The sequence below is a fragment of the Blautia sp. AF34-10 genome (genome assembly GCF_003477865.1).
GTDB lineage: Bacteria > Bacillota > Clostridia > Lachnospirales > Lachnospiraceae > Fusicatenibacter > Fusicatenibacter saccharivorans.
On the sequence record NZ_QUED01000014.1, the window covers coordinates 1 to 57,671 of the forward strand.

The 57,671-nt window shown below is 44.4% G+C and carries 42 protein-coding genes, 3 tRNA genes, 7 pseudogenes and 2 riboswitches (1 of these 54 running past the window's edge); of the genes and pseudogenes, 40 read left to right on the top strand and 12 right to left on the bottom strand.

Annotated features, from left to right (window positions below):
• Positions 1-224 precede the first annotated feature (224 nt).
• Positions 225-297, top strand: a tRNA-Thr gene (locus DWZ60_RS09930).
• A 192-nt stretch (positions 298-489) separates the two neighbouring features.
• Here DWZ60_RS09930 and DWZ60_RS09940 read toward each other — a convergent pair.
• Entirely contained in the window at positions 490-1,137 is a 648-nt protein-coding gene (locus DWZ60_RS09940) for an epoxyqueuosine reductase QueH (RefSeq protein ID WP_119221595.1), read from the bottom strand.
• 110 nt (positions 1,138-1,247) lie between these two features.
• Between DWZ60_RS09940 and DWZ60_RS09945 the strand changes: the two genes are divergently transcribed.
• From DWZ60_RS09945 to asd, 7 genes are all read left to right on the top strand, one after another.
• Positions 1,248-2,018, top strand: coding sequence for an ABC transporter ATP-binding protein (locus tag DWZ60_RS09945; protein WP_117510218.1), 771 nt, complete (start codon positions 1,248-1,250; stop codon positions 2,016-2,018).
• Positions 2,005-2,856 (top strand): ABC transporter permease, encoded by an 852-nt coding sequence (locus tag DWZ60_RS09950; RefSeq protein WP_243038282.1) that lies wholly within the window; start codon positions 2,005-2,007, stop codon positions 2,854-2,856. The genes DWZ60_RS09945 and DWZ60_RS09950 overlap by 14 nt, the downstream gene beginning before the upstream one ends.
• 16 nt (positions 2,857-2,872) lie before the next feature.
• Positions 2,873-3,169, top strand: coding sequence for a hypothetical protein (locus tag DWZ60_RS09955; RefSeq protein ID WP_022463012.1), 297 nt, complete (start codon positions 2,873-2,875; stop codon positions 3,167-3,169).
• Positions 3,166-4,104, top strand: a complete 939-nt coding sequence (locus tag DWZ60_RS09960) for a DNA/RNA non-specific endonuclease (RefSeq protein ID WP_119221596.1) — start codon at positions 3,166-3,168, stop codon at positions 4,102-4,104. The genes DWZ60_RS09955 and DWZ60_RS09960 overlap by 4 nt, the downstream gene beginning before the upstream one ends.
• A 71-nt stretch (positions 4,105-4,175) precedes the next feature.
• The gene (locus DWZ60_RS09965; RefSeq protein ID WP_147397740.1) at positions 4,176-5,069 is read left to right on the top strand and encodes a recombinase family protein; all 894 of its coding nucleotides are present in this window, start codon (positions 4,176-4,178) and stop codon (positions 5,067-5,069) included.
• Positions 5,070-5,262: 193 nt separating this feature from the next.
• Positions 5,263-6,642, top strand: coding sequence for an argininosuccinate lyase (gene argH, locus DWZ60_RS09970; protein WP_055267678.1), 1,380 nt, complete (start codon positions 5,263-5,265; stop codon positions 6,640-6,642).
• Positions 6,643-6,729: 87 nt separating this feature from the next.
• On the top strand, positions 6,730-7,815 hold the full coding sequence (asd, locus tag DWZ60_RS09975; protein WP_022463016.1) for an aspartate-semialdehyde dehydrogenase: 1,086 nt from the start codon (positions 6,730-6,732) through the stop codon (positions 7,813-7,815).
• 181 nt (positions 7,816-7,996) lie between these two features.
• Here the strand turns inward: asd and DWZ60_RS09980 are convergent.
• The 6 genes and pseudogenes from DWZ60_RS09980 to DWZ60_RS10010 all read right to left on the bottom strand — a co-directional run bounded on the left by DWZ60_RS09980 (position 7,997) and on the right by DWZ60_RS10010 (position 15,165).
• Positions 7,997-9,006 (bottom strand): annotated as a pseudogene (locus tag DWZ60_RS09980) (GGGtGRT protein).
• A 25-nt stretch (positions 9,007-9,031) separates the two neighbouring features.
• Positions 9,032-9,723, bottom strand: a pseudogene (locus tag DWZ60_RS09985) (iron-sulfur cluster assembly scaffold protein).
• A 224-nt stretch (positions 9,724-9,947) separates the two neighbouring features.
• The gene (locus tag DWZ60_RS09990; RefSeq protein ID WP_118700715.1) at positions 9,948-10,613 is read right to left on the bottom strand and encodes an acyltransferase; all 666 of its coding nucleotides are present in this window, start codon (positions 10,611-10,613) and stop codon (positions 9,948-9,950) included.
• A 48-nt stretch (positions 10,614-10,661) separates the two neighbouring features.
• Complete coding sequence (locus DWZ60_RS09995) at positions 10,662-12,764, bottom strand: DNA topoisomerase (protein WP_118700714.1); 2,103 nt, start codon at positions 12,762-12,764, stop codon at positions 10,662-10,664.
• Entirely contained in the window at positions 12,761-13,519 is a 759-nt protein-coding gene (locus DWZ60_RS10000; protein ID WP_119221598.1) for a formate/nitrite transporter family protein, read from the bottom strand. Before DWZ60_RS10000 ends, DWZ60_RS09995 begins: the two co-directional genes overlap by 4 nt.
• Positions 13,520-13,965: 446 nt before the next feature.
• Positions 13,966-15,165, bottom strand: a complete 1,200-nt coding sequence (locus DWZ60_RS10010) for a helix-turn-helix domain-containing protein (protein WP_022463022.1) — start codon at positions 15,163-15,165, stop codon at positions 13,966-13,968.
• Positions 15,166-15,385: 220 nt separating this feature from the next.
• On the opposite strand from DWZ60_RS10010, the gene DWZ60_RS10015 reads away from it, so the two are divergent.
• From DWZ60_RS10015 to DWZ60_RS18160, 8 genes and pseudogenes are all read left to right on the top strand, one after another.
• Positions 15,386-17,836: a beta-galactosidase gene (locus DWZ60_RS10015; protein WP_119221599.1), complete on the top strand. Its 2,451-nt coding sequence runs from the start codon at positions 15,386-15,388 to the stop codon at positions 17,834-17,836.
• A 92-nt stretch (positions 17,837-17,928) separates the two neighbouring features.
• Positions 17,929-19,116 carry an MFS transporter gene (locus DWZ60_RS10020; protein WP_243038283.1) on the top strand — a complete coding sequence of 396 codons (1,188 nt, stop codon included), beginning with the start codon at positions 17,929-17,931 and terminating at the stop codon, positions 19,114-19,116.
• Positions 19,071-19,361 (top strand): hypothetical protein, encoded by a 291-nt coding sequence (locus DWZ60_RS18150; protein ID WP_243038284.1) that lies wholly within the window; start codon positions 19,071-19,073, stop codon positions 19,359-19,361. The genes DWZ60_RS10020 and DWZ60_RS18150 overlap by 46 nt, the downstream gene beginning before the upstream one ends.
• Before the next feature lie 114 nt (positions 19,362-19,475).
• Positions 19,476-21,508: pseudogene (locus DWZ60_RS10025) on the top strand (GH36-type glycosyl hydrolase domain-containing protein); the annotation flags it as partial.
• A 33-nt stretch (positions 21,509-21,541) separates the two neighbouring features.
• A complete protein-coding gene (locus DWZ60_RS19880) occupies positions 21,542-21,823 on the top strand; it encodes a glycosyl hydrolase family 65 protein (protein WP_330422258.1) in 282 nt (93 codons plus the stop codon).
• Between the two features lie 49 nt (positions 21,824-21,872).
• The gene (locus tag DWZ60_RS10030; RefSeq protein WP_119221600.1) at positions 21,873-24,296 is read left to right on the top strand and encodes a glycoside hydrolase family 3 protein; all 2,424 of its coding nucleotides are present in this window, start codon (positions 21,873-21,875) and stop codon (positions 24,294-24,296) included.
• Positions 24,297-25,457, top strand: coding sequence for a glycoside hydrolase family 3 protein (locus DWZ60_RS18155; protein WP_243038285.1), 1,161 nt, complete (start codon positions 24,297-24,299; stop codon positions 25,455-25,457). It abuts the gene before it with no gap.
• A complete protein-coding gene (locus tag DWZ60_RS18160; RefSeq protein WP_243038286.1) occupies positions 25,445-26,710 on the top strand; it encodes a glycoside hydrolase family 3 C-terminal domain-containing protein in 1,266 nt (421 codons plus the stop codon). The genes DWZ60_RS18155 and DWZ60_RS18160 overlap by 13 nt, the downstream gene beginning before the upstream one ends.
• Positions 26,711-26,733: 23 nt before the next feature.
• Here DWZ60_RS18160 and DWZ60_RS21220 read toward each other — a convergent pair whose 3' ends face one another.
• On the bottom strand, positions 26,734-26,940 hold the full coding sequence (locus tag DWZ60_RS21220) for a helix-turn-helix domain-containing protein (RefSeq protein WP_119221601.1): 207 nt from the start codon (positions 26,938-26,940) through the stop codon (positions 26,734-26,736).
• Between the two features lie 446 nt (positions 26,941-27,386).
• A riboswitch (cyclic di-GMP riboswitch) is annotated at positions 27,387-27,462 on the top strand.
• A 99-nt stretch (positions 27,463-27,561) separates the two neighbouring features.
• On the opposite strand from DWZ60_RS21220, the gene DWZ60_RS18165 reads away from it, so the two are divergent.
• From DWZ60_RS18165 to DWZ60_RS10075, 8 genes and pseudogenes are all read left to right on the top strand, one after another.
• Entirely contained in the window at positions 27,562-28,230 is a 669-nt protein-coding gene (locus tag DWZ60_RS18165; RefSeq protein WP_243038287.1) for an extracellular solute-binding protein, read from the top strand.
• Between the two features lie 179 nt (positions 28,231-28,409).
• Positions 28,410-29,405, top strand: a complete 996-nt coding sequence (locus DWZ60_RS18170; RefSeq protein WP_243038288.1) for a 5'-nucleotidase C-terminal domain-containing protein — start codon at positions 28,410-28,412, stop codon at positions 29,403-29,405.
• 146 nt (positions 29,406-29,551) lie between these two features.
• On the top strand, positions 29,552-31,717 hold the full coding sequence (locus DWZ60_RS10055) for an ATP-binding protein (RefSeq protein WP_243038289.1): 2,166 nt from the start codon (positions 29,552-29,554) through the stop codon (positions 31,715-31,717).
• A 45-nt stretch (positions 31,718-31,762) separates the two neighbouring features.
• Entirely contained in the window at positions 31,763-32,578 is an 816-nt protein-coding gene (locus DWZ60_RS10060; protein ID WP_117761575.1) for a substrate-binding periplasmic protein, read from the top strand.
• Entirely contained in the window at positions 32,562-34,724 is a 2,163-nt protein-coding gene (locus DWZ60_RS10065) for an ATP-binding protein (RefSeq protein WP_119221603.1), read from the top strand. Before DWZ60_RS10060 ends, DWZ60_RS10065 begins: the two co-directional genes overlap by 17 nt.
• Positions 34,725-34,779: 55 nt before the next feature.
• Positions 34,780-35,100, top strand: a complete 321-nt coding sequence (locus DWZ60_RS18175) for a hypothetical protein (RefSeq protein WP_243038290.1) — start codon at positions 34,780-34,782, stop codon at positions 35,098-35,100.
• Positions 35,100-36,629: an extracellular solute-binding protein gene (locus DWZ60_RS10070; protein ID WP_243038291.1), complete on the top strand. Its 1,530-nt coding sequence runs from the start codon at positions 35,100-35,102 to the stop codon at positions 36,627-36,629. Before DWZ60_RS18175 ends, DWZ60_RS10070 begins: the two co-directional genes overlap by 1 nt.
• A 5-nt stretch (positions 36,630-36,634) precedes the next feature.
• Positions 36,635-39,585 (top strand): annotated as a pseudogene (locus tag DWZ60_RS10075) (ATP-binding response regulator).
• A 53-nt stretch (positions 39,586-39,638) separates the two neighbouring features.
• On the opposite strand, the gene DWZ60_RS10080 reads toward DWZ60_RS10075, so the two are convergent.
• On the bottom strand, positions 39,639-41,399 hold the full coding sequence (locus tag DWZ60_RS10080; RefSeq protein WP_119221604.1) for a diguanylate cyclase domain-containing protein: 1,761 nt from the start codon (positions 41,397-41,399) through the stop codon (positions 39,639-39,641).
• A 202-nt stretch (positions 41,400-41,601) separates the two neighbouring features.
• A riboswitch (cyclic di-GMP riboswitch) is annotated at positions 41,602-41,677 on the top strand.
• Between the two features lie 59 nt (positions 41,678-41,736).
• Between DWZ60_RS10080 and DWZ60_RS10085 the strand changes: the two are divergent.
• Together DWZ60_RS10085 and DWZ60_RS10090 are read left to right on the top strand one after the other, a co-directional pair.
• Positions 41,737-41,931 (top strand): annotated as a pseudogene (locus tag DWZ60_RS10085) (sensor histidine kinase); the annotation flags it as partial.
• Between the two features lie 150 nt (positions 41,932-42,081).
• On the top strand, positions 42,082-44,910 hold the full coding sequence (locus DWZ60_RS10090; RefSeq protein ID WP_119221605.1) for a hybrid sensor histidine kinase/response regulator: 2,829 nt from the start codon (positions 42,082-42,084) through the stop codon (positions 44,908-44,910).
• A 184-nt stretch (positions 44,911-45,094) separates the two neighbouring features.
• On the opposite strand, the gene DWZ60_RS10100 is transcribed toward DWZ60_RS10090, so the two are convergent.
• From DWZ60_RS10100 to DWZ60_RS18180, 3 genes and pseudogenes are all read right to left on the bottom strand, one after another.
• A complete protein-coding gene (locus DWZ60_RS10100) occupies positions 45,095-46,042 on the bottom strand; it encodes a TlpA disulfide reductase family protein (protein WP_119221606.1) in 948 nt (315 codons plus the stop codon).
• Between the two features lie 30 nt (positions 46,043-46,072).
• Positions 46,073-46,962: pseudogene (locus DWZ60_RS10105) on the bottom strand (4Fe-4S binding protein).
• Positions 46,955-47,071 carry a CD1871A family CXXC motif-containing protein gene (locus tag DWZ60_RS18180; RefSeq protein WP_119221607.1) on the bottom strand — a complete coding sequence of 39 codons (117 nt, stop codon included), beginning with the start codon at positions 47,069-47,071 and terminating at the stop codon, positions 46,955-46,957. The pseudogene DWZ60_RS10105 and the gene DWZ60_RS18180 overlap by 8 nt, the downstream one beginning before the upstream one ends.
• Positions 47,072-47,139: 68 nt before the next feature.
• Here DWZ60_RS18180 and DWZ60_RS10115 point away from each other — a divergent pair.
• The 14 genes and pseudogenes from DWZ60_RS10115 to DWZ60_RS10175 all read left to right on the top strand — a co-directional run.
• Positions 47,140-47,568 (top strand): annotated as a pseudogene (locus DWZ60_RS10115) (response regulator); the annotation flags it as partial.
• 262 nt (positions 47,569-47,830) lie between these two features.
• Entirely contained in the window at positions 47,831-48,034 is a 204-nt protein-coding gene (locus DWZ60_RS10120; RefSeq protein ID WP_147326118.1) for a hypothetical protein, read from the top strand.
• Positions 48,034-48,948: an ABC transporter ATP-binding protein gene (locus DWZ60_RS10125; RefSeq protein WP_119221608.1), complete on the top strand. Its 915-nt coding sequence runs from the start codon at positions 48,034-48,036 to the stop codon at positions 48,946-48,948. Before DWZ60_RS10120 ends, DWZ60_RS10125 begins: the two co-directional genes overlap by 1 nt.
• Positions 48,949-49,106: 158 nt before the next feature.
• A complete protein-coding gene (locus DWZ60_RS19890) occupies positions 49,107-49,385 on the top strand; it encodes a hypothetical protein (RefSeq protein ID WP_330422248.1) in 279 nt (92 codons plus the stop codon).
• 160 nt (positions 49,386-49,545) lie between these two features.
• Entirely contained in the window at positions 49,546-49,842 is a 297-nt protein-coding gene (locus DWZ60_RS19895; protein ID WP_330422249.1) for a hypothetical protein, read from the top strand.
• A 31-nt stretch (positions 49,843-49,873) separates the two neighbouring features.
• Entirely contained in the window at positions 49,874-50,077 is a 204-nt protein-coding gene (locus DWZ60_RS10135) for a hypothetical protein (protein ID WP_117812821.1), read from the top strand.
• A 183-nt stretch (positions 50,078-50,260) separates the two neighbouring features.
• Complete coding sequence (locus DWZ60_RS10140) at positions 50,261-50,704, top strand: aldehyde dehydrogenase family protein (protein WP_119221609.1); 444 nt, start codon at positions 50,261-50,263, stop codon at positions 50,702-50,704.
• A gap of 111 nt (positions 50,705-50,815) precedes the next feature.
• Positions 50,816-50,888 (top strand) — tRNA-Val (locus DWZ60_RS10145).
• A gap of 20 nt (positions 50,889-50,908) precedes the next feature.
• A tRNA-Met gene (locus tag DWZ60_RS10150) sits at positions 50,909-50,982 on the top strand.
• Positions 50,983-51,045: 63 nt separating this feature from the next.
• Complete coding sequence (locus tag DWZ60_RS10155) at positions 51,046-52,230, top strand: exonuclease SbcCD subunit D (protein WP_330422250.1); 1,185 nt, start codon at positions 51,046-51,048, stop codon at positions 52,228-52,230.
• Positions 52,227-54,611, top strand: a complete 2,385-nt coding sequence (locus DWZ60_RS10160; protein ID WP_119221610.1) for an AAA family ATPase — start codon at positions 52,227-52,229, stop codon at positions 54,609-54,611. The genes DWZ60_RS10155 and DWZ60_RS10160 overlap by 4 nt, the downstream gene beginning before the upstream one ends.
• Positions 54,527-56,167 (top strand): SbcC/MukB-like Walker B domain-containing protein, encoded by a 1,641-nt coding sequence (locus DWZ60_RS10165; RefSeq protein WP_199669416.1) that lies wholly within the window; start codon positions 54,527-54,529, stop codon positions 56,165-56,167. Before DWZ60_RS10160 ends, DWZ60_RS10165 begins: the two co-directional genes overlap by 85 nt.
• 146 nt (positions 56,168-56,313) lie before the next feature.
• A complete protein-coding gene (gene queA / locus DWZ60_RS10170; protein ID WP_119221612.1) occupies positions 56,314-57,327 on the top strand; it encodes a tRNA preQ1(34) S-adenosylmethionine ribosyltransferase-isomerase QueA in 1,014 nt (337 codons plus the stop codon).
• 239 nt (positions 57,328-57,566) lie between these two features.
• Positions 57,567-57,671, top strand: partial view of a phosphatase PAP2 family protein gene (locus DWZ60_RS10175; protein ID WP_242991174.1) — the start only. Its footprint extends 570 nt past the window's final position; only the first 105 of its 675 coding nucleotides appear in the window; it begins with the start codon at positions 57,567-57,569; the stop codon falls past the right edge of the window.

Below are 57,671 nucleotides of genomic sequence, written 5' to 3' on the forward strand. Positions count from 1 at the left end.
TTATAAGGAAAAGGGATGGTTTTCCTTAATTTTTGAAAGTAAGGACAAAGTTTATGCATAAAATTTGCGCCAGGGAGGTGAAAACAACAGGGATGGAAACGGCGGGAAATCAGTGGGGCGGAACAAATTTTAGAAAAAGATTCATAAATTTCAAAAAAATGCTTGCAATTTCAAAAAAATACGGTATAATAATGATTGTGTCATTCAGGAAATGAATTTCACAGGCCGAAATAGCTCAGCCGGTAGAGCACTTCACTCGTAATGAAGGGGTCGTCAGTTCGAATCTGATTTTCGGCTTATTCTTTAGAAACCCGCAGGACGTAAGGTTCTGCGGGTTTTCTGGTATCATGAGAAATATGACAGAAATACGAACGCCCTTTGCAGGAAAAAGATCTGCTGCAAAGGGCGTTTGCTGTTACAAGTTTCAGGAAAATCAGTTCGTACAGCATATCCTGACGGAGCTTTTGGCCGGGCACTTCAAAGAGCACATCAGCTGTTGCCATTTTCCTGTGCTGCCACCCGTGCGTCGCGTTCCCGGCGGGAAAAGACGCAGCCGCAGTAGTCCTGGCGGTAAAGGCCGTATTCATGGGAAAGTTCGATGGAACGCTGGTAGCCGCCCCGTTTCTTGAAATCTGAATTGAGATATGGGATCCCGTATTCGGCGGCAAGCCGTTCTCCGATTTCATTCAGTTTTTCCGCGTTTTTCAGCGGGCTGATGGAGAGGGTTGTTGTAAAATAGTCGAGTTTGAGCTGCTTTGCCATTTCGGCCGCTTCGCGGAGCCGCATTTCATAGCAGACAAAACAGCGCTCGCCGCCCTCCGGCACATTTTCCATCCCGCGTGTCAGCTCATAGAACCGGTCAGAATCGTACGGGCCGGGGCAGAAGAAAATCGGATGCACGGCGGGAAGAGAGCGGATCAGACGCTGCTGTTCCTCCACGCGGTGCTCGTACTCCGTCGGCGGATAGATGTTGGGATTATAGTAAAAGAGCGTAATGGAAAAATACTGCGACAGATATTCCAGCACGTAACTGCTGCACGGCGCACAGCAGCTGTGCAGCAGCAAGGTCGGAACTTCACCGTGAAGTCCTGCAATCTTCGCATCCAGCTCCTTCTGGTAATTTCTTTTATTGGCCATAATGTATCTTCAAACCTCCTGGTATCTTTCAATCCTTTCTATTATAGCCTCAGCGCGGCTGGGATGCAAGCTGCATATGATATCTTATAGATAGAGGAGGATGCAAAAAAATGGATGATCAAATCCTGTCATTAGAGCATATATCACTGTCCTATCACACCATGAAAGGAGAAACACCGGCGCTGTGCGATCTGACCTTTTCGGTAAAAACGGGGGAATTTGTTGCTCTTGTCGGACCGAGCGGCTGCGGAAAGAGCACGATCCTGAACTTGATTTCCGGTCTTTTAAAGCCGGAGGCGGGAACTCTGCTGAGCCGCGGACGGCCGATCACGGAGGCGGATCTCCATATCGGCTATATGCTGCAGAGAGACCACCTGTTTGAATGGCGGACCATCTACAGCAACGTTCTGCTGGGCCTTGAGATTTCGCGCACGCTGACACCCGAGCGGAAAGAAAAAGTCGGGGAGATGATGGAGACATACGGCCTGAAATCCTTTTCCAATGCCCGTCCGTCCGAACTTTCCGGCGGTATGCGGCAGAGGGCGGCACTGATCCGTACACTGGCGATGGAGCCGGATCTTCTGCTGCTTGACGAGCCGTTCTCCGCTCTCGACTACCAGACGAGGCTGAACGTCTGTGATGATATCGGAAAGATCATCAAAAAAGAGGGAAAGACAGCAATTCTCGTGACACACGATATTTCGGAGGCCATCAGCATGGCGGACCGTGTGATTGTTCTGGCGGCACGGCCGGCATATGTGAAAAAAAAGATTCCGATCCGGTTTGCGATGGAGGAGCGCACGCCGATGAAAGCGCGCAGTGCGCCGGAATTTAAAACGTATTTCAATGCCATCTGGAAGGAGCTGAATGAAAATGCGTGAGCAGGCAAAAACGCCGGAGAGCAGCTTTCAGAGGGCGTATCTCCGGCAGAAAAAAAGAGAACGGGAGCAGGTGCGGGTGTTTCGGGCTTTGCTTCTCGTCAGTTTTCTGGTATTATGGGAGGTGGCGGCGGATCTGAGATGGATCGATCCGTTTATCTTTTCCAGCCCTGTGCGGGTGGGAAAAACGTTCGTGACCCTGCTGACGGAGCAGAACCTTCTGCGCCATATCGGGATCACGGTGTATGAGACGGGAATCAGCTTTCTGCTCGTCTCGGCACTTGGCATGGCGTTCGCTGTGCTTTTGTGGCTCTTTCCGCGCTTTTCTGCGGTGATGGAGCCGTACCTGGTAGTCCTGAACAGCCTGCCGAAATCGGCGCTCGCCCCGCTTCTCATTGTGTGGATGGGGGCAAACGTGAAAACGATCATCACGGCCGGCATTTCCGTTGCGATATTCGGCTCGGTGATCAGCATTTACAGCAGCTTTCAGAGTGTGGAGCCGGATATGCTCCGCCTGATTGCAACACTCGGCGGAACGAAGAAGGATATGCTGTTCCGCGTCGTGCTGCCGTGGTCGTTTCCGGGGCTGCTCGCCGTGTGGAAGGTCAACATCGGCCTGTGCCTCGTCGGTGTTGTAATCGGAGAGTTTATCGGGGCAAGAGAGGGGCTTGGCTATCTGATTATCTACGGCAGTCAGGTGTTCAGATATGCACACGCAAGAGAAGGGAGGATGACAGATGATAGGAATCGTATGTCTGGAAGAACGAAGAGGAATGCAGTTTGGCGGACGACGCGTTTCGCGGGACCGCGTGGTAACGGAAAAAATCTGCGAACTGTGTGAGGGGAAAACGCTCTGGATGAATCCGGCTTCGGAAAAGCTGTTCGCGGAGCAGAAGGAGAGTGGGAAGGTAACACTTCAGGCGGCGGCAGATTTTCTGGAGCAGGCAGGCGAAGGAGAATACTGCTTTGTGGAGAATACAGGACTGCAGGCTGTGGAAGCGAAGATAGAGAAAATCATCGTTTTCTGGTGGAACCGGCATTATCCGTCTGACCGGAAATTCGACCTGGATCTTTCCAAATGGAATAAAGTGTCCGAGGAGGAGTTTGCAGGCTATTCCCATGAGAAAATAACGAAAGAGGTATATGAGAAATGAAAAAACTAAGAAAACAGCTTCTGCTGCTGGCGGCGCTTCTTGCTCTGACACTGACCGGCTGTGAGGCGCAGGATCTTCTCTCGACGGCGAGAGCAGATTCCGGTTCGGAGGTTACGGCCGCTTATACGATGACGGAATCCCAGATTACCGATCAGGCACCGACGGCCGTTTCAGTTCTTGATGTTCCGGAGTTTTCCGGTGAACCGTATGTCGTTTTAAACGGAAATGAGCCGGATTTTACCGATGAGGAAAAGACGACCGAGTCGTACGAGCATTACAGCGATCTGGACAGCCTGGGACGATGCGGCGTGGCAGAGGCGAATATCGGCCAGGATCTTATGCCGACGGAGAAGCGCGGCGCGATCGGCCAGGTAAAGCCGACGGGCTGGCATACGGTAAAATACGATCAGGTGGAAGGTAAATATCTGTACAACCGCTGCCATCTGATCGGATACCAGCTGACCGGTGAGAATGCAAACGAGAAGAATCTGATCACTGGAACACGTTATCTGAATGTCGAGGGCATGCTGCCGTTTGAAAACATGGTTGCCGACTACGTCAAAGAGACCGGAAACCATGTGCTGTACCGCGTTACACCAATTTTTACCGGGGACGACCTTGTAGCGGACGGTGTGGAGATGGAGGCACTTTCCATGGAAGATGACGGCGAGGGCATTTCCTTCCATATCTTCGCATACAACAATCAGCCGGGCATCTCGATTAATTATGCAACGGGAGACAGCACGTTAAGCGAAAGCAGCGGAACGATGACGGATCAGCAGGAATATGTCATGAACACATCCAGCATGAAATTCCACCTGCCGTCATGCTCCAGCGTCAGCTCGATTAAGGATGAAAACAAGGCGACATATCAGGGACCGCGCGAGGACCTGATCGCCGAAGGCTATGAGCCGTGCGGACGGTGCAATCCGTAAAAGAAATTACAAAAAGAGGGTCGGAACTTTCCGGTCCTTTTTTCTATATAGTAAAGAGAAGCATCTGGAAAGTGAGACAGGAGATGGAAGAGGAGAAGCTGCGTGCGGTTTATTATGCAAGGTGCAGCACCGAGGAGGAAAACCAGAAGGATGCGCTGGTAAGGCAGGCGGCGGAGGCGGAAGAGGCAATCCGGGCAAGAGGATGGAGGCTTGTGGATGCCTACGTGGAGAGCCGCTCCGGTACGAGCCGGAAGGGCAGACGGGAATATAACCGCCTGTACGAGGATCTCGAGCAGAACCGGTTTGATGTCGTCGTAATCAAGTCGCAGGACCGCCTGATGCGGAACACGCGGGACTGGTATCTGTTCGCAGACCGCTTAAACTGCGCCGGAAAGCGGCTGTATTTTTATCTGGAGAACACATTCTATTCGCCGGAAGACGCGCTTCTGACCGGCATTAAGGCGATTCTGGCGGAGGAGTACAGCCGGGAGCTGAGCAAGAAGATGAATCTGGCGCACCAGAAACGGCAGCAGAATAATGGAAAGCCGGTGCTGACCTCAAAAAGTTATGGTTACCGGCGGACGGCAGACGGAGCGATTGAGATCATCCCGGAGGAGGCCGCAGTGAAGCACCGTATGTACGAACTCTGTGCAGACGGTCTCGGCGGACGGAAAATTGCGGCGGTTCTGGCAGCGGAGGGCGTCCGCAGCCGCGCCGGAAAACCATTCTCTGGAACAGACATTATCCGCATGGTGCGGAATCCCATGAATAAAGGCACCGTAGTCATGAACAGGAAGCATTACGATTTTAACACCGGAAAAACGCTCCCTACACCGCCGGGCGGGCAGTACGTCTATGCGGGGAAAATTCCTGCTATCGTCTCTGAAGAGCTCTGGATAGCGGCAAATCGGGCGGCTGACGAGCGTCTCTGCCGCAAAAAGGTGGGCAAATCTGTTCAGACTTGACTGGGTAATCCTGTCCATCCTGATCCTCTGCCTCGTTGCGGCAGGATTGTACGGCATCTTGGGCTGGCTGGAAAAAAACTACACAAAACGCCGAAATTCGGGAAAGTAGGTGATTTGACTTGCAAAGGAAGGTTGGATGCTTGTATAATAATACATGATAATTTAAAAAACTTACAGGAAAAGAGGAATGAAAATGGCACAGTTATGGGGCGGACGGTTTACAAAAGAGACCGACAAGTTAGTGTATAATTTTAATGCATCCATCAGCTTTGATCAGAAATTCTATAAACAGGACATCAAAGGCAGCATGGCACACGTAAAGATGCTGGCAAAACAGGGCATTCTGACAGAAGAGGAGAGAGACCAGATTCTTGCAGGACTGGAGGGGATTCTTGCCGATGTAGAGAGCGGAAAACTGGAAATCACCAGCGAATATGAGGATATCCACAGCTTCGTGGAGGCAAACCTGATCGACCGCATCGGAGATGCCGGAAAGAAGCTGCACACCGGAAGAAGCCGCAATGACCAGGTAGCCCTCGATATGAAACTTTATGTCCGCGATGAGATCACCGAGATTGATGCACTCGTCAAAGAGGTGCTGGTAACACTCGAAAAAATCATGGAAGAGAACATTCACACCTATATGCCGGGATTCACCCATCTGCAGAAAGCACAGCCGATCACACTGGCACATCACATGGGCGCATATTTTGAAATGTTCCGCCGCGACAGAGGCCGCCTTGCAGACATCTACAAGAGAATGAATTACTGTCCGCTCGGTTCCGGTGCGCTGGCTGGAACGACGTATCCGTTGGACCGCGCTTACACCGCAGAGCTGCTCGGCTTTGACGGCCCGACCTTAAACAGCATGGATTCCGTATCCGACCGTGACTATGTCATTGAGCTCCTCAGTGCTCTTTCTACGATTATGATGCATCTTTCCCGCTTCTCCGAGGAGATCATCATCTGGAATACCAATGAGTACCAGTTTGTGGACATCGACGACGCATACAGCACCGGAAGCAGTATCATGCCGCAGAAAAAGAATCCGGATATCGCAGAGCTTGTTCGAGGAAAAACAGGCCGCGTTTACGCAGCTCTGATGTCAATGCTCACCACTATGAAGGGAATCCCGCTGGCGTACAACAAAGATATGCAGGAGGATAAAGAGCTGACCTTCGATGCCATCGACACCGTAAAAGGATGCCTGGCTCTGTTCAATGGCATGCTTTCTACCATGCACTTCAAAAAAGACCGCATGGAGAACAGTGCAAAGAACGGTTTCACGAATGCAACGGACGCAGCTGATTACCTTGTTGGAAAAGGCGTTCCGTTCCGCGATGCACATGGCATTGTCGGTCGTCTCGTTCTGTACTGCATTGACAAAGGAATCTCCCTTGATGATATGAAACTCGAAGAGTACAAAGCGATCAGCCCGGTCTTCGAGGATGATATTTATGATGCCATCAGCATGAAGAACTGCGTAGAACGACGCAACACGATCGGTGCGCCGGGAGCAGATGCGATGCTGGCTGTCATCGAGCAGAATAAAAAATATTTACAGGAAAATTGAAAAAACAGTTGCAATTTTGAAAAAATTGGTATAGTATGACATGAGGCGCACAAATGTACGCCACAGAAGAACAAGGAGATGAAACCAATGGAGCAGAAATTGAGAGTAGGAATTTTAGGAGCAACCGGTATGGTAGGTCAGAGATTTATTTCTCTGCTGGAGAACCATCCGTGGTTTGAAGTTGTGACCCTGGCAGCAAGTCCGAGAAGTGCCGGAAAAACATACGAGGAAGCAGTCGGCGGACGCTGGAAAATGGATACTCCAATGCCGGAAGCAGTGAAAAAGCTCGTTGTGATGAATGTAAATGATGTAGAGCATGTGGCATCTACCGTAGATTTTGTATTTTCCGCAGTTGATATGTCGAAAGACGAGATCAAAGCGATTGAAGAAGCATATGCAAAGACCGAGACACCGGTTGTTTCCAACAACAGCGCACACCGCTGGACACCGGATGTGCCGATGGTAGTGCCGGAAATCAACCCGGAACATTTCGATGTCATCGAGTTCCAGAAAAAACGTCTGGGCACCAAGAGAGGATTTATTGCGGTAAAACCGAACTGCTCCATCCAGAGTTATGCGCCGGTTTTAACTGCATGGAAAGAGTTTGAGCCGTATGAGGTTGTTGCAACCACATATCAGGCAATTTCCGGAGCAGGAAAAACCTTCAAAGACTGGCCGGAGATGGAAGGCAACATCATCCCGTTCATCGGCGGCGAGGAAGAGAAGAGCGAGCAGGAGCCGCTTCGTATCTGGGGTAAAATCGAGAACGGCGTGATCGTAAAAGCAACCGAGCCGAAGATCACCTGCCAGTGCATCCGTGTACCGGTATTAAACGGACACACCGCAGCTGTTTTCGTGAAATTCCGCAAGAAACCGACGAAAGAGCAGCTGATCGAAAAACTGGAGAACTTCAAAGGCCTTCCGCAGGAGCTGAATCTGCCAAGCGCACCGAAACAGTTCATCCGTTACATGACAGAAGATAACCGTCCGCAGGTAACACTGGATGTCAACTACGAGAACGGCATGGGAATCAACGTAGGCCGTTTAAGAGAGGATTCCATCTACGACTGGAAATTCGTAGGTCTGTCCCACAACACGGTCCGCGGCGCAGCAGGCGGAGCAGTACTTTGTGCAGAGACACTGGTTGCAAAGAAGTTTATCGCTGCAAAATAATGCTTAGAATGATATAAAAAACTCTGAAACGTTTTGGGTTCAGAGGCGTTTTTGTGCATGGATCAAAAGAATATAGTTTGCAGGATATCGAAAGCAGCAAAAAAGAAGCGCCATACGGGAAAATTCCCGCGGCGCTTCTTTTTTGCTCAAATAATTTTATTTACGCAAGGTTTGGCTAATCTTAGAATTTGCCAGCTTTTGCTGCCTCTTCAACAGCAACAGCTACAGCAACAGTCATACCAACCATTGGGTTGTTTCCTGCGCCGATCAGACCCATCATTTCTACGTGAGCCGGTACAGAAGAAGAACCTGCAAACTGAGCGTCAGAATGCATACGTCCCATAGTATCGGTCATACCGTAGGAAGCAGGACCTGCTGCCATGTTGTCCGGGTGAAGAGTACGTCCTGTACCACCGCCGGAAGCAACGGAGAAGTATTTTTTACCAGCTTCGATACGCTCTTTTTTGTAGGTACCTGCAACTGGATGCTGGAAACGAGTCGGGTTGGTGGAGTTTCCGGTGATGGAAACGTCAACGTTCTCTTTCCACATGATAGCAACGCCTTCGCGAACGTCGTTAGCGCCGTAGCAGTTAACTTTCGCACGCGGTCCATCGGAGTATGCTTTTCTGAATACTTCTTTCAGTTCTCCGGTGTAGTAGTCATACTCAGTCTCTACATAAGTAAAGCCGTTGATACGAGCGATGATCTGAGCAGCGTCTTTTCCAAGACCGTTCAGGATAACACGCAGAGGTTTCTGACGTACTTTGTTTGCTTTTTCAGCGATACCGATAGCACCCTCAGCAGCTGCGAAGGACTCATGTCCAGCCAGGAATGCGAAGCACTCGGTGTCCTCTTCCAGAAGCATTTTACCAAGGTTACCATGGCCAAGACCAACTTTACGCTGATCTGCTACAGAACCCGGGATACAGAAGGACTGAAGTCCCTCACCGATTGCTGCAGCAGCTTCAGAAGCTTTGCGGCATCCTTTTTTGATTGCGATTGCTGCGCCTACAGTGTAAGCCCATTTTGCATTCTCGAAGCAGATTGGCTGAATGCCTCGATCATTTTGTATACATCAAGGCCAGCAGCTTTTGTAACTTCTGCAGCTTCTTCGATGGAGTTGATTCCGTACTCAGCAAGCTTAGCCAGAATCTGTTTCTCTCTTCTTTCATATGATTCAAATAAAGCCATTTTCCTATCCTCCTAAATTATCTGATTACTCTTTTCTCGGGTCAACGATCTTAACAGCATCAGCAACACGTCCGTACTGTCCGCTTGCTTTTTCGAAAGCTGTGTTTGCATCATCGCCGGCTTTGATGAAGTCCATCATCTTTCCGAAGTTGATGAATTTGTAACCGATAATCTCATCATCTGCATCCAGAGCGATACCTGTTACATAACCGTCGGTCATCTCCAGGTAACGAGGTCCTTTTGCAAGAGTTCCGTACATGGTACCAACCTGGGAACGAAGTCCTTTACCAAGGTCTTCCAGGCCTGCGCCTACAACCAGTCCGTCCTCGGAGAATGCACTCTGGCTTCTTCCGTAAACGATCTGCAGGAAGAGCTCTCTCATAGCAGTATTGATAGCATCACACACAAGGTCAGTATTCAGTGCCTCAAGGATGGTAAGTCCTGGCAGAATCTCAGATGCCATAGCTGCAGAATGAGTCATTCCTGAACATCCGATAGTCTCAACGAGAGCTTCCTGGATAACGCCCTCTTTTACGTTCAGAGTCAGCTTGCAGGTACCCTGCTGCGGTGCGCACCAGCCAATACCGTGAGTGAATCCGGAAATGTCTTTGATTTCTTTTGCTTTTACCCATTTTGCTTCCTCCGGAATCGGAGCTGCACCGTGATGCACGCCCTGGGCAACCGGACACATCATTCTACTTCGTGTGAATAAGTCATTGTTAAACTCCTTTCAAATATGTACTTATTTGAGCTTTTGTCTTTCGAACGGACTGTTTCCAGCCTGTTCACAGACCTATGGTTATTGTCTCACAAAATTGGTCATTCGTCCAGCATATTTTGATAAAAAATTGCAAAGACCACCGGAAAACGATAAAATTTCCGGCGGTCTTTTAAATCAATCGGTTTGGTTTTCTCTCGATAAAAGAGAATTTTTTTAATTATCAGATTTTTTCGACAATTTCTTTCGCATTCTTAAAAATATGACCTGACGGGATCACACCGCGAACACAGGAGAGTGGATAAATGTTGGAATTTCTTCCGACAACCGTTCCCGGGTTCAATACGCTGTTACAGCCGACCTCAACTTCATCGCCGAGCATCGCACCAAATTTTTTCAGTCCGGTTTCGATCTGTTCATCTACGCCTTTGACAACAACGAGCTTCTTATCGGATTTTACATTGGAAGTAATGGAACCGGCACCCATATGGGCTTTGTATCCAAGAACAGAGTCGCCGACATAGTTGTAATGCGGAACCTGTACTTTATTAAAGAGAATGACATTTTTCAGTTCGGTGGAGTTTCCAACGACAGCGCCTTCGCCGACGATGGCGTTTCCGCGGATAAAGGCACACTGACGGATCTCAGCGCCTTTTCCAATGATGCATGGGCCGTTAATGGAAGCGGTCGGTGCGATCACGGCATCTTTTGCGATCCAGACATTTTCGCCGCGTTTTTCGTATTCTGCCGGATCGAGTGTTTCGCCGAGTTCAAGAATAAAATCTTTAATGAGCGGAAGCACTTCCCATGGATACGTTTTGCCTTCAAAGATTTTTGCGGCAATGGTCTGGGTTAAATCATAAAGTTCAGAAATGGTTGCATCTTTCATGCGTGATTCATCCTTTCTTGTTTTAGTTCCTGTTTATCTTACCACATTTCAGGAGTTCTGTGCGCCCTTTTTTCTGGCAGTGGAATAGGACTTTGCAGAGGAGCCTTCTGCAGCGGTACGTTTCCCGGTACGGGAGCGCGTGGAAGAGGCTTTTTTGTAATACGGCGCGGACGCATCAAAGCTGCTCTTTAGCTGGAACTGATTCCGCAGCTGCTTCACATTTACCGTGTGGCGTGTCACAAAGTTTTCCAGTTTTCCCATATATTCCTCGGAGGTAATGGAGCCTTCCGCTACATAGGTAAGTCCCTTTTCCCAGCTTGCCGTCAGCTCCGGATTCAGAAGCGGGCGGATCGACTGGTGTACGACGTCGTAGATCATTTCGCCAAGCTGTGTCGGGGTGATAACCTGCGTCTTTTTGTTCAGAGCAAGATATTTGATAAAGACAAGCTTTTTCAGAATCTCAGCACGCGTCGCACTCGTTCCGATGCCGCTTCCCTTAATCTGTTCGCGCAGCTCCTCGTCTTCAATGAGCTGTCCGGCATTTTCCATTGCAAGGATCATCGAACCGGAGGTGTAGCGTTTTGGCGGAGAGGTTTCTCCTTCTTTGATAGAAAGGCCGAGAAGATTCAGCTCGCTGCCTTTCTGCAGCTGGGACAGCGCTGCAAGAAAAGAGGGATCGCAAGTCGTCTCGTCCTCCTTTCTGCCCTCGTCGTCCTCCTCTTTCTTACGGAAGAAAGAATACTGCATGGCTTTTAAATAGCCCTCCTGCACGAGAACACGGAAGTTGGAGAAAAACTGCTCGCCGCCGATTTCGGTGACAAGAGCAACTTTCTGATAGACCGCCGGCGGATAGAAGATACCGAGAAAACGGCGGACAATTGTCTCATAAACTTTTGCGGAGAGTTCCGAGAGGTTCCGCAGATTGTTAAGGCCCTGTCCGGTCGGAATGATCGCATAGTGATCGGTAATCTGTTTATCGTTTGTATAGCGGGTGGAACCAATCTTTTTCCAGCTTTCACCCTGCAAAATTTCATTTGCAAGGCCGCTGCAGATGCCGTACTGCTGCAGGCCGCGCAGGTTTTTGCTGATTTCCCTGGCAACGGCAGAAGAAAGCACACGGGCATCGGTTCGCGGATAGGTAACCAGCTTTTTCTCGTAAAGCTCCTGAACAACTTTCAGCGTTTCATCCGGACTGATTTTGAAAAAGCGGGCACAGTCGTTTTGCAGCTCCGCAAGGTTGTAAAGCAGTGGCGCATTTTTATTTTCCTTTTTTCGCTCCATTTTCAGGACATGCGGGATCAGAGGATTCTGCATGCTTAATTCCTCCATCAGTTTCTGTGCGTCCTCTTTTTTCTGGAAGCCGTTCTCCTTATAGAGAAGCGGAGAGTTGAAGTAGCGGCTGCCTTTTACGGCGCGCCATTCCCCCTCAAAATTGCGTCCATTTAAGGAAAGACCGGCGATGACACGGTAGAATGGTGTTTTCACAAAGCTGCGGATTTCGCGCTCCCGGCGTACGACCATGCCGAGCACACATGTCATAACACGGCCGACGGAAATAGACTGATATTTAGTGCCGAGATACGATGCGACAGCGCTTCCGTATTTGAGCGAGAGAAGACGGGAAAAGTTAATGCCCATCAGGTAATCTTCTTTGGCGCGGAGATAAGCGGATGCCGAAAGATTGTCGTATTCACTTTCGTCCTTCGCTTCGCGGATACCGCGCAGGATTTCTTCTTCTGTCTGCGAGTCGATCCAGACACGCTTCTGTTTCTTGTCTTTGATACCGGCCATCTGCGCGACGAGACGATAGATGTATTCTCCCTCACGCCCGGAGTCGGTACAGACATAAATGGTTTCAATATCCTCCCGGTGGAGCAGGTTACTCACAATGGTGAACTGCTTTTTTACTTCCGGGATAATTTCATATTTGAAGTTTTCAGGCAAAAAAGGCAGGGTCTCGAGACTCCACCTTTTTAACGCAGGATCATATTTTTCCGGATAGCTCATCGTAACCAGGTGACCGACGCACCAGGTTACGACGGACTGATCCGACTCTAAGTATCCATCCCTGCGCTGCATATTCTGTTTTAACGCTTTTGCGAACTCCTGAGCAACGCTCGGTTTTTCCGCAATGTATAAAGATTTTGTCATTTATCTGCACTCATCATTCGAAGCGGCCAGGCAAGGAGCACACCGCCTCCTATTGCGTTTCCTATAGTTACAATGACCATACTTTTCAATGCGGCAGTCAGAGAAATGCCGCCTGGGACCAGAAGTGCAGCGGTAACAAAGGTGGCCATATTGGCAACGCAGTGTTCAAAACCGGCAACAACGAATCCGGTGATGCAAAGTATAATCATGAAAAATTTGGCAACTTCATTTTTGCATTTTATGCCGCAGGCAACGGCAAGGCAGACGAAGAAGTTGCAGAGAATGGCACGGAAAAACATTTCTCCGGCAGGAATGGAAAGTTTATTTCCAATAAATCCTGCGTAATAATCGGCAGTACCGGAAGCACCTGCCAGTACGAAAATTACGGAGAGAATCAGGCATCCGACAAAGTTTCCGATGTAGCTTACCAGCCATACTTTTCCAACCTGTGCCCAGGAGACTTTTTTGTCATAGGCCCCAAATGCCATAACAAGATTGTTTCCGGTGAAAAGCTCTGCACCGATAAAAACGATCAGCAGAACCGCAATGGCAAACACAATACCGCCAAGCAGTTTTCCCCAGGCAGGATCTGTACTCTGGAACGTATTGCCTACCACGTTGGAGAAAATCATGGCAACCACGATAAAGAAACCGGCCATGACTGCACGGAGAAAGTATTTCCCCGGGTGTTCTTTCAGCAGCCTTGCTTTGTTTACGGCAGCCTCTGAAAATTTTTGTACGTCATCATAAGGCATAGAATAACTCCTTTCTTATGTCCCGTAGGATGGACATATCCCCTCTCTTTTTGTCCGGGGGATGGTCTTTTTTTCCGAAGCAGCTTGCAAATGCTTCGGATTTCGCGCTTTCAACTTTGGCTATTATAGCATTTCCCGGAAAGATTCGCAATGAAGGAGGAAGAAAAAAGTATATTTCCACAGAAATGTCAGAAAATAAGGGGTGAAACGACAGATTGTATGATGAACTCAGAGGGATTGAAACAAGGATTGAAAGCTTTTTTTATGTTCTGTTTTACAAACATCTCGGACACAGTGAAATTGTAAACCATGATGATCCGGCGTTTGTGAAACTGGTTTATCATCTGCACTGATGTTCATTCTTAGCAAAAACCTCATCGGCTGTTTTCATACAAAAGATAAAACGGCAGGTGAGGTTTTTGTAATGGGCCTCTGGAAAGGATAAACTAAAGCCGTATAGTATCCATTACACCGGATTTTTTCCGGTATTCTAAAGGAGTCATATGATACTGTTTTTTGAATAAACTCTGAAAATGAGGCTGGCTGGAAAAGCAGAGATAACTGCTGATTTCAGCCAGACTTTTTGTACTGTAGGTTAAAAGCATTTTAGCTTCTTCTAATTTACATCTTGTAATGAAAGCACCTATGGTAAAGCCGAGCTCAGTTTTGAATTTTTTCATCGTGTAGGAAGTACTTTTCTGAATGGAATCCGCGACATCATTCACAGAGATGGATTCGTTTGTATGTGTACGGATAAAATTCATACAGGTATAAACTTCTCTTGAGATTCCAGCAGGGATTTTGGTTTCACCTGCCTGCTGACAAAAATCCAGAATCATGGAGTATTGCAGTGCCTGGATTTTTTCCAGTGACTGCAGTGCCTCGCATTCCTGAATATAAAGATCCAGAAGCTGATATGTTTTTTCAATATCTACTCCTCCCGGAATGGCACCAAGAACAGCGGTTTTGATTGCTGTCACGATAAAAAGATTTTTGGCATGGCGAATCGGGGTTTTTGCAAGTCTGCCTTCTTCTAATTGTAATGTATTATTCTTCAAAAAATTCTGCAAAGCATTTACATTTCCGTTTTGAACAAACTGAAAAAGTTCGCATTCAAACTGGTAAGTGTTATGCATCTTTTTATTTTCCATATTTTCTGTAATGGATTTCAAATGCTGCTGGCTCTGCCGCAATTGCTGGGGTGCACGCTGTCCCAATAATTTCAACACACTGATTTCCTTGTGGTTCACACATTGATGCAGGAAAACAAGATGCTGACAAAATTGGATATGTGATAACCGGGGAATGGAGGCGAGAGCCTCAGCGATTACTTCCTTGTACTTCAGGGGCGTGGCAGAGTCATGCATATAACTGCGGACGAGCTCATCTGTCACAGGAACGGAAAAAACCGGGCCTAAGATGATATATTCACCAGTAGCTTCAATTTGGACAGAGCCATATACAATGTCGGGAGATGCAAAACGAAATTCGGGATTATAATCGGATGGATAAAGCGGATAAGGGCTCTCTGTTGAGATGTGGAGCTGTTCTGATAAAGCAGAGTAAATAGCTCCTGCTTCAGTAATTAGATTCGTAGGAATTCCTGTAACGGCATAGTAATTTTTACAAAAAGTAACATAATTCATATGATATTCTCCTGATATCTGTGGGATGCAGTGGATCAAATTTTCGTTTGAAAGTTTCTGCAAAGCAATTCACGATTCCTTCACTTCCAAATTTAAAGTATAAAATGGAAAAAGAAAAATAACAATACGAAAACATATAATTTTGTATGTTTTTATGTAATATCTTTCCTTTCATTTTTGATAAAGTGCGATTAGAAAAAAGGAAAGGCGGATCATACGTATGAGACAACCGATTAAAATTAATAAAACGAATCCAAATAAAGGTGTTCTCGATTATTCTTATCTTTTGGATGCACCAGCTGGAAAACATGGATTTGTAACGACAAGGAATGGCCATTTTTATTTTGAAGATGGTGTAAGGGCAAAATTTCTTGGGTTTAATGTGGCTGCAAGATCAAATACCCCGGATCATGAAACCGCAGAGAAACTGGCGGAACGTTTTGCGAGCCTGGGCGTGAATGTGATTCGGCTCCATGCAGCAGATGCCCCAATCAGCGAAGAACCACGCAGCTGGTCCAGCTGTAAAGAAGCTCCACTTTTAGATTATGAAAAAGGAAACGGGAGAGAATTTCATCCGGAAGGTCTGGATCGATTTGACTATTTTGTCGCAAAATTGAAAGAGCGGGGTATTTACTTTCACATTGATCTTATCGTTGCAAGAGATTTTGTAGAAGGAGATGGGCTGGACTACCCAGGAAATGCGGGAAGCTGCATCAAACGTTTTCCCATGTACAATAAACGGATGATAGAGCTGCAAAAAGAATATGCCAGAAAGATTCTCTGTCATGTGAATCCTTATACAGGTCTTGCGCTGATTGACGATCCGGCGGTGATCACGGTTCAGATCAATAATGAAGATTCTGCGATTAAAGGAACGATGGAAACGGATCAGCGGGAAGAGATGCAGCCATATCGGGATGAGGTACAAAATCGTTTTAACAGCTTCCTCTTGATGAAATATGGAACAAGAGAGCGTCTGAAAGAAGCATGGACGTTTGAAGGAAAATGTGCGCTTGGCGAGGAAGAAGATCCGGAGAAAGGAACTGTGCAGGGAGCCGCAGGTAATTTCTATCAGCCGGAATGCGACCCTTTGGGAAAATGGGAAGAAAATGAAAGTCCGGCCCGCTATGCTGATTTTATGGAATTTGGCATTACGATGAATCGTAATTTTTATCAGGATATGAAAGATTATCTTCATTCCCTTGGAGTAAAAGTTCCGATCGTGACAAGCAATCTGGTTGCCGGTGCAGCGGATGTATATGGCCATACCGACGGGGATTTTATGGAAAATAACAGCTATTTTAATCACCCGCTGCTTCCGATCCAGGAGGCAAATACCTATCTGGTTGCAGGGCCGGCCGAATATGTGTCAACGAACCCGCTGACCATGCAGACAGGAGTTGGTTCTATGGCAACAACACTTTTAAATCTTGCTTCCGTTGCCATTGTAAAAGGAAAGCCTTTCATGCTCAGTGAGTGGAACGAATATGGGGAACATCCTTTCCATTCGACAGCATATGTGCACACGGTTGCCTATGCATGCTTGAACGACTGGGACGGACTGATTTTATACAATTATCATACGTCGGAAAAGGCGGACGATCAGCCGGACGATGAAATCTGGAGTGTTTTTGATGTATATAATGATCCGGCGGTTATCTGTCAGTGGGGATTTATGGCATCTGTATTTCTCAAAGGGCTGGTATCGGCGGCTAAAAATCGTGTAGATGTCGTATATACACAGAACGATTTGAAAACACTGCCGAAAATGCACGCAATGCCAACTACTTTTTTACCTTACATCACATGTATGCGAAATGTATTCCTGGACGGAGGGGATACCTATCAGGGAGACGCGGCTGTTGCAGTGAACGCAGGATTTTTGAATGGGGCAGATCTCTCGGAGGCAGAACACGGTGTGTATTATGCATGGTCACCGTATCGTGACGCATGGCGGAAATATAAAGACCACAACAGGCTGAAACAGGCAGCGAAGAATGCAGAAGAGATACGAGAAGGCGTGTATCTGGGAGCACAGGCACTTGTCTTTGATGAAATTCAGAAAATCGCAGGCACAGGAGATTATCGTGAATTTGCTGCAATTCTTGACCGGGCAATGAAAGAATGGAAGATACTTTCGGAGGAATGTGGTCTGGTAGATGGAAAACTGATTTCTGATACAAAAGAGCTGGTGTTTGATCCGGCACATGCCCGGTTCGTAATTCATACACCGTATTGCGGATATTTCAGTGGAAGCCCAGCAGAAAGTCTGCGGCTGTCTGAAAAAATTGAGATCCAGTCAGAAAATGAGCGGATTACGCTGGCACTTCTTCCAGTGGGAAAGGAAAAACTGGAGCAGGCAGAGGAATTTGTGATCACTGCGATGGGAACAACGGGAATGGACAAGACAACGTATCAGGAAGGTGCACAGATGATGGGCTTTCCGTTTACAGCAGTACACTTTCAGGGAAAATTATATGCCGAAACGCTGGAAGGAAGAATCTACGTAAAAGCTAAGGAGGCCGTTCTTACAGCATTAGATCCGACGGGAAATGAAATTGGAAGAATAGAAGGAAAAGAGACAGAAAAAGGAGTATGTTTTCTTCTGTCAGGCAATCTTCCAAGTGTTCAATATAATTTAAAAATAAAAAAAGAATGCCCAAATATATAATATTAAATTGCTATATGTAATAAAAGAAACAAAATACTTGATAGAATACAAGTATAAAACAGCGGCTGTAAAAAACGATGGGAGAAAAAGATATGGGAAAAAAGAAACAAAAAGTCCTCTATGATGCAGACGGGGCAAGAAGAGTTATGAGAAAAACAGATTATATGGCTGATATGGGAGGTCAGTTAGCATTAGGCGTGATGGCCAATCTGGTTGGCCAGCTTACTTACTTTTATACAGATAAAGTCGGCATGGCGGTAGGCGGAGTCGGAATTGCGATGATGATCGCTAAGATTATAGATGCACTGACGGACGTTCTGGTGGGAAATATGATTGACCACTCCAAAGGTGGGAATAAGAAATATTACTCCTGGATGCTGAAAATGGCGATTCCTGCAGCAGTCATCATCATTATGATGTTTACGGTCCCGATTCAGGCAGGACAGACAGCGGCATTGATTTATGTACTGGTTACCAATCTTCTTTTAACAGCAGTTATTTATACTATGATTGCCACACCGTTTTCAGCGGTTATGATTGTGCGTACCCACAGCCAGAGTGAGCGAAGCAATATGGGGCTGTTCCGTGCAGTCGGAAACTACGGTGCCGGAACAATCATTGCTATTATCACAATTCCGGTAACCAATATGCTGGGTGGTACACAGAGTGCATGGATCAAATATGGTGTTGCGCTTGCACTTGGCGTTTTATTACTTTTCCTGATCTGCTACAACAATGGAAGAAAAGCAAAATTTGCTTCGGATTATGAAAGCGAATCGGAAAACGCATCAGAAACAGCACCGGCAGAAACAGAAGAAGAGGAAGCAGTTCCATTTAAAGATGCTATAAAAATGTTATTGCAGAATAAATACTGGGTGATCGTCCTTCTGTTCAATTTGATTACCAATATTACCGCTGCAGTGGCAGCAGCCTCGGGTACATACTATGCAAAATGGATTTTTGGCAACGATAATCTTGTTGCAGTCATAGGAGCGGCAGGTATGCTGGCAACGGTAATCGGATTTGTGGTTTCCAAGCCGATCATTTCGAAGCTGGGTGTTACAAAAACAATTCAGCTTGGGTTAATGGGAGCTGCCATTCCATCCCTGATCCGCTGCTTTATTCCGGAAAACTTTATGGTTTATGCAGCAACCAGCCTTGTGGCGAGCTTTATCCAGATTCCACTGATGTGTCTGTACGGCGTATTAACAGCAATGACGGTAGATTATAACGAATGGAAATATGGAAAGAAATTAGTTGCAATGTCGGGCGGAGCATAGGATTTGGAAGTAAAGTGGGAAGCGGCCTTGGATCTGTTATCTTATCCGCATTTCTTGCCATTGGCGGATATCAGGCATCTCTGGAAAGTGCAACTGCTTCCATGCGATATTCGATTTATGGATTTTCCAACTATCTTCCGCTGGTTGCAAACCTGGCTATGTTCCTGATTTTTACCAGATTTGATCTGGAAGAAAAATTACCAAAGATGCGGGAAGAAGTACTTGCGAGAAAAGAGAAAAAATAAACGGAGAAACTACAAGGTCGTACAGGAAAGACTGTACCGACTTTGCAGTTGTCATTCAATTTACAGAAACTGCCAGTGGCAGGCTCTGTAGGTTAAAAATAAGGAGAATTGAAAATGAGCGATACATTATGCAATGAAAAAAAGAAACCTTATACATTTTCAGAAGATGGAAATTCCTGCATTATAACAGAAACCAGAACACCAAGATACTGGTATAATTATCTGTGGAATGAAAATCATTACTGTGCGCAGATTTCCCAGACAGGACATGGGCGCAGCTATTACCTCAGTGAAAAAGCAGATATGTGTATGATGAATCAGGACGATGCAAGATATATCTATCTAAGAGACGAGAAAAGCAAAGAATGCTGGAATATCGGCGAAGGTCCATTAAATACGGAAGTAGAAAATTATCAGTGCGTACACAGCATTGGATCTTCCAGAATCCAGTCTTCTTATCAGAATATTGCAAGTTCCTGGCGGCTGTTTGTACCGGAAGACGGATACCAGGAAGTGTGGACTTTGAAAATAAAAAATACAGGGGAAAGACAGCGCCATCTCAGCATATTTTCAGCAGTCAGCTTTTATCTGGAGGGCTTTTCTTATCCGCGATATTATGAAATGTATCGTTGTATGGAAACAGATTATGATGAAAAGTTAAAGGGTGTATATTGCAGATCCGCACATCCTTTCGCACCGCACAAAAGATACAACGCATTTCTGGCAGCATCAGAGCCGGCATACGCATATGATGGAAATCTGGAAGCATTTTGCGGGACAACCAGTACCATAACAAGGCTGGATGCATCAGCAAGCGCGCTCTTCCAGAGACCGGACATTGTCGTAAAGGGAAAAGACTGTACAAATTCCAAAGCGGCCCTTTTTATTCTGGGCGGTGTGCTGCAGCATAAAATTGTGCTACAGCCAGGAGAAGAAAAAGAATTACAGTTTGTATTTGGAATCAGTGAATCACTTGAAGAGGCAAGGGCGGTATCGGAAAAGTTTTCCAATTCTGCAGTTGTGGAAAAGGAACTTGAAAAAGCAGAAACGCATTATCTGGAAAAATATCGTTCGCTGACCGTGGAAACGCCGGATGAAAAAATCAATCACATGATGAATAACTGGGTGAAAAAACAGGTGGATTTTTGCATTGTCGGGAAAAAAGGAGTCCGCGATAATCTTCAGATTGCAGTTGGCCTGTTAAACTATCGGCAGGAAACAGCAAAAAAAGAGATTCTGGAATGTCTTCGCCATCAGTTTCGGGATGGTCATGGAGTTCTTACGTGGTATCCTTATGATGATACCCGGTATTCCGATCAGCCGTTCTGGATCATATGGGCTGTCTGCCAGCTGATAAAAGAAACGGGAGACTTTTCTATCCTGGATCTGGAGATTGAATGGCAGGATGGAGGGAAGGCGGCTGTTCTGGATCATGTGAAAGCGGCTGTGAATCGATTGCTGCAGGATAAAGGAAAGCATGGACTGGTACGGATTTATTTTGCGGACTGGAATGATGCACTCAATGTTACAACGGATGAATATGCGGAATCCGTAATGCTTTCCCATCAGTCTGCCTGGCATTGAAGGAATTAGAAGCATTACTGAAGAAAAAAGGCGATCAGGTATATGCCGGAAAAATAGCAGAGGAATATCGTATCTTACGAAACAGCATTAATGCATATGCATGGGATGGAGCGTGGTACATGCGGGCGTTAAGTGATGTGGAGAATATTGGTTCCAAAAACAGCGAAGGAAGCAAAATTTATCTGAACGCGCAGACATGGGCTGTTTTAGGAGATGTTGCAGATGCAGAGAAATTACCAACGATATTAAAAGCAGTGGATTCCATGGAGCATGATTTTGGATTTCCGTTAAATCTTCCGCCGTATCAGAAGTATTCGCCCAATGTAGGGAGAATGTCCGGCATGCTGCCAGGATTGTTTGAAAATGGTGGTGTATACTGTCATGCTACAGGGTTTAAAATTCTGATGGACTGCAAGGTGGGGAGAGGAAGCAAAGCATTCGAAACACTGAAAAAAATTATGCCGGACAGTGATAAAAATCCATCCATGCAATCCGGAGCAGAACCATATGTTTTTACAAACTGTTATTCTACTAATCCCGGATATTATGGAAGATCCTACCAGTCCTGGACAACGGGAACTTCTGCGTGGTGCATGATGGGATTGTACGAAGGAATTCTCGGAATCAAACGGGATTACGATGGACTGCGGATCGATCCGTGTCTGCCGAAAGAATGGGAAAAGGCAGAAGTGACCAGACATTTTCGAGGTGCTGATTATCATGTAATCATCGAAAATCCAGATCATCTGGAAAAAGGAGTGCTTGAAATTAAGACAGATGGAGCAGTTTGCGATATGTCCGACAAAGCAGATGGGTTTGTGCTGCCTGATTTCAAGGATGGAAAAATGCATGAAGTCCATGTTATATTGCGTAAATAGACAAAAGAGGCTTGTTTAGGAAGACATCAGCAGAAAGAAAGGAAAAGAGATGAAAAAAAGTATTTTTCAGGAACTTGTGGAAGAATCAATTGTTCTTTTGAAAAATGAAGAGCAGATCTTGCCATTAAAAGAAAAAAAGGTGGCTTTTTTGGGACGGGCACAGATAGAAACCATTTTTTCGGGAAACGGTTCGGGAGCATCCAAATCCCTTGCAAACAAGAATCTCTTATGTGAATGTGAAAAAAGAGGAATCTGTGCAGAAGCAGGGTTAAAACAATTTTATACCAGCAATCAAAAAAACGAATCGGAAAAGTTTGTGATTGACGGTATTGATATCACAAATGTAGAAAATATGAACTGTGGTTTTATGTATGAGATCTTTGGAAAATATCAGCCGATGTGGACAGAGTATCACATTCCGGAGCAGCTGATGCAGAAAGCCAGGGAGTTTACCGATACCGCTGTTTTTGTGCTGGGAAGGAATGCCGGTGGGGAAGAATGTGACAGACACATCAAAGGTGATTATGAACTTACCGAATCCGAAAAAGAACTGCTGGAACAGGTGTGCTGTGTTTTTCCACATGTGATCGTTGTACTGAATATTAATGGAATGATCGATATGCAGTGGGTGAACGCCTATTCCGCAATCAAGGCCGTGGTGTTTCTGGGAATTCCGGGCGAAGAAGGCTGCGGAGCATTAGCTGATATTCTGACGGGGGCTGTGAATCCATCTGGCAAATTAAGTTTTTCCATGGCAGAGTCTTTCAAAGACTACCCGACAGCAGAAAATTTCACCTGGAATAAAGAACAGGAAGATGAAATTTTAACTTACGAAAATTATGGACTGGATGCAAAGGCAAATGGAAGTACAGGATATACGAAAAGCCCGGTAACGGTGTATCAGGAAGACATTTATCTGGGGTATCGCTATTTTGATACCTTTCGGAAACTGGTATTGTACCCCTTTGGATATGGAATGTCTTACACATCGTTTACGATTCTTCCGAAAGAGATGAAACAGGAAAAAGAAGAGGTGGAATTTATTACGGAGGTAACAAATTCCGGAAATTATGCAGGAAAAGAAACGATACAGCTTTATTTGTCCTGCTCTGGTACAGAGTCGGAAAAACCGGAAAAAGAATTAAAAGGCTTTGCAAAAACGAGACTTCTTGCTCCGGGGGAGAAGCAGAATATTTCGATCCGAATATCCATGCAGGATCTGGCAGGATATGTTGAGACATCTGCATCATATATCCTGGAAAAGGGAAAATATCAGTTTTTTATCGGAAATTCATCCCGTGAGACAATTTTTGCAGGAGAAATCCAGATAAGAGAAGATTACGTAATTAAAAAATGTGTGAATCGTCTTTGCGTGCAAAACTGCAATGTAGAGCATTTGCAGGTACTATCTGCAAGAGAAGGACGAAAAAAGGTCCGAATGCATGAAAAGAAAAAAGAAGAGACCGATGGTTTAAAAGAGCAGGAAAGATATGATCTTTTACGGGATGAAATGGAACAAGTAAAAAATTTCAGTATCGAACAGCTGGCTGCATTGTGTGTGGGGTATGGACCTGGAATTCCATTTGCAGCGTTCAGCAAACAGGAACAGCCGGAAACTATATTGGATGGTCAGGGAAATCCAATGACCAAAAACGATCATCCAGTCGGAGCAAAAGGATATGTCTCCCCGGCTATGCCAGAAAAAGGTATTCATTCCATTTTTTATAAAGATGGACCGGCAGGTGTGGGAACGGGGGCCTGGCCAACGGCTATGCTGATTTCCTGCGCATTCAATAAAGAACTGTGGGAAGCGTTTGGAAATGCGGTTGGCGCAGAGTGCGAAAAGAAAGCGGTTGACGTATGGCTGGCACCAGCAGTCAATCTGCACCGGAATCCGCTTTGCGGGCGAAATTTTGAATATTTTTCGGAGGATCCTTATCTGACCGGAATCTGTGCGGTCCAGATTACAAAGGGCGTTCAGGAAAATCATCCTGTCTGCGTCTGCCCCAAACATTTTGCCGTGAATGAACAGGAAACGTATCGAAGAGGAAGTGCGAAGAAGCGGTACGATGCGGTAGATTCCATCCTTACGGAACGTGCATTGCGGGAACTTTATCTGAAACCTTTTGAAATGTTGGTTCGAGATGCCGGAGTATCCTTTATTATGACATCGTTTAATAAAATTAATGGGGTTCTTGCAGCTGGAAATCGAGATTTGTGTACGCATATTTTACGGGAAGAATGGAACTTTGATGGTGTTGTCGTTACTGACTGGGGCGATATGGATATTGTCGCAGATGGCGGCGATGCTGTGGCAGCGGGAAATGATATTGTGATGCCGGGTGGCCCGCCGGTGATCCGGCAGATTTTGCAGGCCTATCAGGAGAGACGGATTACCAGAAAAGATCTGGAAAGGAGTGTTGCAAGATTGTTACATGTTCTGAAGTTATTTGAGAAAGGGGAGCGTATTTAAATGAAATCATATAGGGATCATACACTGGGTGCCAAAGAAAGAGCCTCTCTTCTGCTCAAAGAAATGAGCCTTGATGAAAAGATGGCACAGATTAACTGTGTTTTTCCTTTTGATCAGGATGCCTATAACTTTGAAAAAATTCAGCAGGAGACAAAATACGGAATGGGAGAAGTAAGCACGCTGGAAATGCGCAGGATGGAGACACTTGATGAAGTGGCTGCATGGCAGAGAAAAGTGCAGAAAATTGTGATGGAAAACAGTGCCCATCGAATACCGGCAATCTTTCATATGGAAGGATTGTGCGGGGCCTTCATTCAGGACTCCACCAGTTTTCCGTCTGGGATTGGCAGGGGAGCAAGTTTTGATCCCAAGCTGGAAGAACAGATTGCAGAAATTGTGAGCAGACAGGAAACGGCCTGTGGTATTACCCATATACTGGCACCGGTTCTGGATGTGGCAAGAGATCCGCGTATGGGCCGTTTTGGAGAAAGTTATGGAGAAGATGCTTCCCTTGTAAGTGCGATGGGGGCAGCGTATACGAAAGGAATACAAAAGAATACAGTTGCTTCAAGAAAAGCAGAAAGTGTGGCAAAACATTTTGTGGCTTTTCATAATTCGCAGGGTGGAATTCATGGAACACACAGCGAAACGCCGACGCGACTTTTAGAAGAAGTGTTTGCAAAACCTTTCCAGGCAGCAATCACAGAGTCAGATCTGAAAGGTATTATGCCTTGTTATTGCTCTGTGAATGGAGAAGATGTATCTGCTTCTCATAACATGCTTACGAAACTGCTTCGGAAAAAAATGGGATTTGACGGCATGTGCATCAGCGATTACGGTGCAGTGGGAAATGCGCATAGTGTACATCATATTGGAGAAACATTTGAAGAAGCCGGTGCGATGTGTCTTCATGCGGGAATGGATATCGAGATGCCGTCCTGTACTGGCTATAATGAGAAATTAAAAGAGATGTTTTCAAGTGGAAAACTGGATATCCATATTTTGGATACAGCGGTTTTGCGGGTTCTGGAGGGAAAATTCAGAATGGGCTTATTTGAAAATCCCTATGCGCTGGAAGGAAAAGAGCTTCATGCTCTTGTAATGCAGGAAGCAGACAGGACACTTCCCTGCGGTCGGCCAGAGAATCCATGGTACTGCTGAAAAATGACGGCGTATTGCCGATTGCGGCAAAAGGGAAAAAAATCGCGGTGATCGGACCGCATGCCGGGTATGCCAGAAAAATGTTTGGTGGATACACACATATGTGCATGATGGAGTCTACCTATGCGATTGCCAATTCTATTGCAGGTGTAAGCGGAGTTGTACAGGCAGATGCAGATGAGATTATTACGGTTCCGGGAACCAATATTCAGTCTGATGAGACAGAGCAGTTTGATCAGATCCTGAAAAGACAGAAACCGCAATGCAGAAATCTGTATGAAGAATTACAAATCCGCTTTCCGGAAAGTGAGATTTTATATGCATATGGCTATCCGATTGCAGGAAACGACGAAAGTCATTTTGAAGAAGCGCTGCAGGCAGCAAAGCAGGCAGACATTGTGATACTGACGCTTGGCGGTAAGCACGGAACGTGTTCTATGGCATCAATGGGAGAAGGAATTGACAGTACTGATATTAACCTTCCAAAATGTCAGGATGCATTTATTCGCAAGGCTGCGCAGCTTGGAAAACCATTGGTTGGCGTTCACTTTGATGGAAGACCGATTTCCAGTGATGCTGCAGAGGAATATTTAGATGCTATTCTGGAAGCATGGAGTCCATCGGAAACAGGAGCAGAAGCAGTAGTTGATATTTTAACCGGAATATATAATCCGGGAGGAAAACTTCCGGTTACCGTTGCTTATGGAGTGGGACAGCTTCCGGTTTATTACAATCATCCATATGGTTCCTCCTGGGATCAGAGCGGCAGTATCGGTTTTGCCAATTATGTGAATATGCCGCACAGACCGAGATATTATTTTGGATACGGACTGTCGTATACAACATTTACATATTCGGATTTACATATCTCGATGGGAAATGAAAAGGCAGCAGATACGGTTCAGATCTCCTGCGCTGTTGAGAACACGGGAAGCTGTGAAGGAGATGAGGTTGTCCAGCTTTATTTACGAGATGAATATGCCAGCCTGACAAGACCAGTAAAAGAACTGGCAGGTTTTAAGCGCATTCACCTGCGAAAGGGCGAAAAGAAAACGGTATGCTTTGAGGTGAAAACGGATCAAATGGCTTTTCTGGACATTGATATGCACTGGAAAGTGGAAAAAGGACGATATGCAGTAGAGGTCGGAAGTTCTTCAGAAGATATTCGTTTAAGAGGAAGCTACTGTGTGAAAGAAAATAAATGGGTTGCGGGAAGAAACAGAGCGTTTTGGGCAAGTGCCGCAGCGAAATAAAAAGAACAGAACCGGATGCCATTTTATACAAAGCGGCATTCGGTTCTGTTCTTGCGGTATTCCCGTGGGGAGCAGTTCATTTTTTTACGGAAACATTTTCCGAAATAGGACTGCTGGCTGAAGCCGGTCTGCAGGACGATCTGTCTGATGGGAAGTGCGGTTTCTGTTATCTCCGTGATTTGTTTTCTATGTTTTGGCAATATCTTAATAATTTCTGCAGATATTTTCATATTATTTTTTCGATATAATAAGTATACTTGCTGTAAAAAGGATTGTAAAGGTAGTCTAAATGGACAATAATAGTTTATCACATACAACGTGGAATTGTAAGTACCATATGAACCAGAGCAGGAAAACCTGCCGTTGCTGATCACACTTGAAAAAATATGTGTAGCTTTGGGCGTGACATTATCGCAGTTTTTTCGAGAAGATAATTCAGAGAATCTGACAGAAAAACAGAAAGAAGTTCTAGGGATATGGAATGATCTGAGTACAAATGAGCAGGAAACAGTAATGTCAATGCTGCGTGGACTTCGGAAGTAAGAGAACAGTTCGAGTATATGTATCGGCTGTTCTTTTTTTGTTTTTGAACGTTAAAATGTTAATTTTTTTCTTGTGTATAGTAGAACACTAAAGTATAATAAAATCAGTTTTTTACATAAGATTAAAGCTATAATAAGGAAATTGGCAAACCAGATGAAAGTCTGGGACGCAAAGCTACAGGGCCTTTAAAATGGCAGCCAGTTGCATAAAATGAGGTGCACTGTCTGTCTGACGGTGCTTTTTTACGGTGTTATTTCATAGACGTAACAATAATGATTTTATCAGGAAAGAATGAGGAAAATAAAAGTATGAAAAAGGCAAAACGTTGTCTGATAGCAGTGGTGTCAGGTGTACTTGTAGCATCTGCTGTCTTGTCTGGATGTGGACAGTCAAAGAAAGAAGTATCTATAAATGATGATCATCTTACCGTTTATCTGTGGGAAAATCGTTTGATGAAAAATATTGCACCCTATATCCATGAACAGTTTCCAGATCAGGATATTGAATTTATTATAGGTAACAATGATACCGATTTATACAGTTATTTTAAAGAACATGATGAATTACCGGATATTATAACAGTACGTCGATTTTCTGGAACAGATGCACAGGACTTACAGCCTTATCTTATGGATTTTGCTTCTTATGATGTTGTTTCCAAGTATTATTCTTATGCGGTGCAATATTATAAGAATGCGGAGGATGAAATCCAGTGGCTGCCAATCTGTGGTATTCCGCAGACGATCATTGCCAACAAAACACTGTTTGATCAGTATGGCGTAAAGATTCCAGAAAATTATGAGGAATATGTACAGGCATGTCAGCAGTTTTATGATAATGGCATAAAACCGTATTCCATGGATCTTGGTGAAGACTGGTCTAATAATGAAATCATCCAGGCTGCAGCAATCGGTGAGTTTACAAGCTGGATGGTATTGAATGGCGAAACGGTGCAGAGACTGCAGCGGATGAAGTAAAGTTTGATGATGTATTATGGAAACGTATTTTTTCAGAAACCAGTCAGTTTCTTAAGGACTCGCATTTTGGTAAAGAAGATATCAATATTGATATCAATACAGGAACCCAGATGTTTGTCGAAGGAAAATCAGCAATGTTTCATGGACATCCGACGGTTATGCAGCAGCTGCAGAAACAGATGGATGCGGAGCTGATCCGTATTCCTTACTTTTCACAGACATCGGATGAATCCTATGTGTACATGACTCCGTCCTTAAACATTGCATTTAACAAAAACCTGGAAAAAGATCGGGAGAAACTGGATACTGCGCTGGATGTGCTGGATTGTATGATTTCAGAAGAGGGGCAAAAGCTGATTGCGGATGGAAGCGGTGTTATTTCATTGAATACAGATGTTCCAACCATGATGCAGGATGTGCCTGGACTGGAAGAGGAAATTAATCATAATGCTGTTTATATCCGATATTCCGCTCAAAAATCATTTGATGCAAGTCTTGAGGCTGTTCACGGATTACTGTCAGGGGAAATGGATGAAACACAGGCTTATGATACTTTTCGCAGTGTAATGAATCGTAAAGATCCAGAAGAAAAAGCAACGGTGAATTTTGAAAATGAATATTCCATTTCACTGAACGATAGAAATGGCCGTGATGCAGCATCTTCCATTTTAACTACGATCAGAGAAGAAAATGATGCACAGCTGGCTCTGGCACCATATTATTATTTCACTTCTTCTATGTACAAAGGAGAATGCACCAGCAGCCGGGTTGGCATGATGACAGCGAAGAGTTCAGATACACCATTATATGTTGCAAAAATCAATGGTAAACAGGTTTATGAACTCGTGGAAAATTATCTTGCTGATGCTGATGAGAATTTTTACGTAACCAATAAATACGAATTACCAATTGCATCCGGTATGAAAATGATCGTCAATCAAGAGGAAAGTGGATTTTCGTTAAAGGACTTAACAGTTAATGATAAGAAAATAGACAAAGAAAAGGAATACTCGATTCTTCTTACAGACACCACAATGTCCGTTTTGAAAAAAATAAATCCGAAATGTGAGATTGAGCAGCTTAAAGATACAACATTATCAAGTGCATGGACCGAAGCAATGTCAAATGGACAGCAGCCGTCAGCACCGGAAGACTATATAGAGGTTGAACAGTAAAAGTGGAGATAGAACAAAAGGTAAACAAAAGAAAAAAAATAACAAGGCTGTTGCTTATACTACTTATGATTCTTTTAAGCTTAGTTTGTATCAAGTATCTTATAAGTAAGTCTAATAAGTATATCAGCGAAAATGGAAAAAGCAGTATGGGAGCTGTTGTTGAACAGATACAGCAGACCTATGATCTTCAGGTGAGTGGATACTACAGCCAGCTGCAGTTGGTTGAGGAATTCTTACTTCATGAGAGGGAACTGTCTCTTGAAACGGATACGAACAAAAATTTCTTTGAAGCATGGGAAAAAGAATCGGAAAGTACTCTTATATTCCTTCAGGAAAATGGTCAGGCAATATCAGCAGGTGGAACAAAAATGCGGATTGATATGCCAAGTAAACTTCTGCTGGACTTAAAGAACGGATACAATATTGGAAAACTGGTGCGTCTTGATTATGATCAGAAGAAAAAAGACGGTTATCTGGTTGCGATTCCATGTCAGAAATACACGATCAATGGAGAAACTTATACGGCAATTGGAACTGTGTATGATCATTCGAAACTGGATTCCATGTTAAAATTGAAAGGTTATCATGGAAAAGCATATTTGTTCATGCTGGATCATGACGGAAATATTACGTATACGAACCAGAGTGGAGATAAATACCTGCGTAATTATTCTTTGTTAAAACATTTAAAAGGGGAACAGGCTATTACAGAAGAAGAGGCTGATTTGTTCAAAAAGAAGTTTGATAACAGAGAATCCGGAGTTGCACTTTTGGGAAAACAGAACCCCTATTATCTGGGGTATTGCCCGATAGAAAGCAACAACACCATTTTGGTGTGCATTGTGGCTAAGGGAGTTGTGGACAATGTGCTGATGGATTACCAGAAAACGGTGTTGTTTACAACAATACTCATGGCAGGTTTTATACTTTTACTTTTTGCCGGATTATTCTACAGTATTTCCAGACTTAGTCTTGCAGATCAAAAAGCAGAATATGAAAAAAGAAATAATGAACTTCATTTACAAACAATGAAGGAAATGGAAGTAGTCAATCAAAAACTGAAAAAGGCAAAGAACGTTGCAACAGAGGCTTTACAGACAGCTGAAAATGCAAATAAGGCGAAAACGGATTTCCTGTCTAATATGTCACATGATATTCGTACTCCTATGAATGCAATCATTGGTATCACATCTTTGATCAGACATGATGCAGGTAATAAAGTAAAAGTTATAGAGTATGCAGATAAAATAGATATTTCATCGCAGCATCTGTTGGGAATTATCAATGACGTTCTGGATATGAGCAAGATTGAGGCGGGAAAAACAGTCTTCAAATATTCTGACTTTTCTATTCTGGATCTTGTACAGGAACTTAACACTATATTTCATACTCAAATATATGAAAAGCAGCAGACCCTTACAATCATAAAAGAAAATATTCAGCATGAGTGGGTGAATGGGGATCAGGTTCACCTGATGCAGATTTTCAGCAACCTGCTTTCCAATGCAGTGAAGTATACCCAGGAAGGTGGGAAAATTCAGTTCTTTGTAGAAGAATGTGAGACAAAGTCATCTGTCTATGCAAAGTACCGTTTCTTAGTTAGCGATAATGGTATGGGAATGTCGGCAGATTTCAAGGATACAATTTTTGATGCGTTTACCCGTGCGGAAAGTTCCCTTACAAATAAAATACAGGGAACAGGACTTGGAATGGCGATTACTAAGAATCTGGTTGAGGCAATGGGAGGTACCATTGATGTGGAGAGTGAATTGGGACAGGGAAGCTGTTTTGAGGTTCTCTTGGATCTGAAAATTGCAGAGGATAGAACGGTTGCTCTGGCGGCACAAGAAGAAACAGATGAGCAGGATGGTAATATCCTTCAAGGAATGAGATTCCTGTGTGCAGAGGATAATGAGCTGAACGCAGAGATCCTGACGGAACTGTTAAAGATTGAAGGTGCGGAATGTACCATCTGTGAAAATGGCGAAGAGATTTTGAAGGCATTTGAGCAGTCTGCTCCAGGTGATTATGACATGATCCTGATGGATGTGCAGATGCCTGTTATGAATGGCTATGAGGCGACGAGGGCAATCCGCAGAAGTTCCCATGAACTGGCAAAGACGATACCGATCATTGCCATGACTGCCAATGCATTCTCAGAGGACATTCAGCATTCTCTGGCAGCCGGTATGAATGCACATGTTTCAAAACCGGTTGAGATGAAGGTGCTGGAAAAGACGATAAGAAGTATAAAAATCAGGCGGGGGGGGTACCGAACCGCAGGTCACTGTACAGTGATGAATGGAAAGTAACCGGATATAGAAGAATCAAAAAGGAGAGTTAGGGATAGACAGAAAATGAAAGGAAAAAGAGTGATTGCAGGCATTCTGCTTGCAGGGATTTTAGCAGTCACCCTGGCGGGGTGTAAAAACACAGATAACACGAAAGAAAAAACCGAAAAGCCTGTTATTACCCTCGGCAGCGACAGCTATCCACCATACAATTATCTGAATGAGGATGGTGTACCGACGGGAATCGATGTAGAACTGGCTGCGGAAGCTTTCAAAAGAATGGGATATCAGGTGGAGGTTGTCCAGATCAACTGGGAGAAGAAAAAAGAACTGGTGGAGAGCGGAGAGATTGACTGTATCATGGGCTGCTTTTCCATGGAAGGACGCCTTGACGATTACCGCTGGGCGGGACCATATATAGCAAGCCGGCAGGTGGTCGCTGTAAATGAGAACAGTGATCTCTATAAACTGAGTGACCTGGCGGGAAAGAACCTGGCTGTTCAGTCCACAACCAAACCGGAAGGCATCTTTCTGAACCGGACGGATCAGAGAATCCCCAAGCTGGGCAATCTGATCAGTCTGGGACACAGGGAGCTGATCTATACATTTCTTGGGAAAGGATATGTAGATGCAGTCGCCGCACATGAGGAATCTATTGTCCAGTATATGAAGGATTATGATACAAGCTTCCGCATCCTTGAAGAACCTTTGATGGTTGTGGGGATAGGAGTTGCTTTTGCAAAAGAGGATGACAGGGGAATCTGTGAGCAGATGGATCAGACACTGGAAGAAATGCGCCAGGATGGCACATCCCTGAAAATTATTGAAAAATATCTGGATGATCCCCAGAAGTATCTGGAGGTGGATGATCTTGGATATTAAGAGAAAGAAAAAAGAAAAACGAATCCAGCTATTCGGTGGTCTGATTGGAATCTGTGTGGCTGTAGTTTCTCTGTTTTATTTCTTTCATGCGGAGAAAGCGGAAGCAGAGAAAAGAATGGTAGAGATTGTAAATTATGTCAAAGTGCAGTGTTCCACCTACACCCATTATAATGAATCTTCGGAATCCAAAAGTCTTCTCCGTGCGATTGAAAGTGCCAGACAGATGAGTACGAATATCGATATGGAAATAGAAAACGGCGGTCAGCTAAGCCGGGATTTCCTGAAGGAAAACCTGCAGACTCTATGGGTGGATGGTATCATTGTACTGGATGCAGAAGGAAAGACGGACTGTGAATACAGCACGGATGAGTCTCTGGCTAATGAGATTACGGAGTATCTGCAAAAAGAAATTATCATGGATTTTGCCGGATATGAAGAAAGAAGCTATTCGGAACGGTTTACCAGGGAAGATGGATCCTTTATTGACATTGCAGCCTGCGCCAGAAAAGATGCACCGGGTATCGTTGCAATCTATTATTACACATCTCCTGAATTTGCCAGAAACTATACGCTGACGATACAGGGGCTTTTAAATGGTTATAGTATCCAGAAAGATGGAACGATTATCGTTGCAGATGACGGAATCGTTGTTGCCAGCAATAATGAGAGCCTGTTGGGACAGAATACAGCCGACAACGAAGTTGTTCAGGCAATGAAAAAGCATACAGACAGTCAGCATATCTATCATTTTAGGAAGGAAGGAATTGGATGTTATGGAATCATGCTGAAACAGCGTGATTATTATATCTACGCATATCTTCCGGATACGGAAGTGTTTTGTAATCTTCCATTAAGTGTTATAGGTGTTATTTTTCTTTATTTTCTGATGTTCGGCATATTCTGGTTCTGGACATACAGAACCAATCTGGCGCACCGGAAACAAGAATTTGAAAAAGATGAAAAATATAAAGCAGAACTTCTGACAGCAGCAAAAAAGGCAGAAGCCGCCAATGAGGCAAAAACAGAGTTCCTTCATCGTATGAGCCACGATATCAGGACTCCGATTAATGGAATCTACGGTTTGATCAATATGGCAGACCATTATGCAGATGATATGGAGAAGCAGAAGGAATACAGAACAAAGGTTAAAGCGGCATCCAATCTGTTGCTGGAACTGGTAAATGATGTTCTGGACATGAGTAAGCTGGAGTCGGGTGAAGTTGTTCTGGAAGAGAGTCCATTTAATCTGAGCAAAATCTCTGAGGAAGTGCTTGTTGTAATTGAACAGATTGCTGCAGAACAGAATATCCGGATTGTATGGGAGAAAAAAGAAATCATACACCGTGCTCTTATTGGAAGTCCGGGGTATGTAAAACGTGTGATGATGAATATCCTGTCCAATGCAGTGAAATATAACAGAGAAAATGGACATATTTATCTTAGCTGCATGGAAATCCCATCCGAACAGCCAGGAATGACGACAATGGAATTTATCTGCCGGGATACAGGAATCGGAATGACTGAGGAGTTCCAGAAACATATTTTTGAACCATTTGCACAGGAACATACAGGAAGCCGCACAAAGTTTGTCGGAACCGGACTGGGAATGGCCATTGCAAGGAAGCTGGTCGAGAAAATGGGTGGAACCATTACTTTTGAAAGTGAAAAAGGCGTAGGGACGACATTTGTGACCCGGGTTCCATTTAAAATAGATCCGGATGCGGATAAACGTGAAGAACAGAAGGAGGTATCCGAAAAATCTATAAAGGGATTGCATATTCTTCTGGCGGAAGATAATGAGCTGAATATGGAAATCGCTGAATTTATGCTTCAAAATGAGGGCGCGGACGTGATTAAAGCGTGGAATGGGCAGGAAGCGGTTGAGCTGTTCAGAAAAAGTGAACCTGGTGAATTTGATGTCATTCTTATGGACATTATGATGCCTGTAATGAATGGTTATGAAGCCACAAAGATGATCAGGTCTCTGGACAGAGAGGATGCAAAGGAGGTACCGATCATTGCAATGACAGCAAATGCCTTCACGGAGGACAGAATAAGAGCAAAAGAAGCAGGAATGGATGAACATGTTGCTAAGCCTGTTGATATGGAATTACTGATAAAAGTAATTCATAGATTGGTGGGGTGATAAAAAATTAGGAATTGCTGGATATATTGACAGGGCAAATGAAGGAGAACTTGTAATGAAAAAAATAAAATGGAACAGAGTTTTGGCTGTACTTTTGGCAATGGTGACAGCCGTATCACTACTGTCAGCATGTGGCAGTAAAAGTGCAGAGAAAGAAGATGCAGACACAATCACGGTGTACTTATGGAGCACAAGCCTGTATGAAAAATATGCACCATACATCCAGAAACAGCTCCCGGATATCAATGTTGAATTTGTTGTAGGCAACAACGATCTTGATTTCTACAGATTTCTGAATGAAAATGGTGGATTGCCGGATATTATAACCTGCTGTCGCTTTTCACTTCATGATGCAAGTTCCTTGAAAGACAGCTGATGGATCTTTCCACAACCAATGCGTCAGGCGCTGTCTATGATACATACCTTAGCAATTTTATGAATGAGGATGGAAGCGTAAACTGGCTTCCGGTGTGTGCAGATGCCCATGGCTTTGTAGTGAACAAAGACCTTTTTGAAAAGTATGATATCCCTCTTCCGACAGATTATGAAAGCTTTGTCTCTGCCTGCCAGGCATTTGACCAGGTGGGTATTCGTGGCTTTACTGCAGACTACTATTATGATTATACCTGTATGGAGACACTGCAGGGGCTGTCAGCATCAGAGTTGTCTTCTGTGGAAGGACGTAAGTGGCGTACTGCCTACAGTGACCCGGATAACACAAAAAGAGAAGGTCTGGACAGTACAGTCTGGCCGGAGGCTTTTGAACGTATGGAGCAGTTTATCCAGGATACCGGTCTGAGTCAGGATGATCTGGATATGAATTATGATGACATAGTTGAAATGTATCAAAGTGGCAAGCTTGCCATGTACTTTGGCAGCTCTGCCGGTGTAAAAATGTTTCAGGATCAGGGGATCAACACAACGTTTCTTCCATTCTTTCAGGAGAACGGTGAAAAGTGGATTATGACTACGCCATATTTCCAGGTGGCTTTAAACCGAGATCTGACACAGGATGAGACACGTCGAAAGAAAGCAATGAAGGTGTTGGACACAATGCTTTCGGAGGATGCGCAGAACCGGATCATTAGTGATGGACAGGATCTGTTAAGCTACAGTCAGGATGTGGAACTCCATCTTACACAATATATGAAAGATGTGAAACCTGTGATAGAGGAAAACCATATGTATATCCGTATTGCGTCAAATGACTTTTTCTCTGTGTCCAAGGATGTGGTGTCTAAGATGATTTCAGGAGAATATGATGCAGGGCAGGCTTATCAGTCATTTAATGCCCAGCTCCTTGAGGAGAAATCCACTTCTGAGAAAATAGTATTGGATTCACAGAAGGCTTATTCCAGTCGTTTCCACAGCAGTGGAGGTAATGAAGCATATTCTGTTATGGCAAACACTCTGCGTGGCATTTATGGAACAGATGTGCTGATTGCAACCGGAAACAGCTTTACGGGAAACGTGCTGAAAGCCGGCTATACAGAAAAAATGGCGGGAGACATGATCATGCCAAATAGTCTTTCGGCTTACAGCAGCAAGATGAGCGGAGCAGAACTGAAAGAGACAGTCAAAAATTTTGTAGAAGGCTATGAGGGCGGATTTATTCCGTTTAACCGAGGCTCTCTGCCTGTGGTCAGCGGCATTTCCGTGGAAGTCAAAGAAACAGATGATGGTTACATATTGAGCAAAGTTACAAAAGATGGAAAAAAAGTTCAGGACGAGGATACTTTCACGGTAACCTGCCTTGCGATATCTAAACACATGGAAGATTATCCGGCAGATGAGAATATTGTGTTTGATGGAGAAGATACCTTTGTGAAAGACACCTGGACAGGATATGTTTCAGATGGTGATGCCATTCTTGCAGAGCCTGAAGACTACATGACTCTGAGGTGAGAAGAATGGATATTAAGAATCATAATAAAGGCAGAAAGAAACCTGTCATGGGAAAACCATTCCAGATAGCTGTCTTTACAGCTGTTTTACTGGGAATTGTTCTGATGGTTTTCCGATATTTTGGATTTGTATCGAAAACTGTTTATGAGGAAAGTGTTTCTCATCTGACGGAAGTTTTTCATCAGTCTGATAACATGCTGAGAGAACTGACAGATAAGAATCTGACCTATCTTCATATGTGGGGTGAGAATCTGCAGAATACCTCCAGCGAAGACGAAATTCGTAATTATATAAAGAAAGCGCAGGAAGATGCCGGATTCTTAGATTTCTTTTTCTGTCAGCTGACGGGGATTACAAGATGGCGACAGGGGAAACCGGGTACCTTGGATTACAGGAAAACATTGAAGAGGAGATCCGGCAGGGAAATGATGTGATAGCGAATGCAGCAGTTCCCGGAAAGTCTCAGCTGCTTGTTTTTGCTACTCCCAGGGCCCATGGAATTTATCAGGGATTTGAATATGATGCAATTGCCATTGCCTATGAAAACTCTGATATCGTAGATGTGCTGGACATTTCTGCTTTCAATGGAAATGCCCAGAGCTTTGTTGTTCATCCGGATGGCCGTGTTGTGGTCGATCATTCTTCTGAGTCATGGGGGAATGTGTACAATTTCTTTGGTGTTCTGAGAGAGCATTCCAATATGTCTGAAAAAGAGATCAATGAGCTTTCGGAGAAGTTTAAAGCGGGACGCACCGATGCGATGCTGGTAAATCTGGATGAAAGAAACTATTATCTGGTCTATGAAAAATCAGATATTCAGGACTGGGTATTTCTGGGACTTGTACAGGCGGATATTGTCAATGCCAGTATGAACAGTCTGCAGCGTAGTACAATGCTTCTTGTGGCTGCGGTTTTGTTCTGTATTGCCGCCTTTTTTATCGGCCTTATTATTCAAAAAAACAGGATAAGCCTTAGAAGAAAGGACACACAGATCCGGTACAGAGACGAGCTTTTTCAAAAGCTGTCAATGAATGTGGATGACGTTTTTCTGATGCTGGATGCAAAAACATATCAGGCAGACTATATAAGCCCAAATGCGGAAAAACTGCTTGGTATTACGGTAGAACAGATTCGCAAAGATATTCGTGTTCTGGGAAAACTGCATCCAGAGGAACATGAAAATCCGGAGGAAAATTATCTTGAGGAAATCCAGGTGAATGAACAAAGAGAATGGGATTTTGAATATGTTCATCAGAAAACAGGGGAAAAACGCGGGTTCCATAATATTGCAATGGGCAGTGAGGTAAATGGGAAAAAGAAATACATCCTGGTTATGTCAGACCGTACTGCTGACTGGAAAATGAATCAGGCACTTTCTGAGGCAGTCCGTGCGGCGGAGACAGCAAACAGGGCTAAGAGTACTTTCCTTTCCAATATGTCTCACGATATCCGGACACCAATGAATGCGATCATCGGCTTTACCACACTGGCTGTAAGTAATATTGATAATCAGAAAAAAGTCAGAGATTATCTGAGCAAAATCCTTTCCTCCAGTAAACATCTGCTTTCACTGATCAATGATATCCTGGATATGAGCCGGATTGAGAGTGGAAAGATCCATCTGGAAGAAACGGAGGTCAGTCTGTCGGATGTGCTTCATGATCTGAAGACCATCATTAGCGGGCAGATCCATGCGAAACAGCTGGAGCTTTATATGGATGCAATGGATGTTACCAATGAGGATGTCTATTGCGACAAGACACGTTTGAATCAGGTGCTGCTGAATCTGCTGTCCAATGCAATCAAGTTTACTCCTGCAGGCGGAACTGTATCTGTCCGGCTGAAACAGTATCCAGGGACAGTAAAAGGCAGTGAACTATACGAGATCCGGGTAAAGGATAATGGAATCGGCATGAGTCAGGAATTTGTACAGAAGATCTTTTCTCCTTTTGAGCGGGAGCGGACTTCCACTGTGAGCAGAACCCAGGGCACAGGACTTGGCATGGCCATCACCAAGAATATTGTGGATATGATGGGTGGTACCATTGAGGTCCGGACAGAGCAGGGGAAAGGCACAGAATTTATTGTCCGTCTGCCATTTCGGACTCAGCCTGAGAATCACCGTATAGAGAAGATTGCAGAGCTGGAGGGCCTTAAGGCTCTGGTTGTAGATGACGATTTTAATACCTGTGACAGTGTGACAAAGATGCTTGTGAAGGTTGGAATGCGTTCGGAATGGACACTTTCCGGTAAGGAGGCTGTTCTGCGTGCAAGGCAGTCTATGGAGCTTGGGGATGCATTCCATGCTTATATTATTGACTGGCGTCTGCCGGATATGAATGGCATTGAGGTCACCAGACAGATCCGCAGTCTTGGTGATGATACGCCGATCATTATCCTGACTGCTTATGACTGGTCAGACATCGAAGTGGAAGCCAGGGCTGCAGGGGTGACTGCATTCTGTGCGAAGCCTCTTTTTATGTCAGATATCAGAGATACCCTGATGGCTGCTATCGGCCAGAATCAGGCTGAGCAGGAGAATCCCGTTCTTCCTGAGACAAGCTCAGATTTCAGAGGCAGGTGCATACTGCTTGTGGAAGACAATGAACTGAACCGTGAAATTGCGGTGGAGATCCTTAACGAATATGGCTTCATGGTTGATACTGCAGAAAATGGGGCAGAGGCAGTGGAGAAAGTTAAGAATTCGAAGCCATGTAATTATGATCTGGTGCTGATGGATGTGCAGATGCCGGTAATGAACGGATATGAGGCCACGAAGCAGATCCGTGCCCTTAGGGATCCGGCGCTGGCGGGAATTACCATCCTTGCCATGACTGCCAATGCTTTTGACGAAGACAAAAAGAAAGCACTGGAATGTGGTATGAATGGCTTCTTATCCAAGCCAATTGTTATAGAGGAATTGATCAGTACGTTACAAAACAATCTGGTAGATTAGTAAAAAAAACTGCTAAGAAGTTCGGTTAACAACTTTTTAGCAGTTTTTTTTATTTATTCGGAAAATTTATCACTGTAACGAAGATGCATATCTTCCCAATCCATGAACAATACATAAAATACTTTTCCGTATTGCTGGCTTTCTACGATTCTTCCATGATCAAGCACGGAAAGATAAGTTCCGTCAGCTTTTCGAAGATGAAAGTGAATATAGTCATTTTCATTGCCTGTGTCAATCTGTTCCCAGATGCTTGTTTCAATCTGTTGTTGTTCATCTTGTCGGATCAGATTGCGGAACCTTTTTTGAGTAAGCCTGAATAGTTCATCCATGCTCTTATAACCAGTCATATGAAGAAATTCGTGGTTTGCATAAAAGAGCTCATCATCTTCTTTGTCTGCTCTATATATGATAAATGCACCTGGAAGGTGTTCAGAGATATCCTTCAGTGCAAATCCAAGCTGTTTGCGGACTCCTGACTGGAGACCTTTTCTGTAAGCCATACATCCGTTTTTTCCATGCAGTTTTATTTCATAAAGAGCTGCATCTGCACAGCGCATAAGCTGTGAAGGGCTGGCTGCAAATGTTGGATATTCTGCATATCCGAGAGATATATAAAATGCGAGTTCTTTACCGTGATATGAAAACGTTTTTGGAAGATTAGTGAATTGCTGCAGCTGTTTATCTGCTTCCTTAAAGGTACAATTTGGTAAAAGAATGCAGAATTCGTCACCACCATTTCTTCCAAACAATGCATCGGATGGGAAAAAAGCTTTCATACTGTCTGCCAGACTCTTTAATGCTTTGTCTCCGTAACTATGGCCATAGATATCATTGATAAACTTAAAGTCATCAATATCAAGGAGCGCAGCCACAAAATGTGTTTGTGGATTTTTAGAAATTATTTTTTCTGCTAATTCATCAAATCCATAGCGATTATAAATATTTGTAAGAGAATCTGTGCGCGCCAGTATTTTATATTTGTTCTTGTGTTCTTTTGCTATCAGCCATACCCTGGTAAGTACTGACAGAAGAAGGCTTATAGTAAGAAACATACCACTGATAATTATCAGTAGTGTGTTATTTCTCCATCCGGTTTTAGGAGTTACCTCAAGCTTCCAGGTTCCATCCCCTACTGTAAAAGCGTAAGAAACCGGATGATCTATTTGACCATCTGACTGATAAACCACTTTATAAGTATCGCTCCAGGGAATGTCTGTTTTCAGAATTTTGTATTCATATCCAAAATTTGAAAGCGCACTGACTGTATCTGAAAAAATATCCGGAACACGCAGGATAACAATGGTAAATCCCCAGAAATACTCTTGTCCGCTTTTATCTTTCAGGTAGACTGGATTGCGGACTGCAATTCCATAACCGCCCTGTTTTAATTCGAAGGGCCCCTGCGTAATGGTTGCATGGTTATCTCTTGCATAACAGGAAATCTCTTTACGGTCTTTATCATGGAGCAGATCGATCTTACCTGCCTCATTTCCTTCAGCCGGATAAATATCTGTTACAACACCATTAGGAGCGAGCTGCACGCTTTCAATAGAATCAGACATAAGATTCCCGGCAATCGTCTCAAACTGATGGATTTCGCCATTTTCACTGATTAAGATCTGTTCCAAAGTATCTGTAATTCCAATTCCATCTGCAATTTCATTCTTTATGCGTTCACCATAGGTGGTTGCGTTTAATTGTGCCAATATGTGTCTCTGATTTTTTTCATGGGTGTCTGTTTTGTATACAATTAAACCAACAAGGCATATGCCCAGTAAAAAAATAATAAGAGGCACAAGTGTTTTTTTCTTCACTTGGTTCACCTCAGTTTATTCATTGGAGTTTTTATAATAAAGCATTATATCATAGAAGTTGAAAAACGGAATAAGTTTTTAAAAAAATGACAGTATAATGACAATATGTTTTTGGGCGTTAAAACGGTAATGTTTTTCTTGTGTACAGTAGAGTACTATAGTATAATAAAATCAGTTTTTTGCGTAAGTCTAAAAGCTATAATAAGGAAATCGGCAAACCAGATGAAAGTCTGGGACGCAAAGCTACAGGGCCTGTAAAATGGCAGCCAGTTGCATGAAATGACGTGCACTGTCTGGCAGTGCTTTTTTACGGTATTATTTCATAGATGTAACAATAATGTCGCATGATACTCGTACACCTATGAATGCAATCATTGGTATCACATCTTTGATCAGACATGATGCAGGAAATAAAGCAAAAGTTATAGAGTATGCAGATAAAATAGATATTTCATCACAGCATCTGTTGGGAATTATCAATGACGTTCTGGATATGAGCAAGATTGAGGCAGGAAAAACTGTCTTCAAGTTCAGAAGCATAAAGACCGGTGGGGGGGACCGAACCGCAGGTCACTGAACAGTGACAAATGGATTTGATGCGGTAGTGCAATTTTATTAAACCAGGAGGTTGACAAGGAGATGTATAGAGAAATATATTTGACAGACAGACAGGAGATTTAATATGATTTCGAGAGCAAAGAAATATGTGGCAGTATTACTGGCTTTTGTATGCGTGTGTATGATATTTTCTCCCCAGACTGCATATGCAGCCGAGGACAGTTCGCAGCATGAAACTGTCAAAGTCGGTTTCTTTGCCATGGATGGTTATCATGTGATGGATGAAGAAGGCAACCGCAGCGGGTATGGCTATGATTTTCTTCGGCTGATGGCCCGTTATTGGGATGTAGATTACGAATATGTCGGATATGATAAGAGCTGGGATGATATGCAGCAGATGCTTGAAGATGGCGAGATTGATATGGTAACATCTCCCCGCAAAACACCGGAAAGAGAAGAAAAGTTTGATTTTTCACGTCCGATCGGAACCAATTATGGGATGCTGACCGTCCGCAGTGACAACAGCACGATTGTGGATGGCAATTACAGTACTTACAACGGTATGCGTGTGGCGTTTTTGAATGGAAGCTCCGAGATAAAGAGTTTTGCGGATTTTGCAGGCAACAAAGGATTTACATATGATCCATTTTATTTTGATACGACCGCAGAGATGGAGGAAGCTCTTCAGAGTGGAAATGTTGATGCTATTGCTGCTAGTTCTCTGAGAAAAACAAACAATGAGCGTATCGTGGATAAATTTGACAGCAGCGATTTCTATGTCATGGTTAAAAAAGGTAATACAGAATTGCTGAATGAGATCAATTATGCAATCGACCAGATGAATGCAGTTGAGGGTGACTGGAAAACGACACTTTATAATAAAAATTATGAAAGCATCGAAACTAAGAATCTGGAATATACGGAGAAAGAAAAAAGCATTATTTCACAGTATTCCAAGGACAACCCGCTTCATGTTCTGTGTGATCCGACCCGTTATCCATATTCTTATAATGAAAATGGTGAGATGAAGGGTATTATCCCGGATTACTTCCGGAAAATTGCAGACTATGCCGGGATTTCCTATGAGTTTCTTACACCTGCTACCAGAGATGAGTATATTGCTTATCAGAAAAATACGGAAACCACAGATATGAGCATCGATGCACGCCTGGAAACAGATAATTATGCTGAGACGAAAAAATGGGGGATTACTGCACCTTTCATTACGATGCAGCTGGCAAGGGTGACACGGCGTGACTTTGATGGAAAAATTAATGTTGTTACTACGGTTGACCAGACAGCATCAAATTCCATTGAAGATGCAATGGCACCCGGTGCAGAAAAACTGATGTGCAGTACCCGACAGGAAATGATGGAAGCTGTCCGTGAGGGTAAAGCAGATGCTGCCTTCGTCTACTATTACATGGCACAGGCGTTTGTGAACAGTGACACTACGGGCACCATGACATATACTCTGCTGGAACAGCCTACATTCACCTACCGCATGGTAATTTCATCAACTGAGAACCATGCGCTGGCTGGTATTCTGACGAAAGCAATGTATGCCATGCCCCAAAATCTTGTTGAAGATCTTGCAGCACAGTATACCACATACAAAGCAACAGAGCTGACATTAGTTGACTGGATCCGTCTGCATCCTGTTGTTACTGTTTTGGTTTTACTTATTTTTGGATGGCTGCTGACTGCTATGGCTGGGACAATGGGGCGTCTCAGTGCAAGAAAAAAAGCTCAGAAGGCGGCCCAGGAGAAAGCTGAGGAAATGGCGGAACTGGCAGAGCATGCACAGGCTGCAAACAAGGCAAAAACAGCATTTCTGTCACATATGTCCCATGATATGAGGACACCGATGAATGCAATCATAGGATTTACCGGTATTGCCATGAAAAACAATCCGTCAGACGAAGTGAAAAATTGTCTGGAAAAGATTGACGAAAGCTCAGAGCATTTACTGTCGCTGATTAATGATGTATTAGATCTGACCCGCATAGAAAGTGGAAAAGTGAAATACAATCCGGTACCGGCGGATGTGAAAAACATTACAGATTCTGCATTGGATATTATAAAAGGCTTTCTTACGAACAGGGATATCAACTTTAAGATTCAGCGTGAAGATGCAAAGATTCCAAATGTACTTGCGGATCCTGCACGCCTGCGTGATGTGCTGGTCAATATTCTGAGCAATGCCGTGAAATTCACTCCGGATGGAGGGACGATTACATTTGAAGCCCGGTGTCAGGAAAAGGGCGGGGATGGATATATAAATATGCGTTACCGCATTTCGGATACTGGTATTGGCATGAGTGAGGAATTTACAAAAGAAGTTTTTGAGGAATTTGCACAGGAAGATTCCGATGTGAGAACGCAGTACCATGGAGCTGGACTGGGGATGGCTATCGTAAAGAAGTATGTAGATATGATGGGTGGAACCATTTCCGTGCAGAGTAAAAAGCATGAGGGAACCACATTTACTGTGGATATTCCTTTGGAAATTACAGATAAGGAATGTAATAAGTCAGACACAGGTTTTTCTGAAAAGGTAAATCTTACAGGTGTGAATGTTCTTATTGCAGAGGATAATGAACTGAATGCAGAGATTGCTGCCGTGCAGTTGGAAGAGTTCGGGATGAATGTAGAAAGAGCTGTGGATGGAAAGAATGCTGTTGAGATTTTCAGAAATCATCCGGAAGGCACATTTGATGTAATCTTGATGGATATCATGATGCCTGAAATGAATGGTTATGAAGCGACAAAAGCAATCAGGGCAATGAATGACAGACCGGATGGAAAAAACATTCCTATTATAGCAATGACAGCTAATTCATTTGCAGAAGATGTTCAGGCATCACTGGATGCAGGAATGAACGCACATTTGTCAAAGCCGATTGTGATTGATGAAGTTATAAAAACGATTATAAGGTATGTATATCATTGATTAGCAGAGGTTCATGAATTAGTGGAATACAATTGACAGGAGGACCAAAATATGACAATGCGAGAGTGCTATGAAGCTATTGGAGGAAACTATGAAGCTGTCCTGGGACGCCTTCATTATTAATGATGTTAGGGGGCAGTTACTGCAAACAGTAACTGCCCCCTAACTAGGATATTTATGTAAATTATTTCTGGTCCAGTACGGACTGAATCTGCTTCATCAGCTGATCGTAGTTTGACTGATCGTCAATGCCACCCATGAAAGGTTCCCCAACGATATTTCCGTCTTTATCTACAAGAACGGTTGTAGGAAATGCCATGATGTTTCCTTTTCCAGCATAGTTTCCAACTGTTGAATTAGAATCGAAAGTCAGGTTCTTGTAGGAAGCGCCCTGAGCTTTCAGGATTTCTTTTGCCTCTTTGATTCCGGCTTCATTGTTGTCTAAAGTATCCATGTTGATACCAACAACTTCGCCACCCATTTCTTTGAGTTTCTCATTTAATTCATTCAGCTTAGAGAGCTCTCCGACACATGGCTTGCATCCACTGAACCAGAAATTTACAACTGTAACTTTATTTTTAGCGAAAAGACTGTCATCTACATCGTTTCCATCCAGATCTTTTCCTTTGAAACCTTTGAATACAGCTGTGGATTCGTCTGATTTGGAGGAAGAGCTGTCAGAGGAATCGGATGCAGCAATCTCCTTCTCAAGCTTGGCAATTTCTTCTTCAATTCCGCGGATTGTCTCGATGTCTTTGCACAGAGTTTCATATTCTTCTTCAGAGAAAGAGTCTTTGTTAGATTCCACTGTGCTTGCGAGGGAATCAGCATAGTTTTCGCTCATGGCATCACTGGCAGCGTTCTTGTTCATAAGACCAAAGGCTTTGTCCCATGCATCTTTGTGATCAACAAAAAGCTGGTTTTCCTGCTGGTAAAGGTCATTCCGTTTTTCGTTCAGCTCGTCTGCGCTGCCCGTTTCTGTTGTGGAAGAAGATTCCTGTTTTGTGTTTGTATTGTCTGTTGAGGAGGAATTTCCGCAGCCTGTAAACGCAAAAAGTACAGAAATGGCAAGGGATGCAGCAATTACCGTTTTTAATTTCATTGAGTTTGTTCTAAGTGTTTTGTTTTTCATGATTTTAAATCTCCTTTAAATTACGTTTTATTAGTTTTTATTTTCAGCCTGTTTCTTAGTTGAAAATCCGTAATGATAGCAGATTGCATCAGTCGGACAGGCTTTCATACATTCTCCGCATCGGATACACTCCGGATGGTTTGGTGTGTCTACTACATTGACATCCATCTTACAGACACGACTACATTTCTGGCAGCTAACACATTTCTCATGATCAACCTGAATCTTAAGAAAAGATACCTTGTTAAACAGTGAGTAAATAGCACCCAGCGGCAGATCCATTTACAAAATGGACGGTAAAACAAGATGCTCAGGATGATGAAAAGCGCAAGGATTGTGAACTTAAATGTAAATAAATGTCCGAGTGCGGCACGGATTCCTGAGTTGGCAAGTGCCAGCGGAATTGCGCCTTCAAGTACGCCCTGTGGGCAAATGTATTTGCAGAAGAAAGGATCTCCCATACCAAGTGAATTGGTTACAAATGCCGGAAGTAGTATAACAAAGACGACCAGAATCACATATTTCAGATACCGCAGAGGCTTCAGTTTTGCGGTGGAAAGTTTCTTGCCCGGAATCTTATGCAGCAGATCCTGGAACCATCCAAACGGACAGAGGAATCCACAGATAAACCGCCCTAACAGAACACCTAACAGGATGAAAAATCCGGTGATGTAGTAGGTAAATTTGAATTTTGAAGAACCGACCACGGCTTGAAAAGCTCCAATCGGACAGGCACCTGTGGCGGCAGGACAAGAGTAACAGTTTAGTCCCGGGACGCACATCGTTTTTACATTTCCCTGATAAATTTTCCCTTTAAACAGATTCGGGATGTGAATGTTGGTCAGCAGTGTAGCAGCTGCCTGAATCCATCCGCGGAAGCGGGCCAGAAAGTTTTTGTTTGATTTCATTTTCTTATCCAATTCCTACACACTCCATACATAATTTTATTGCCTTACTAAGAACAACCGCTGCTTCTCCGCGGAAGATCCCGACAAGGAAAAACACCAAACCGGCTGCAAGTAAAAGAATTTGTGTGCTTTTTCAGATTTCATTAAAATACTCCTTTCAATGTTCAAAGTCCGTTTATTGGCCTTTCGATGTTTGCATTATACAATAGAGGGTGTAAAATTCCTGTTAAAAAAATGGAGAAAAATAAATTGAGATTATTAGTTGTTGAAGATGAGAAGAAATTATGTGATATGATTGCGAAAAGTCTGCATCAGGCAGGTTATGAGGTAGACACGTGTAATGACGGAGAGGAAGCACTGGATATGATCTATGCGGAAATGTATGATTTGATCGTGCTTGATCTTAACCTTCCGGGGATGGATGTGATGGATATTCTCCGGGAACTTCGAAAGGAAAATGAAGAGACAAAGGTATTGATTCTGTCTGCGAGAAGTCAGATCGCTGATAAGGTTGACGGTCTTGATGCGGGGACAAATGATTATATGGAAAAACCATTTCATCTGCAAGAGCTGGAAGCCCGTGTGCGAAGTCTGACAAGAAGAAAGTTTGTACAAAAGTATTAAGATAAGCGGGAATTCATGACGTGGAGTTTCAAGTGATTAAAAAATTTATGAAAATGAATAAGTGGAAAGTTGCATGTCCATTGACATGGCTTTCCACTTATTTTTATGAATTCCTATGCGCCAGACGAGCAGACAACAGAAATTGGCATCTTACCCGCGAATTTCTGCATTTCATATCATGCAGACTGGACGAATGCTGTAAAATCATATATAAAAGAAATAGGAATAACTGGGGGTGAGATGGATGACATGTGAGGTGGAACAGATTGATCCAAAGCAGGAAGAACATGTTATGGTATATTGCCACAACAGGGAAGCATCCTGGGTGCAGAATGTTCGGGAAGCTGTATTTGGACAAACATCGGTATGTGGATATAAAAATCACGTTTTGTATCAATTGAAATTGTCTGATATTTTTTATGTGGAACAGCAAAGAAATCAAAGGAGAGGGCAGGCGTAATGGAAACAGATATGATTAAAATCACTCGTTTAAAGAAAAGCTTTGGTGATGTAAAAGCAGTCAATGATCTGAGTTTTCAGGTGAAAAAAGGAGAGCTCTTTGCATTCCTTGGTGTAAACGGGGCAGGGAAGAGCACAACGATTTCGATCATCTGCGGGCAGCTTCGCAAAGACAGCGGAACGGTTCAGATCCAGGGCACAGATCTGGATAAGATCGGAAGGAAAGTTGGAACAATGCTTGGCGTGGTATTTCAGGACAGTGTGCTGGACAAGCCACTTACCGTCAGGGAAAATCTGAAAAACAGAGCAGCGCTTTATGGAATAACAGGAAAAGCGTTTGAAAAAAGATTGCGGGAACTGGTGGAGATTTTTGATTTCGGAGATTATCTGAACCGGCCGGTCGGAAAACTGTCCGGCGGACAGAGAAGAAGAATTGATATTGCAAGAGCCTTGCTGCATCGGCCCGAACTTCTGATTTTAGATGAACCAACGACAGGACTTGACCCACAGACGCGGCTTTTGATCTGGGATATCATTGAAAAACTTCGAGTGGAAGAAAAGCTGACAGTTTTTCTGACTACGCACTACATGGAAGAAGCTGCAAATGCCGGTTATGTGGTGATTCTGGATAAAGGAAGCATCGTGGCAGAAGGAACTCCTTTTGAGCTGAAAAATGAGTATGTGCAGGACACTATGTCTGTTTATGGTGTGACAGAAGAAGAAATCAAAACACTGGGCAGAGAGTATAAAAAGATCCGGGATGGCTATCAGTTAAAAGTAAAAAATACCGCAGAGGCTACCCGGCTGATCGTGGAACATCAGGAAATATTCCGTGATTATGAAGTGGTAAAGGGCAGAATGGATGATGTATTTCTTGCCGTAACAGGAAAAACATTGGGAGGTGAGCACAGATGAAGGCAGTATTTGCACTTATAAGTCGAAACAGAAAATTGTTTTTTAAAGACAGAGGAATGTTTTTTTCAGCTTTAATTACTCCGGGAATTCTGATTTTGCTGTATGCTACATTTCTGGCAAACGTATACAGAGATTCCTTTGTGTCCGCGATCCCGGACATGATTATAATCTCAGACAAACTGATCGATGGAACGGTGGCCGCACAGCTTGCCGCGGCTCTTCTGGCAGTCAGCTGTGTGACTGTGACATTCTGCGTGAATCTTACGATGGTACAGGACCGGGCAAACGGAACAAGGAAAGATTTTAATGTATCGCCAATCAGCAAAGCACAGCTTTATCTTGGGTATTTTTTATCTACTGTAGTCAATTCCCTGCTGGTGAATGGGCTTGCGCTGGTATTATGCTTGGCTATATGTACAAAATGGGCTGGTATATGAGCGCTGTAGATGTACTCTGGGTTCTTCTCGATGAAATTTTACTGGTACTCTTTGGAAGCACGTTGTCAAGCATCGTCAGTTTTCCACTGACAACCCAGGGTCAGTTATCCGCAGTGGGAACAATCGTAAGTGCCGGGTATGGATTTTTATGCGGAGCTACATGCCGATTTCAAATTTCGGCAGCGGTCTGCAGAAAGTACTGTCGTATCTGCCAAGTACCTACGGAACTTCCCTGCTGAAAAATCATATGCTCCGTGGAATCTTCGAAGAGATGGAGAACAATCAGCTGCCAGAAGAAATGATTACTGCGATTCGTGATACACTGGATTGTAACCCGAAGTTCCAGGGGTCTGTAGTAAGTGTAAATCAGATGGTGATGCTTATGGTGGGATGTGTTGTGGTATTTGGAATTATTTTTTTGTGCATGACAGCTCTTCCGGAGAAAGATGGGAAGTAAATATATCCTTCGACTATAGAATGAATAAAAAATGAGAAAAGAGACAGTTATGAATATTGCAGAAAGAGAGATCGATGACCCGGAAAAAGAGGGCGTTATACTCGAATATGTAAATTTTACGAAAGAATTTGCAGAAATAAAAGAGTATGTAAGAAGCAAAGGGGAATCTATCCGGGGATACACAGAAAAGAAAGAATGTGTTTCCATAAGAACAGAAGATATTTTATATTTCTAGGCAGTGCAAAACAAGGTGTTTGCTTATACGTCAAATAAGTTTTATGAAATTAAAAGCAGACTGTATCAGCTGGAAGAGAAAATAACAAGAAAATGTATGTAGCGTGCATCAAAGACAACGATTGTAAATGCGGATCGTATTGTTTCGGTTCGTACCGCATTAAATGGGCGTTTGTATGTGCGGATGGAGGCTTTGAGCAGATTGGAAATGGCCTTGCAAAAACAGGAGCAGATCCTCTGCAAAGCGCTGCATACGGATCTTGGAAAGAGCAAGACGGAGAGTGTGATGTGTGAGATTGGACTGGTGCAGGGGGAAATCCGCTGGATGAAGCAGCACTTAGGGCGGCTTTGCAGAACAAAACATGTCAGAACACCGCTGGCGCAGTTCGCTGCAAAAAGTTATCGAAGCCCTTCTCCTTATGGCAATGTGCTGATTATGAGCCCGTGGAATTACCCTGTTCTGCTGACGTTAGAACCGCTGGTAGATGCCATTGCGGCAGGAAATACTGCGGTGGTAAAGCCAAGTGCTTATGCACCGGTCAGTGCAAATGCCCTGAAAGATCTGTTAGAAGAATGGATAGTTAAAGACAGCATATGCCGGAAGGACATGAAATCGCTGGTATTGTAGAAACAAAAGAAAAAATTTGAAAAATTTCAAAAAATATCGTTGACAAACAGAACAAAGCGTGCTAATATACATATTGTCAGCAGGACGTAAGAACTGCTAGAAAACAGATATGGGGTCTTAGCTCAGCTGGGAGAGCATCTGCCTTACAAGCAGAGGGTCACAGGTTCGAGCCCTGTAGGCCCCATACTTCTAAAAATATAGTATGGCGAGATAGCTCAGTTGGCTAGAGCACGCGGTTCATACCCGCGGTGTCGAGGGTTCGAATCCCCCTCTCGCTACGAAAGAGAGAGCTCCTGCGAAAGCAGGGGCTTTTGTTGTTTTACGTTCGGAGGGGGCTGCCAGTGGCGGGCCCTGCAGATTACAATACCATGGAAAATGACAGGGAGGCGCTTATGAAATTATTCCACTTATCCGATCTCCACATCGGAAAGCGAGTCAATGAATTTTCGATGATCGAGGATCAGAAGTACATTTTGTCGCAGATTCTGCATGCTGCAAAAAGAGAGAGACCAGATGGTGTACTGCTTTCCGGAGATATTTACGACAGTACGATTCCAAGTGCAGAAGCGGTTCAGGTTTTTGACGCGTTTCTGACAGAGCTTTCCACCAATCGGATTCTCACTTTTATTATCAGTGGAAACCATGATTCCGCCGAGCGTCTGGCATTTGGATCCAGCCTGATGGGAAAAAGCGGGATCTATTTTTCAAAGGTATACAATGGAACGATAGAGAAAATTCCGCTGCAGGATGCGTATGGCACGGTGTGGATTCATCTGCTTCCGTTTTTACGGCCTGCGGTGGTGCGCCATGCCCTGCCGGAGCGTGCGGAAGAAGTAATGTGTACAGCGGATGCAGTTCGGATTGCACTGGAACAGGATCTGGTTGATGAACAGGATCGAAATGTGATTCTGGCCCACCAGTTCGTAACCGGGGCAAAACGATGTGATGCAGAAGAACTGCAGGTTGGCGACTTGGATCAGATTCCGGCAGAATTGTTTGAAAAGTTTGATTATGCTGCACTGGGGCACATCCACAGCCCACAGAAGGTGGAAAGAGACACGGTTCGCTATTGCGGTTCGCCGCTGAAATATTCTTTTTCGGAAGCAGGACAGGAAAAAACGATTACGGTGATCGAATTAAAAGAAAAAGGAACGGTGGAGCTTAGAACAATTCCATTAAAGCCCTTGCACGATCTCAGGAAAATCCGGGGGACGTATCTGGAAGTCACGGCAAAAAGATTTTATGAGAACAGCGACTGCGAGGATTACCTTCTGGTGACGTTGACGGATGAAGAAGATGTGCCGGATGGAATGGCAAAACTCCGAACGATCTATCCGAACCTGATGCGCCTGGAGTACGATAACAAAAGAACCCGATCTGCTGCAGACATTGGCACGGCGGAACGAGTGGCGGAAAAATCAGAACTGGAACTGTTCCGGGAATTTTATGAATTACAGAATAATCAGAGCATGACCGCACAGCAGGAAGCGCTGGTGGAAGAATTGTTACGGGGGATGAAGGCATGAAACCAAAGAAATTAGTCATCAGTGCATTCGGACCGTATGCGGACCGGATGGAACTTGATTTTGATCGGCTGGGCGGCGGTCTGTATCTGATTACGGGGGACACCGGCGCGGGAAAAACAACGATTTTTGATGCCATTACGTTTGCGCTTTACGGGGAAGCGAGCGGTGAAATCCGGAAAGGCGAAATGTTCCGCAGTAAGTATGCAAAACCGGAGGTGCGTACCTTCGTAGAGCTTACGTTTACGTATCAGGGAAAGGACTATACGGTAAAGAGAAACCCGGAATATCTGCGCCCGAAGGACCGCGGACAGGGCATGACGATGGAGAAAGCGAATGCAGAACTGATTTTTCCGGATGAGCGGCAGCCGGTTACGAAAACTTCGGAAGTGACAAAGAAAGTGACAGAACTTCTCGGGCTGGATCAGCGTCAGTTTCGACAGATTGCGATGATTGCGCAGGGAGATTTCCAGAAGCTTCTGCTGACAGGAACAGCGGATCGGAGTGAAATTTTCCGGAAAATGTTTCACACAGAGATTTATCAGGAGCTGCAGAAGCGCCTGCGGGAAGCAGCAAAGGAGCGCTGGAAAATATACGATGAAAAGAAACGCAGCATCAGCCAGTATCTGGACAATGTTGTCTGCCCGGAAGAGGCAGAATGGAAAAAAGAGTTTGACCGGCTGAAGAAAAATAAATTCGACGGCCAGGTTATGCGCGGTATGGAACTGCTTGCACGCTGCATCGAATGGGACGATGAGAAATTAAAGGCGCTGCAAGACGAGCAGAGTACGCTAAATGAAGAGATCGAAAAGAAAAACCAGCTTTTGGGAAAAATAAAAGAGCGACAGACGAGACAAAAAGAGAAAGAGCAGAAAGAAAAAGAATGGGAGACTCTGCTTCCGAAGGAAGAAGAAAAGAAAAAGAGAAGTGAGCAGGCAGAGAAAGAGGCGGAGATTTGTAAGCAGTTGGAAGAGCAGATTCGGGAAGAAAAAGTGTGTCTGGAACTGCTGCGAAAAGTGCAGCAGGAGCAAAGTACAATGACACAGCTGCAAAAGGAACTGCAGGCAGCAACAGAAGCAAAAGAACAGCTTCAGACAGAGCAGGAGCGTGCAAAAAAAGTCCTGGAACAGAAGAAAGCACGGGAAGAACGTCTCTCTGATGCGGAGGTGAAACTTGCACGGACGGAACAAAAAGAAGCGTATGCCGCAGAGCAGATACAGCAGATGGAAGCATACTGCGAGACAATTGCAGGCGCAGTCAAAGAGGAAACGGCAAACAAAGAAGAGGAAAGCGTTCTTTGTAAAAAAATAAAAGAAACAGAGGAGACAGCGGCCAGGGCAGCCGAAGAGGCAGAAAGGCTGGCCGGGCAGGATCAGGTCTGCGAAAAACTGCTGGATGAAAAGAAAAATCTGGAACAGAAAATCCACACTTTAGAAGAAACGAAAAAACAGCTGGAGAGAACGACGGCTGAAAGGACGCAGATTGCCGCGCAGGTGACACAACTGCGAAAGGAAGAAGAGAACTTACAGGCGGATATCGCGACAACGGCAGAACATCTGGCCGAAAGAGACGGAGCCGCGCTGCTGCAGGAAAAATACCACCAGAAGCTGGAAACGCTGGAAAATCTGCTGGAAAGCTGGGAGCAGGGACGCAAAGAACTGGAAGAAAAGCAAGGTGCATACCAGCGTGAAATCAAAAAGAGAGATGCTTTACGGGAAACATATCAGGCGATGGAATCTTTATTTCTGGATGCACAGGCGGGAATTCTGGCAGAAAAACTGACAGAGGGAGAACCATGCCCGGTCTGCGGCGCTATTCATCATCCGCAGCCTGCCAGACGAGCAGAACATACGCCAGATAAAGAAACGCTGGATCACAAGAAAGAAGAACTTCGGATGCAGGAGGAAGCGGCTGCGGGACAAAGCGAGGCTGCGGGCAGCTGCCGCAGACAGGTAAAGGAAAAACGTGCACAGCTAACGGAATGGCTGTTAAGAGAACTGCCCGAGAGTCAGAAAGAACACGAACAGAAGCGACTTTCACAGATGCCGGATGTTTTATTTCAACAGGAAGCGGTCGAGAAGGCAGAGCAGCTTCGGAAGGAAGAAGAAACACAGAAAGTACGTCAGATGGAATATGCGGAACTGGAAAAAAGACAGACAGAACGGCAGAAAAGACTGGAAAGCATAAAAAGACCATTGCAGCGGAACAGACACGGCTTGGCCGGGCAGAAGGAACCAAAAGAGCAATGGAAGAACAGTTGGAAAAAGAAATTGCGGAGGCGCAAAAAACGACTGCTTTTATGGAGAAAAAGAATCCTGCGCAAAGAAAGGGTCCGGGGGAGAGCGAGGACAGAAACTCCCTGGCTGATCAGATTGCCCAGGTGATTTCCTTCCGGAAAAACAGACAGAAACAGTGTGAGGGAGAGATTGCTGCCACGCGGGCAAAGGTGAGCCGCCGTGCAGAATGTATCGCACGGCAGAAAAAAGCGGAAGCTGAGCGGAAAGAGGATCATGAGCGGCTGCAGAAGGTGCGGAGCCGTCTTGAAGTACTGCAAAGCGATCGGAAGAGATGGAAGGAACAAGAAGAGAAACTGCTGGAAAATCTGGAAGAGCAGAGAGCGATCTGGGCAGAACAGGATCAGCAGAAAACAGGAGCGAAATCCGAAGGCAGGCCTGGAGATGGGAAGGAGCAGCTGAAGGATCTGGTAAGTGCAGAAACGGTGAAAAAACAGATAAATGAATTTACGGGATCGGAAATCGCAGAAAAACTTGCAGATGCGGAAAGAGAACTGTGGATTCGGTCTGTATGGGAACAGCACTGGCTGAAACAAAAGCGAAAAGAACTGACAGAACAGAAACAATGTATTCTTGCAGAACAGGAGGAACTGAAAAAGATCCGACAGGAAATCCAGGAAGAAACACAGAAAACGGAGCAAAGAGAACAGGAAATTCGCAAAAAAGAGCTGCGGGAAACGGAACAAAAGGCTGAAAGAAAAGCACTGCTGGAAAAGATCCGGGAAAAAGAGGCGCAGCTTGCGGGAAAAGAAGAAACAGAACTTCTGGAACATATTGCAGCCTGGGAAGCACAGAAAGAACGGCTGGAAGAAGCACAGAAAACAGCAAAAGAGGAACTGGATGCCATACAGAAAAAACTGACGGAAGTACAGGCGGCGCTTACGGCGATTCAGGCGTTAGAAACAGCGGATTCACAGGAACAGCCACTCCCGTCAGAAATAGAATTACAGGAAGATTTAAGGGGACTTTCCGAACAGAAACAGGTTCTGGATCAGCGTTATAACGAGCAGTATCACGCGGCAAATACGAATCAGAACACATATGATGCCATTCGGAATCAGCAAAGTCAGATGCAGACCGTGGAAGAAGAGTACAAATGGGTCAATGCGCTTGCGGATACCGCATGTGGAAATGTGAGCGGAAAGCAAAAGATTGAACTGGAAACGTATGTGCAGATGGCGTATTTTGACCGGATTCTGCGAAAAGCCAATGTGCGTTTCCTGACGATGAGCCAGGGACAGTATGAGCTGAAACGGCAGGAAGACGGCACGAATAAGAAAGAAAAAGCCGGATTGGAACTGAATGTGATTGACCATTATAACGGAACGGAGCGGAGTGTCCGCACGCTCTCCGGCGGCGAATCGTTTCAGGCATCGCTTTCGCTGGCACTTGGCCTGTCAGATGAAATTCAGTCGTATGCAGGAGGAATCCGGTTAGATTCCATGTTTGTGGACGAAGGTTTTGGTTCTCTCGATGAAGAGTCCCTGAATCAGGCGGTGAAAGCACTGGAAGGTCTGGCGGATGGAAACTGTCTGGTCGGAATTATTTCTCATGTGCCCAAGTTAAAAGAGCGGATTGAGAAAAAAATCATTGTGACGAAAAATCGAAGCCGGGATGGTGTAGGAAGCCGGGCAGTGATCGAGTAGACCACAACAGGAGATGATTGGGATTCGAGAGAATTCCTTGTCAGAAAGTACGGAAAATGCTATAATAGATCCGTTAGGCAAAAAAAGTTGAATGAACAGAGCAAATCCGGCGAATCATGCCGGCTGCCATAGAATGGAGGAAACAAATGAAAACATCAGATTTTTATTATGATCTGCCAAAAGAACTGATCGCACAGGATCCATTGGAAGACCGCAGCGCTTCCCGCCTGATGCATCTGGATAAAACGACAGGTGAATATAAGCATGGTCATTTCCGTGATATTCTGCAGTATCTGAAACCAGGCGACTGTCTGGTCATCAATGATACGAAGGTAATTCCGGCGCGTCTTTATGGTTCCAAAGTCGGAACGGATGCGGCAATTGAGATTCTTCTTTTAAAGAGAAAAGAAAACGACATCTGGGAAACGCTGGTAAAACCGGGCAAAAAATGCAAGGTCGGAACCGTAATCTCCTTTGGAGACGGAATTCTGACAGGCGAAGTAGTCGATATCGTGGATGAAGGAAACCGCCTGATCCAGTTCCACTATGAAGGCATTTTTGAAGAAATTCTGGATCAGCTTGGTGAAATGCCGCTGCCGCCATATATCACACATAAACTGCAGGACAAGAACCGTTATCAGACGGTATACGCAAAACACGAAGGCTCCGCAGCCGCTCCGACCGCCGGACTGCATTTTACGAAAGAGCTTTTGCAGCAGGTGCAGGATGCCGGTGTAAAGATCGCCCATGTAACCCTGCATGTCGGCCTTGGCACCTTCCGTCCGGTGAAAGTGGAGGATGTCACCCAGCATCACATGCACTCTGAGTTCTATGTGGTAGAAGAAGATCAGGCAAAACTGATCAACGATACGAAAGCAGCAGGCGGCCGTGTGATCGCAGTCGGAACAACGAGCTGCCGTACTCTGGAGTCGGCAACCGGCGAGGACGGCATTTTAAAAGCCGGAAGCGGCTGGACCGAGATCTTTATCTATCCGGGTTACCGCTTCAAGATGATCGACGGACTGATCACCAATTTCCATCTGCCGGAGTCCACACTGGTGATGCTGGTATCGGCACTGGCTGGAAAAGAGCATATTATGGCAGCTTATGAAGAGGCTGTAAGAGAAAAATACCGCTTTTTCTCCTTCGGCGATGCATGATGATTGAATAAAAAATTCGTTTATGACAAAAATACGATGCTGAAAGAAAACGACCATATAGGAACACCCGTGAAGCCCTATATGGTCGTTTTTTTCTCTGCGAATCCTCTAAATCTTTCTTTTTCCCTGCCGAAAAACAGAAGATTTTATTAAGGTTTCTGAAAACGAGCGGAACTGGGTTGTGTCAGGGAATGTTTTTGCGTATACTGATACGTGTTTGAGACAAGGGAGGACGGATTTTGAAGAGAGACGAGAGAAGAAAGTTTCCATACTATGGTATCCTGCCGCTAATTCTGACGCTGACAGCGAATTTTATCGCTTATTTTGGAACGCGGCCGCTTACC

What these genes read in the sequence shown, in the direction of transcription:
- DWZ60_RS18150 (WP_243038284.1), top strand. Translation starts at nt 19,071, where the DNA reads ATGGAAATATGGAAAGAAATTAGTTGCAATGTCGGGCGGAGCATAGGA.
- DWZ60_RS18155 (WP_243038285.1), top strand. Translation starts at nt 24,297, where the DNA reads ATGAAATCATATAGGGATCATACACTGGGTGCCAAAGAAAGAGCCTCT.
- DWZ60_RS19880 (WP_330422258.1), top strand. Translation starts at nt 21,542, where the DNA reads ATGGGATTGTACGAAGGAATTCTCGGAATCAAACGGGATTACGATGGA.
- DWZ60_RS18165 (WP_243038287.1), top strand. Translation starts at nt 27,562, where the DNA reads ATGAAAAAGGCAAAACGTTGTCTGATAGCAGTGGTGTCAGGTGTACTT.
- DWZ60_RS10060 (WP_117761575.1), top strand. Translation starts at nt 31,763, where the DNA reads ATGAAAGGAAAAAGAGTGATTGCAGGCATTCTGCTTGCAGGGATTTTA.
- DWZ60_RS09990 (WP_118700715.1), bottom strand. Translation starts at nt 10,613, where the DNA reads ATGAAAGATGCAACCATTTCTGAACTTTATGATTTAACCCAGACCATT.
- DWZ60_RS09960 (WP_119221596.1), top strand. Translation starts at nt 3,166, where the DNA reads ATGAAAAAACTAAGAAAACAGCTTCTGCTGCTGGCGGCGCTTCTTGCT.
- DWZ60_RS10135 (WP_117812821.1), top strand. Translation starts at nt 49,874, where the DNA reads ATGAGAAAAGAGACAGTTATGAATATTGCAGAAAGAGAGATCGATGAC.
- DWZ60_RS19890 (WP_330422248.1), top strand. Translation starts at nt 49,107, where the DNA reads ATGATTATAATCTCAGACAAACTGATCGATGGAACGGTGGCCGCACAG.
- DWZ60_RS10015 (WP_119221599.1), top strand. Translation starts at nt 15,386, where the DNA reads ATGAGACAACCGATTAAAATTAATAAAACGAATCCAAATAAAGGTGTT.
- DWZ60_RS09940 (WP_119221595.1), bottom strand. Translation starts at nt 1,137, where the DNA reads ATGGCCAATAAAAGAAATTACCAGAAGGAGCTGGATGCGAAGATTGCA.
- DWZ60_RS10000 (WP_119221598.1), bottom strand. Translation starts at nt 13,519, where the DNA reads ATGCCTTATGATGACGTACAAAAATTTTCAGAGGCTGCCGTAAACAAA.
- DWZ60_RS10140 (WP_119221609.1), top strand. Translation starts at nt 50,261, where the DNA reads ATGGAGGCTTTGAGCAGATTGGAAATGGCCTTGCAAAAACAGGAGCAG.
- DWZ60_RS18170 (WP_243038288.1), top strand. Translation starts at nt 28,410, where the DNA reads ATGGATGCGGAGCTGATCCGTATTCCTTACTTTTCACAGACATCGGAT.
- DWZ60_RS10165 (WP_199669416.1), top strand. Translation starts at nt 54,527, where the DNA reads ATGGAGAAAAAGAATCCTGCGCAAAGAAAGGGTCCGGGGGAGAGCGAG.
- DWZ60_RS10010 (WP_022463022.1), bottom strand. Translation starts at nt 15,165, where the DNA reads ATGAATTATGTTACTTTTTGTAAAAATTACTATGCCGTTACAGGAATT.
- DWZ60_RS10090 (WP_119221605.1), top strand. Translation starts at nt 42,082, where the DNA reads ATGATTTCGAGAGCAAAGAAATATGTGGCAGTATTACTGGCTTTTGTA.
- DWZ60_RS09995 (WP_118700714.1), bottom strand. Translation starts at nt 12,764, where the DNA reads ATGACAAAATCTTTATACATTGCGGAAAAACCGAGCGTTGCTCAGGAG.
- DWZ60_RS09945 (WP_117510218.1), top strand. Translation starts at nt 1,248, where the DNA reads ATGGATGATCAAATCCTGTCATTAGAGCATATATCACTGTCCTATCAC.
- DWZ60_RS10030 (WP_119221600.1), top strand. Translation starts at nt 21,873, where the DNA reads ATGAAAAAAAGTATTTTTCAGGAACTTGTGGAAGAATCAATTGTTCTT.
- DWZ60_RS10125 (WP_119221608.1), top strand. Translation starts at nt 48,034, where the DNA reads ATGGAAACAGATATGATTAAAATCACTCGTTTAAAGAAAAGCTTTGGT.
- DWZ60_RS09950 (WP_243038282.1), top strand. Translation starts at nt 2,005, where the DNA reads ATGAAAATGCGTGAGCAGGCAAAAACGCCGGAGAGCAGCTTTCAGAGG.
- DWZ60_RS21220 (WP_119221601.1), bottom strand. Translation starts at nt 26,940, where the DNA reads ATGAAAATATCTGCAGAAATTATTAAGATATTGCCAAAACATAGAAAA.
- argH (WP_055267678.1), top strand. Translation starts at nt 5,263, where the DNA reads ATGGCACAGTTATGGGGCGGACGGTTTACAAAAGAGACCGACAAGTTA.
- DWZ60_RS10055 (WP_243038289.1), top strand. Translation starts at nt 29,552, where the DNA reads ATGGGAGCTGTTGTTGAACAGATACAGCAGACCTATGATCTTCAGGTG.
- DWZ60_RS18175 (WP_243038290.1), top strand. Translation starts at nt 34,780, where the DNA reads ATGAAAAAAATAAAATGGAACAGAGTTTTGGCTGTACTTTTGGCAATG.
- asd (WP_022463016.1), top strand. Translation starts at nt 6,730, where the DNA reads ATGGAGCAGAAATTGAGAGTAGGAATTTTAGGAGCAACCGGTATGGTA.
- DWZ60_RS10020 (WP_243038283.1), top strand. Translation starts at nt 17,929, where the DNA reads ATGGGAAAAAAGAAACAAAAAGTCCTCTATGATGCAGACGGGGCAAGA.
- DWZ60_RS19895 (WP_330422249.1), top strand. Translation starts at nt 49,546, where the DNA reads ATGCCGATTTCAAATTTCGGCAGCGGTCTGCAGAAAGTACTGTCGTAT.
- DWZ60_RS10065 (WP_119221603.1), top strand. Translation starts at nt 32,562, where the DNA reads ATGATCTTGGATATTAAGAGAAAGAAAAAAGAAAAACGAATCCAGCTA.
- queA (WP_119221612.1), top strand. Translation starts at nt 56,314, where the DNA reads ATGAAAACATCAGATTTTTATTATGATCTGCCAAAAGAACTGATCGCA.
- DWZ60_RS09955 (WP_022463012.1), top strand. Translation starts at nt 2,873, where the DNA reads ATGAATCCGGCTTCGGAAAAGCTGTTCGCGGAGCAGAAGGAGAGTGGG.
- DWZ60_RS18160 (WP_243038286.1), top strand. Translation starts at nt 25,445, where the DNA reads ATGGTACTGCTGAAAAATGACGGCGTATTGCCGATTGCGGCAAAAGGG.
- DWZ60_RS10070 (WP_243038291.1), top strand. Translation starts at nt 35,100, where the DNA reads ATGGATCTTTCCACAACCAATGCGTCAGGCGCTGTCTATGATACATAC.
- DWZ60_RS10160 (WP_119221610.1), top strand. Translation starts at nt 52,227, where the DNA reads ATGAAACCAAAGAAATTAGTCATCAGTGCATTCGGACCGTATGCGGAC.
- DWZ60_RS10100 (WP_119221606.1), bottom strand. Translation starts at nt 46,042, where the DNA reads ATGAAAAACAAAACACTTAGAACAAACTCAATGAAATTAAAAACGGTA.